This is a genomic window from Streptomyces sp. WAC 06738 (genome assembly GCF_003945505.1).
GTDB lineage: Bacteria > Actinomycetota > Actinomycetes > Streptomycetales > Streptomycetaceae > Streptomyces.
In genome coordinates this window covers 2,593,082-2,649,990 of sequence record NZ_CP029618.1, presented here as the reverse complement: position 1 = coordinate 2,649,990, position 56,909 = coordinate 2,593,082, and the positions used below count along the sequence as shown (strand labels likewise).

General features: G+C 73.6%; 50 protein-coding genes and 1 tRNA gene (1 of these 51 cut by a window edge). 31 read left to right on the top strand and 20 right to left on the bottom strand.

Going from position 1 to position 56,909, the window contains the following annotated elements; translation table 11 throughout:
* The 3 genes from DMB38_RS11150 to DMB38_RS11140 all read right to left on the bottom strand — a co-directional run.
* Positions 1 to 955, bottom strand: the 5' portion of a protein-coding gene (locus DMB38_RS11150; protein ID WP_125935041.1) for an FAD-binding protein. 680 nt of this gene lie to the left of the window's left edge; only the first 955 of its 1,635 coding nucleotides appear in the window; the start codon lies at positions 953 to 955; its stop codon lies beyond the left edge, outside the window.
* 281 nt (positions 956 to 1,236) lie between these two features.
* Entirely contained in the window at positions 1,237 to 2,589 is a 1,353-nt protein-coding gene (locus DMB38_RS11145; RefSeq protein WP_125935040.1) for an MFS transporter, read from the bottom strand.
* 193 nt (positions 2,590 to 2,782) lie between these two features.
* The gene (locus DMB38_RS11140) at positions 2,783 to 3,940 is read right to left on the bottom strand and encodes a transposase (protein ID WP_240662120.1); all 1,158 of its coding nucleotides are present in this window, start codon (positions 3,938 to 3,940) and stop codon (positions 2,783 to 2,785) included.
* Between the two features lie 157 nt (positions 3,941 to 4,097).
* Here DMB38_RS11140 and DMB38_RS11135 point away from each other — a divergent pair, with 157 nt between their 5' ends.
* Together DMB38_RS11135 and DMB38_RS11130 are read left to right on the top strand one after the other, a co-directional pair.
* Positions 4,098 to 5,066: a LysR family transcriptional regulator gene (locus tag DMB38_RS11135; protein ID WP_125935039.1), complete on the top strand. Its 969-nt coding sequence runs from the start codon at positions 4,098 to 4,100 to the stop codon at positions 5,064 to 5,066.
* 304 nt (positions 5,067 to 5,370) lie between these two features.
* On the top strand, positions 5,371 to 5,889 hold the full coding sequence (locus DMB38_RS11130) for a hypothetical protein (RefSeq protein ID WP_125935038.1): 519 nt from the start codon (positions 5,371 to 5,373) through the stop codon (positions 5,887 to 5,889).
* Between the two features lie 147 nt (positions 5,890 to 6,036).
* On the opposite strand, the gene DMB38_RS11125 is transcribed toward DMB38_RS11130, so the two are convergent.
* Together DMB38_RS11125 and DMB38_RS11120 are read right to left on the bottom strand one after the other, a co-directional pair.
* Complete coding sequence (locus DMB38_RS11125) at positions 6,037 to 7,122, bottom strand: serine hydrolase domain-containing protein (RefSeq protein WP_125935037.1); 1,086 nt, start codon at positions 7,120 to 7,122, stop codon at positions 6,037 to 6,039.
* Complete coding sequence (locus tag DMB38_RS11120; RefSeq protein WP_125935036.1) at positions 7,119 to 7,436, bottom strand: metalloregulator ArsR/SmtB family transcription factor; 318 nt, start codon at positions 7,434 to 7,436, stop codon at positions 7,119 to 7,121. Before DMB38_RS11120 ends, DMB38_RS11125 begins: the two co-directional genes overlap by 4 nt.
* 193 nt (positions 7,437 to 7,629) lie before the next feature.
* On the opposite strand from DMB38_RS11120, the gene DMB38_RS11115 reads away from it, so the two are divergent.
* The 9 genes from DMB38_RS11115 to DMB38_RS11070 all read left to right on the top strand — a co-directional run bounded on the left by DMB38_RS11115 (position 7,630) and on the right by DMB38_RS11070 (position 21,036).
* On the top strand, positions 7,630 to 10,884 hold the full coding sequence (locus tag DMB38_RS11115) for a GH116 family glycosyl hydrolase (protein WP_125935035.1): 3,255 nt from the start codon (positions 7,630 to 7,632) through the stop codon (positions 10,882 to 10,884).
* On the top strand, positions 10,881 to 12,080 hold the full coding sequence (locus DMB38_RS11110) for a GTP-binding protein (RefSeq protein WP_240662119.1): 1,200 nt from the start codon (positions 10,881 to 10,883) through the stop codon (positions 12,078 to 12,080). The genes DMB38_RS11115 and DMB38_RS11110 overlap by 4 nt, the downstream gene beginning before the upstream one ends.
* Positions 12,081 to 12,300: 220 nt before the next feature.
* Positions 12,301 to 13,686, top strand: a complete 1,386-nt coding sequence (locus tag DMB38_RS11105) for a nitrate/nitrite transporter (protein ID WP_125935034.1) — start codon at positions 12,301 to 12,303, stop codon at positions 13,684 to 13,686.
* Positions 13,687 to 13,737: 51 nt separating this feature from the next.
* Positions 13,738 to 14,886 (top strand): uroporphyrinogen-III synthase, encoded by a 1,149-nt coding sequence (locus tag DMB38_RS11100; protein ID WP_125935033.1) that lies wholly within the window; start codon positions 13,738 to 13,740, stop codon positions 14,884 to 14,886.
* Between the two features lie 70 nt (positions 14,887 to 14,956).
* Complete coding sequence (locus DMB38_RS11095) at positions 14,957 to 15,505, top strand: sigma-70 family RNA polymerase sigma factor (protein WP_125935032.1); 549 nt, start codon at positions 14,957 to 14,959, stop codon at positions 15,503 to 15,505.
* Positions 15,502 to 16,221: a zf-HC2 domain-containing protein gene (locus tag DMB38_RS37465; protein WP_125935031.1), complete on the top strand. Its 720-nt coding sequence runs from the start codon at positions 15,502 to 15,504 to the stop codon at positions 16,219 to 16,221. Before DMB38_RS11095 ends, DMB38_RS37465 begins: the two co-directional genes overlap by 4 nt.
* Before the next feature lie 133 nt (positions 16,222 to 16,354).
* Positions 16,355 to 18,652, top strand: a complete 2,298-nt coding sequence (locus tag DMB38_RS11085; protein WP_125935030.1) for a UvrD-helicase domain-containing protein — start codon at positions 16,355 to 16,357, stop codon at positions 18,650 to 18,652.
* Positions 18,653 to 19,051: 399 nt separating this feature from the next.
* Entirely contained in the window at positions 19,052 to 20,485 is a 1,434-nt protein-coding gene (locus tag DMB38_RS11080) for an NAD-dependent malic enzyme (protein WP_125935029.1), read from the top strand.
* Positions 20,486 to 20,754: 269 nt separating this feature from the next.
* Positions 20,755 to 21,036 (top strand): HU family DNA-binding protein, encoded by a 282-nt coding sequence (locus DMB38_RS11070; protein ID WP_027741684.1) that lies wholly within the window; start codon positions 20,755 to 20,757, stop codon positions 21,034 to 21,036.
* A 118-nt stretch (positions 21,037 to 21,154) separates the two neighbouring features.
* On the opposite strand, the gene murA is transcribed toward DMB38_RS11070, so the two are convergent.
* Positions 21,155 to 22,525, bottom strand: coding sequence for a UDP-N-acetylglucosamine 1-carboxyvinyltransferase (murA, locus tag DMB38_RS11065; RefSeq protein WP_125935028.1), 1,371 nt, complete (start codon positions 22,523 to 22,525; stop codon positions 21,155 to 21,157).
* A gap of 438 nt (positions 22,526 to 22,963) precedes the next feature.
* On the opposite strand from murA, the gene DMB38_RS11060 reads away from it, so the two are divergent.
* From DMB38_RS11060 to DMB38_RS11030, 7 genes are all read left to right on the top strand, one after another.
* Entirely contained in the window at positions 22,964 to 23,545 is a 582-nt protein-coding gene (locus DMB38_RS11060; protein ID WP_047015997.1) for a YqgE/AlgH family protein, read from the top strand.
* Positions 23,546 to 23,575: 30 nt separating this feature from the next.
* Positions 23,576 to 23,875, top strand: coding sequence for a DUF3039 domain-containing protein (locus DMB38_RS11055; RefSeq protein ID WP_018843843.1), 300 nt, complete (start codon positions 23,576 to 23,578; stop codon positions 23,873 to 23,875).
* 84 nt (positions 23,876 to 23,959) lie between these two features.
* Positions 23,960 to 25,645: a beta-N-acetylhexosaminidase gene (locus DMB38_RS11050; RefSeq protein WP_125935027.1), complete on the top strand. Its 1,686-nt coding sequence runs from the start codon at positions 23,960 to 23,962 to the stop codon at positions 25,643 to 25,645.
* Between the two features lie 251 nt (positions 25,646 to 25,896).
* Positions 25,897 to 26,793: an FAD binding domain-containing protein gene (locus tag DMB38_RS11045; protein ID WP_047015995.1), complete on the top strand. Its 897-nt coding sequence runs from the start codon at positions 25,897 to 25,899 to the stop codon at positions 26,791 to 26,793.
* Positions 26,790 to 28,493: a 2Fe-2S iron-sulfur cluster-binding protein gene (locus DMB38_RS11040; RefSeq protein ID WP_125935026.1), complete on the top strand. Its 1,704-nt coding sequence runs from the start codon at positions 26,790 to 26,792 to the stop codon at positions 28,491 to 28,493. Before DMB38_RS11045 ends, DMB38_RS11040 begins: the two co-directional genes overlap by 4 nt.
* A 32-nt stretch (positions 28,494 to 28,525) precedes the next feature.
* Entirely contained in the window at positions 28,526 to 30,769 is a 2,244-nt protein-coding gene (locus DMB38_RS11035; RefSeq protein WP_240662689.1) for a xanthine dehydrogenase family protein, read from the top strand.
* A gap of 245 nt (positions 30,770 to 31,014) precedes the next feature.
* Positions 31,015 to 32,574 (top strand): IPT/TIG domain-containing protein, encoded by a 1,560-nt coding sequence (locus DMB38_RS11030; RefSeq protein ID WP_125935024.1) that lies wholly within the window; start codon positions 31,015 to 31,017, stop codon positions 32,572 to 32,574.
* A 54-nt stretch (positions 32,575 to 32,628) separates the two neighbouring features.
* Here the strand turns inward: DMB38_RS11030 and DMB38_RS11025 are convergent, their stop codons facing one another.
* A complete protein-coding gene (locus DMB38_RS11025) occupies positions 32,629 to 32,877 on the bottom strand; it encodes a DUF1330 domain-containing protein (RefSeq protein WP_125935023.1) in 249 nt (82 codons plus the stop codon).
* Between the two features lie 9 nt (positions 32,878 to 32,886).
* Here DMB38_RS11025 and DMB38_RS36775 point away from each other — a divergent pair, with 9 nt between their 5' ends.
* The 3 genes from DMB38_RS36775 to DMB38_RS36765 are packed head-to-tail and all read left to right on the top strand — an operon-like array spanning position 32,887 to position 33,607.
* Positions 32,887 to 33,060, top strand: coding sequence for a TetR/AcrR family transcriptional regulator (locus tag DMB38_RS36775; protein WP_240662118.1), 174 nt, complete (start codon positions 32,887 to 32,889; stop codon positions 33,058 to 33,060).
* A 44-nt stretch (positions 33,061 to 33,104) separates the two neighbouring features.
* On the top strand, positions 33,105 to 33,503 hold the full coding sequence (locus DMB38_RS36770; protein ID WP_346429504.1) for a TetR-like C-terminal domain-containing protein: 399 nt from the start codon (positions 33,105 to 33,107) through the stop codon (positions 33,501 to 33,503).
* Positions 33,410 to 33,607, top strand: a complete 198-nt coding sequence (locus DMB38_RS36765; protein ID WP_240662810.1) for a hypothetical protein — start codon at positions 33,410 to 33,412, stop codon at positions 33,605 to 33,607. Before DMB38_RS36770 ends, DMB38_RS36765 begins: the two co-directional genes overlap by 94 nt.
* 75 nt (positions 33,608 to 33,682) lie before the next feature.
* On the opposite strand, the gene DMB38_RS11015 is transcribed toward DMB38_RS36765, so the two are convergent.
* Positions 33,683 to 33,757, bottom strand: a tRNA-Cys gene (locus DMB38_RS11015).
* 211 nt (positions 33,758 to 33,968) lie between these two features.
* Between DMB38_RS11015 and DMB38_RS11010 the strand changes: the two genes are divergently transcribed.
* Together DMB38_RS11010 and DMB38_RS11005 are read left to right on the top strand one after the other, a co-directional pair.
* Positions 33,969 to 35,429 (top strand): MFS transporter, encoded by a 1,461-nt coding sequence (locus tag DMB38_RS11010; protein WP_240662117.1) that lies wholly within the window; start codon positions 33,969 to 33,971, stop codon positions 35,427 to 35,429.
* A gap of 314 nt (positions 35,430 to 35,743) precedes the next feature.
* Positions 35,744 to 37,525, top strand: coding sequence for a DEAD/DEAH box helicase (locus DMB38_RS11005; protein WP_125935021.1), 1,782 nt, complete (start codon positions 35,744 to 35,746; stop codon positions 37,523 to 37,525).
* A 39-nt stretch (positions 37,526 to 37,564) separates the two neighbouring features.
* Here the strand turns inward: DMB38_RS11005 and DMB38_RS11000 are convergent, their stop codons facing one another.
* Entirely contained in the window at positions 37,565 to 37,978 is a 414-nt protein-coding gene (locus DMB38_RS11000) for a helix-turn-helix domain-containing protein (RefSeq protein ID WP_125935020.1), read from the bottom strand.
* Positions 37,979 to 38,002: 24 nt separating this feature from the next.
* Between DMB38_RS11000 and DMB38_RS10995 the strand changes: the two genes are divergently transcribed.
* Both DMB38_RS10995 and DMB38_RS10990 read left to right on the top strand, forming a co-directional pair.
* Positions 38,003 to 38,419 (top strand): DUF4440 domain-containing protein, encoded by a 417-nt coding sequence (locus tag DMB38_RS10995; protein ID WP_125935019.1) that lies wholly within the window; start codon positions 38,003 to 38,005, stop codon positions 38,417 to 38,419.
* Positions 38,420 to 38,444: 25 nt separating this feature from the next.
* Entirely contained in the window at positions 38,445 to 39,110 is a 666-nt protein-coding gene (locus DMB38_RS10990) for a GyrI-like domain-containing protein (protein WP_125935018.1), read from the top strand.
* Here the strand turns inward: DMB38_RS10990 and DMB38_RS10985 are convergent.
* The gene (locus DMB38_RS10985) at positions 39,082 to 40,203 is read right to left on the bottom strand and encodes a hypothetical protein (protein ID WP_125935017.1); all 1,122 of its coding nucleotides are present in this window, start codon (positions 40,201 to 40,203) and stop codon (positions 39,082 to 39,084) included. The two genes, DMB38_RS10990 and DMB38_RS10985, sit on opposite strands and share 29 nt — an antisense overlap.
* A gap of 247 nt (positions 40,204 to 40,450) precedes the next feature.
* Positions 40,451 to 41,155 (bottom strand): fibronectin type III domain-containing protein, encoded by a 705-nt coding sequence (locus tag DMB38_RS10980; protein WP_164715960.1) that lies wholly within the window; start codon positions 41,153 to 41,155, stop codon positions 40,451 to 40,453.
* A gap of 232 nt (positions 41,156 to 41,387) precedes the next feature.
* Here DMB38_RS10980 and DMB38_RS10975 point away from each other — a divergent pair, with 232 nt between their 5' ends.
* Positions 41,388 to 42,752 (top strand): sulfatase-like hydrolase/transferase, encoded by a 1,365-nt coding sequence (locus DMB38_RS10975; RefSeq protein WP_125935015.1) that lies wholly within the window; start codon positions 41,388 to 41,390, stop codon positions 42,750 to 42,752.
* 2,180 nt (positions 42,753 to 44,932) lie between these two features.
* On the opposite strand, the gene DMB38_RS10970 is transcribed toward DMB38_RS10975, so the two are convergent.
* On the bottom strand, positions 44,933 to 45,298 hold the full coding sequence (locus DMB38_RS10970) for a helix-turn-helix domain-containing protein (RefSeq protein WP_125935014.1): 366 nt from the start codon (positions 45,296 to 45,298) through the stop codon (positions 44,933 to 44,935).
* A gap of 79 nt (positions 45,299 to 45,377) precedes the next feature.
* Between DMB38_RS10970 and DMB38_RS10965 the strand changes: the two genes are divergently transcribed.
* The 3 genes from DMB38_RS10965 to DMB38_RS10955 all read left to right on the top strand — a co-directional run bounded on the left by DMB38_RS10965 (position 45,378) and on the right by DMB38_RS10955 (position 47,329).
* Positions 45,378 to 46,052 (top strand): NAD(P)-binding domain-containing protein, encoded by a 675-nt coding sequence (locus tag DMB38_RS10965; protein ID WP_125935013.1) that lies wholly within the window; start codon positions 45,378 to 45,380, stop codon positions 46,050 to 46,052.
* A 107-nt stretch (positions 46,053 to 46,159) separates the two neighbouring features.
* A complete protein-coding gene (locus DMB38_RS10960) occupies positions 46,160 to 46,714 on the top strand; it encodes a hypothetical protein (protein ID WP_125935012.1) in 555 nt (184 codons plus the stop codon).
* A 27-nt stretch (positions 46,715 to 46,741) separates the two neighbouring features.
* The gene (locus DMB38_RS10955) at positions 46,742 to 47,329 is read left to right on the top strand and encodes a DUF6529 family protein (RefSeq protein WP_125935011.1); all 588 of its coding nucleotides are present in this window, start codon (positions 46,742 to 46,744) and stop codon (positions 47,327 to 47,329) included.
* On the opposite strand, the gene DMB38_RS10950 is transcribed toward DMB38_RS10955, so the two are convergent.
* The gene (locus DMB38_RS10950; protein WP_125935010.1) at positions 47,301 to 47,501 is read right to left on the bottom strand and encodes a DUF397 domain-containing protein; all 201 of its coding nucleotides are present in this window, start codon (positions 47,499 to 47,501) and stop codon (positions 47,301 to 47,303) included. The two genes, DMB38_RS10955 and DMB38_RS10950, sit on opposite strands and share 29 nt — an antisense overlap.
* On the bottom strand, positions 47,498 to 48,340 hold the full coding sequence (locus DMB38_RS10945) for a helix-turn-helix transcriptional regulator (RefSeq protein WP_125935009.1): 843 nt from the start codon (positions 48,338 to 48,340) through the stop codon (positions 47,498 to 47,500). Before DMB38_RS10945 ends, DMB38_RS10950 begins: the two co-directional genes overlap by 4 nt.
* Positions 48,341 to 48,509: 169 nt before the next feature.
* On the opposite strand from DMB38_RS10945, the gene DMB38_RS10940 reads away from it, so the two are divergent.
* Positions 48,510 to 48,932: an ATP-binding protein gene (locus tag DMB38_RS10940; RefSeq protein WP_125935008.1), complete on the top strand. Its 423-nt coding sequence runs from the start codon at positions 48,510 to 48,512 to the stop codon at positions 48,930 to 48,932.
* Between the two features lie 27 nt (positions 48,933 to 48,959).
* Here the strand turns inward: DMB38_RS10940 and DMB38_RS10935 are convergent, their stop codons facing one another.
* The 3 genes from DMB38_RS10935 to hppD all read right to left on the bottom strand — a co-directional run bounded on the left by DMB38_RS10935 (position 48,960) and on the right by hppD (position 53,815).
* Complete coding sequence (locus tag DMB38_RS10935; RefSeq protein WP_125935007.1) at positions 48,960 to 50,363, bottom strand: FAD-linked oxidase C-terminal domain-containing protein; 1,404 nt, start codon at positions 50,361 to 50,363, stop codon at positions 48,960 to 48,962.
* A gap of 46 nt (positions 50,364 to 50,409) precedes the next feature.
* Positions 50,410 to 52,587: an acyltransferase family protein gene (locus DMB38_RS10930; protein ID WP_125935006.1), complete on the bottom strand. Its 2,178-nt coding sequence runs from the start codon at positions 52,585 to 52,587 to the stop codon at positions 50,410 to 50,412.
* A gap of 82 nt (positions 52,588 to 52,669) precedes the next feature.
* The gene (gene hppD, locus DMB38_RS10925) at positions 52,670 to 53,815 is read right to left on the bottom strand and encodes a 4-hydroxyphenylpyruvate dioxygenase (RefSeq protein WP_125935005.1); all 1,146 of its coding nucleotides are present in this window, start codon (positions 53,813 to 53,815) and stop codon (positions 52,670 to 52,672) included.
* A gap of 125 nt (positions 53,816 to 53,940) precedes the next feature.
* Here hppD and DMB38_RS10920 point away from each other — a divergent pair, with 125 nt between their 5' ends.
* Entirely contained in the window at positions 53,941 to 54,456 is a 516-nt protein-coding gene (locus DMB38_RS10920) for an Lrp/AsnC family transcriptional regulator (RefSeq protein ID WP_125935004.1), read from the top strand.
* On the opposite strand, the gene DMB38_RS10915 is transcribed toward DMB38_RS10920, so the two are convergent.
* From DMB38_RS10915 to DMB38_RS10905, 3 genes are all read right to left on the bottom strand, one after another.
* On the bottom strand, positions 54,434 to 54,946 hold the full coding sequence (locus tag DMB38_RS10915; RefSeq protein WP_125935003.1) for an FBP domain-containing protein: 513 nt from the start codon (positions 54,944 to 54,946) through the stop codon (positions 54,434 to 54,436). The genes DMB38_RS10920 and DMB38_RS10915 overlap by 23 nt on opposite strands.
* An 88-nt stretch (positions 54,947 to 55,034) precedes the next feature.
* The gene (locus DMB38_RS10910; RefSeq protein WP_125938949.1) at positions 55,035 to 55,787 is read right to left on the bottom strand and encodes a S16 family serine protease; all 753 of its coding nucleotides are present in this window, start codon (positions 55,785 to 55,787) and stop codon (positions 55,035 to 55,037) included.
* Between the two features lie 164 nt (positions 55,788 to 55,951).
* Positions 55,952 to 56,611 (bottom strand): helix-turn-helix domain-containing protein, encoded by a 660-nt coding sequence (locus tag DMB38_RS10905; protein ID WP_101424326.1) that lies wholly within the window; start codon positions 56,609 to 56,611, stop codon positions 55,952 to 55,954.
* Between the last annotated feature and the right edge of the window lie 298 nt (positions 56,612 to 56,909).

Here is a 56,909-nt window from a genome sequence, read left to right as displayed (position 1 = left end):
TCTGGGTGGTCATCGAGATCGAGCCGCTGGCCTTCGTGCTGCACACGAGCATGCTGAACATGCCGGCGTACGGATTGCCGGGGGCGCTGTACTCCTCGTAGAAGCCGCTGTAGTTGCGCAGCAGCGTGCGGAAGCGGTCCTCGTCGATGTTGCTCCAGGGCCACGACTGCTGGTGCACGTACACCTCGCCGGGCGGCTGCGGCAACTGCTTCTCCGGCGCCAGCCGCTCGGTGCCGGGGGCGCGCAGGAAGTAGCGGGTGACGATGCCGAAGTTGCCGCCGCCCCCGCCGGTGTGCGCCCACCACAGGTCGTGGTGCGGGTCGTTCTCGTCGCTGCTGGCCACGATCGCGCGGGCCTTGCCGGAGGCGTCCACCACGACGACCTCGACCGCGTGGATGTAGTCGACCGTCAGCCCGAACGCCCGGGACAGCAGCCCGAAGCCGCCGCCCTGGATATGGCCGCCGGCGCCGACGGAGGAGCAGGAACCACCCGGAATCGTCACCCCCCAGACGCGATAGAGCTCCATATAGACCTCCATCAGCGTGCAGCCGGGCTCGATGACGAAGGCGCGTCTCTTCTGGTCGTACGAGATGTCATTCATCGCCGACAGATCGATGACGACCTGGGCGTCGGAGTGGTAGACGAATGCCTCGTAGCAGTGCCCGCCGCTGCGTACGGAGACGCGCTTTCCGGCCCGTACGGCCTCCTCCACCGCGGCCACCACCTGCTCGGTGGCCGTGGCCACCCGGATCGCCTCGGGGTCGGCGCGCCAGCGGCCGTTGCTGCCGGAGACGAAGTCGGGATAGCGCGCGTCGGCGGGGGTGATGGTCGAGGCGGGCACGCCGGCGGCGGCTCCTGCCGAGGTCGCGGCGGCGAGCTGGCCGGCGCCGAGGGCGGCGGCACCGCCCACGGCCGCGCTCGAAAGAAGCACTTTCCGGCGTGAGACGTTGTCCATGAGAAAACTCCCGTCGGCGCAGAGGGAAATGGGCAGCGCAAAGTCAGGCGGCACGCATGTGCGGAGGCAGAAGAATTTCGTCGGGGCGGCGCTCGATGCGGGAAGATGTTAATCCGGGGCGGCCGGGACGTAAATCCCGGTTTGGGAATGCCCGTATTCAATTCCCTGATATTCGGCGGGAGTCGATCCACCGGGAAGGTGCTGCGGTGGGGCGTTGCGCGGAGCGCAGCCAACGGAATGTAACAGACCGCCCGGGAAATCGCCTTGGCCGGGGATCTGCTTCAGGCCGCGGGGCGGCGCGCCGCCTTGAGCCCGGCGGGGGCGAGCGCGGTGGCGGCGAGTGCGGCGGCAGTGGCGGCGGCGAGGGGGACGGCGTACGCGGCGGCGGGCGCACCGGCGGCCGGGCCGCCCGCGGCCCAGCCGCCGGTGGCGGACCCGGCGGCGATGCCGGCGAGGAGGGCGGTGACGGCGAGGGTCATGCCCTCGTTGAGGCGGCCGGCGGGGGTGCGGGCCTGGACGAGGGACATGCCGGTGATCATCGTCGGGGCGGTGGCCATGCCCGCGAGGAGGAGGGCGGGGGCGAGGAGGGCGAGGCGGCCGGTGGCGGCGGCGAGGAGGGGGAGGAGCATGAGGGCGGCCATGGCGAGGACGCAGCGGAGGAAGAGGGATTCGGGGGCGGACGTGTCCGCGGCCTCCGACGTCTCCGTGACAGGCGTCTCGGCGACGGACACCTCCGTGACGTCCGAACCCCCCGGGCCCGCGGGGGAATCCGCGTGGGCCGGGCGCCGCGCCCCGTAGACGAGGCCCGCCAGGCAGGAGCCCGCGGCCAGCAGCGCGAGGATGCCGCCCGCCGCGGCCGGCCTGCCGAGGCGGTCCGCGTACGCGATCGTGACGACCTCCATCGACCCGAACACCGCTCCCGCGCAGCAGAACACCGCCAGCAGCGGCGGAAACCCGGGCCGCCGCAGCGGCGAACGCGACCGCTCGCCCGGCGCGCGCGGCCGGGGCGGGGGCTCGGTGGCGCGCTGGGAGGCGAAGAGGAGGATGCCGCCCATCAGCAGGACGGCGCCGGTGACCGTGCCCGCCTCGGGGAAGGCGGTGGTGCACAGGAGGGCGGCGAGGACGGGTCCTGTCATGAAGCAGAGTTCGTCGGCGGCCTGTTCGAAGGAGTTGGCGGTGTGCAGGGCGGCGGCGTTGCCGGGCCCGGGGCCGCGGAAGGCGTGGGCCCAGCGGGCGCGGGACATGCCGCCGGTGTTGGGGGTGGTGGCGGTGAGGACGTAGGCGGCGAAGAGCGTCCACGCCGGGGCGCGGAGGTGGACGCAGAGCGCGAGCACCAGCGAGCCGAGCGCGGCGATCGCCGCCGCGGGCACGGCGATACGGGCCTGGCCGCGCCGGTCGACGAGCCGCGCGGTGAGCGGCCCGACGACGGCGGTGGCGGCGAGCCCGGCGGCGGGGACGGCGCCGGCGAGGGCGTACGAGCCGTAGCGCTCGGCGATCATGATGACGGCGCTGACGGAGAACATGCCCATGGGCAGCCGGGCGACGAGGTTGCCCGCGGTGAAGGCGCGGGCGCCGGGGACGGCGAAGAGCCGGCGGTAGGGGGCGAGGAGGTGCCGCGGGGAGCGTAGGGGCATGCGGGAAAGGCTGGCCGCGGGCGGCTGCGGGGGTCCAACACCTGATCGCTGGCCATTCACGCGCGTACGTTGTCAACCACCCGGCCCTGAGGGACCCCGCTAGTAAGCCGGGTCCTTCACACCGGGTTCGCGCTCCCGACTGCCCTCTACGACAGGACGGTCACGGGTCGCATCTACCACTGGACAGGAGGTGCTAGTTCCGTTGTGGTACGGGCGTATTGACGAAAGCCCACGCCGAGCGTGCACGGTCGCGCACGTTGACCCCGGCGACGTGGTCGGCCGGGCCAGCGAGCCCGCACCGACGACACCGGAAGTGATCCCGCGAAGGACGGTTGTTCCTCGCGGTGTGCCCGCAGCGCGGGCAGTGCTGGGATGTGTACCTGGCATCCACTTCCAGGTACGGCACCCCGGCCCGGCGGCACTTGTACGCCACAAACGCGCCGAGCTGGGCGAAGGGCCAGGAAGAAAGCCGTGCCCGCTGGTCGCGAGAGGCCGTTCCCCGCTCACGGATGCCGTCGAGCTGTTCGAGGGCGATACCGCGCCGGGTGCGTTGTGCGACGGCAACGACTTCCTTGCTGATCCGGTGGTTGATGTGGGAGGCGTGCCGCGACTCGCGCCGTGCCCGTCGCCGGGCGCGGCGCTTGGCGCTGCGGGTCTTCTTCACCTGCAGTTCGCCCCGCTTCTTCGTGTGCCAGCGCCGGTACCGGGTCAGACGGCGGCCCTGATAGTTGGCGCCGTCACTCGTGGTGGCCAGGTTCGTCGTCCCCCTGTCCACGCCGATCCAGTCGACCGGCTGGTACACCTGCGGCTCGGGGATCTCGCACACCGCAAGGAGGAACCACTTCCCGCCCCGGTACATCAGGTCGGTCTCGCCCCGCCGATACTCGCGCAGGGTCTTGAGATGGTCGGGTTGCCCCGTGTACCGCACACCCTTCAATCGCCCTGCAGTCGTCCAGATGGACACAGTTCGTGCGTCGTACTGCCAGGACAAGATCCGGTCGTCGTACGGCTGGGCCGCATCCGCACGGAAGACGATCGGCTTGGATTCCGCCTTGCGGTGCCGCTTCGATCCCTCTGGTCCGAGGTTCCCGGCCCGCATGTTCGCCCTGAGCGTCGCGTAGGCGTCCACGACCTTCTTCACCGTCCGCACCGCCGCCTGCGCCGAGAGCCCGAAGTCCGCCTTCAGGCCCGCATAAACCTCCTTCTGGAGGTCGTTGCGGGAGGTCTTGCCGGTATGGAACGCCACTGCCGCGGCGTGGCTGGCGGCCCGGTTGACCATGCGCAGGGTCGCCTCAAGTGCCGGCGCCTGCACGGCATCCGGCAGCAGCTTCACCTGCACCACAACCTTCACCCCTTCACCGTAACCAGAGACACTGACAATGCCTGATGACCAGCCATACCGGCTCCACCGGCACGTTGCTGCGGCGCTCCGCACCGCTCAGCCAACGACTCTTTCTCCCGACCCTGAAGGACCAGGCTGCCAGCGGGAAGTCTGGTGAAATGGCCGGATGCCGACCGCACCCCGGGACGTCGAACCGCGGCTGCTGCGCGCTTTCGCGGCGGTGGCGGACGAACTGCACTTCACCCGCGCGGCAGGACGCCTGTACGTGGCGCAGCAGGCGCTGAGCCGCGACATCCGCAGGCTCGAACGCGAGCTGGGCGCGGAGCTGTTCGCCCGTACCACCCGCCAGGTGCGGCTGACCGCGGAGGGCGAGCGGCTGCTGCCGTACGCCCGCAGGGTGCTCGCCGCGTACGAGGACCTGGCGGCAGCGGCGGACCCCAGGACCCGCCCGCTCCTCGTCGACGTGGGCGCGCGCTACAGCACGGGCCAGCGGGTCCTGGACGCGGCGCGCGCGGCGGCGCCGGAACTGGAGCTGGTCGCGCGTTTCCACAGCGGTCTGACGGGCGCGGCGGCGGAGATCGCGGCGGGGCGGCTGGACGTGTCGTTCGGCCGGGTGGCGGGGCTGGCCGCGGAAACGCGGGTGGGCCTGCGGCACGAGCTGGTGCGGCTGGAGCCGATGGCGGTGCTGCTGCCGTCGGCCCACCCGCTGGCGGCCGGGCCCGAGGTGCCGCTGTCGGCGCTGGCGGGCGAGACCCTGTACGCGGCCGACGGCAACGCGGCGACGGCGGAGTGGACGGACCTGGCCCGCGAACTCTTCGCCGCCCACGACATCCGCCTGGCGGCGCCGTTCCCGGAGATCGACGGCGAGGCGGAGTTCGTGCGGCTCGTGCACAAACACGGCTGGTCGGTCCTGGCCACCACGGAATTCGCCCCGATCCCCGCGATGACCCTCCGCCCCCTCACGACCCCGGTCCCGCTGTCCCCGGTCTCCCTGACCTGGCGCAACGGTCTGACCCACCCGGGCCTGACGGCGCTGCGCACGGCAGCGAGAACCCTGGCCCGGGAGCACGACTGGCTCCACCACCCACCGGACGCCTGGCTGGCCACCGCAGACCAGGCCCTGCACGCCCCCTGAGCGATCAGGCGCCCTCGGGCCTCTGTGTCCGTGGTCAAGGGAAACGGGGCTGCGTTCCACCAGGGTGCCGGGCACCACGGGGGGTGGCCGGCCTGCCGTGGGATGAGGTGAGGTGTTTCTTCGACCCCGAATTGATGGGGTCGTTGACCGCTTGCCCTCTCGCGTGTGCCGCTGCCAGTACCCCGCGTATGGCTCGATGCTCCTGAGCCTGCGGTACGCGGGTCAAGCGATCACGGTTGACGGAACGGGAAACCGCGTAACCGGCCCCCCCCGCGCCCCCAGGCGGAGCCGGTACGGTGCGGGCGTGGGGGAATTTGCGGAGCAGTTGCCTGCCCTGGTCGGGGTGGTGGTCGGGGCTCTTGGGTCGTATGTCGCCGTCATGCACGGCGAGCGGGTGCGGTTCCGGCGGGAGCGCGTCGTCCGGTGGGAGGAGCGGCGTCTCGCCGCGTACCAGGGCTATGCCCTCGCCGTGAAGTCCGCCGTCAGCCTCCTGTTCCGCGTCGGTGCCCACCTCGGCAACGACGGCAACCCCCATCCCCTGCCGCCGCAGGAAGCCGCGCCCCGGCTGGGCGATGCCTCCCAGGCCCGCGATCTCGCCTGGGAGGAGATGCTGTTGCTCGGCTCGCCCGAGGTGGTGGAGGCGGGCCGGGAATGGGCCGGGGCGGTCGCGGCGATGGAGCGGTTCGTACGGGACGGGACCCGCGATCCGGATGCGTGGTCGGCCCTGGTAGGGGAGCAGCGGGTGGCGCGCGAGGCGTACTACGCGGCGGCACGGCGGGACATGGCCCTCGGGCCCGGGCACTCGGGCCGGTGGCAGCCGTGAGCCGGCGCCCGGGGCGGAGCGGGGTCGCGGGCGGGCGGTTCGTGCGGGAGGGGACTCGCGATCCGGGTGCGTGGCCGGCCGGTGCGGAGCCCTTCTCAAGGCTGCGCCTCGGTCCGGCCTGGCGCACCGGCGATCACGGCGACGGCTTCAGGTGAGCGGGCCGAGCTCGGCGGTCACAAGGTCCGAGAGGCGTTGCGCGGTGGCGAAGCCGGGGGTGAGGCGGTTCTTGGTGACCGCGAACGACGTCTCCGTGGCGGGGTCGGCGTAGGCGTAGCTGCCCCCGCCACCGGGCCAGCCGAACGCGGTCGGTGCCTCGTCCGCCGGGGCGCCGAGGCGACCGAGCGGGTAGCCCAGGGCCAGCCGCGCGGGGTTGCCGAAAACCTGGTCGGTGCCCTCGAAGGCGACCGCCGACAGCTCCTCCAGTTGCTCCGCGGCGATCAGCCGGCCGTCCAGGACCGCCGCGTAGACGGTCGCGATCCCCCGTGCGGTGAAAGTGCCCACGGACGGGACGTCGGCCTGGAGGAAGCCGGGGTCGTTGCCCATCGACGCCCGGGGTTGCCGTTCCCACGGCGCGAGGATGCCGTCGTGCGCCCCCGGGCCCGCGAGCCGGGGCTCGGCGTCCTCCAGCCGGGCGAGACGGGGGAACGCGGCCGGGGGCACGCCGAAGTACAGCTCACCGGTGATTCCCAGGGGTGCCGCGATCCAGTCGTGCAAGAGCCGCCGCACCGGCTGCCCGGTGGCGCGGCGCGCGATCTCACCGACCAGAAAGCCGAAGGTGAAGGAGTGATAGCCGGTCCGGGAGCCGGGGGGCCACCGCGGTTCCGCGCCGGCGAGGGCCGCGCAGACCCGTGGCCAGTCGGCGAGGTCGGCGGGACCGATTTCGCCGGGCATCGCCGCCACACCCACCGTGTGCGTCAGCACCTGCCGCAAGGTTGCGGTCTCCTTGCCGTGTACGCCGAACTCCGGCCACACCTCCGCCACCGGGGTGTCGTAGCCGATCAGGCCGTCCCTGACCAGCAGGTGGGCGAGCAACGCGGTCACGCCCTTGGCGGTGGAGAAGCCGAAGAACAAGGTCTCCGGGGTCACCGGCCGCCCGGTCGTGCCGTCGGCGAGGCCGGCGACGGCGTCGACGACCCGACGGCCCCGATGGTGGACGGCGACCTGCACGCCGGTCTCGGCCCCGTCGGCGACCAGTTCGTCCAGGACGTCCTGGACCCGTTGCCGGAGGGTCATCGGACCGCGCCGAGGCGGTCCAGGCGGTGCTCCCACGCCGTGCGCCGGCGCTGCAGCCACGCCTCGGCGCTCCGGAGGCCGGCCGGGTCGAGGTGGCAGGTACGGACCCGCCCGGTCTTCTCCGACCGCACCAGCTCGCTGTCCTGCAGCACCCGCAGGTGCTGGACGGTCGCGGCGACGGTCACCCCGAGGTGGGCCGCCAGCTCGCTCACGGTGGACGGGCCGTGGGTCAGGCGCTCTACCACCGCCCGCCGGTTCCCGTCCGCGAGCGCGTGGAACACCCGGTCCGCCGCCTCCGGCCCATACTTAAGCATGTACTTAACTATATCCGTTCGAGCCGCGAAGCCGAGGAGGACGCGAGCCGGCCCCGGCGGCACCGCACCGGCCGCGCTGGACCGGGGAGGAGCGCACCGCCTTTCGTGCGCGGGGGGTTGACGGTCCCCGTGGGCGTCTCTAGCTTCCGAAATCGATTTCAGATCGTGGAGTCGAGGGATGCGGAGGGCCGTCATGACCGTCGACCACGCCGGACGAGCCGGTGAGCACGACTGCCGCCCCGGCACCGGCTGTTGTCCGCCGCGCGGCTCCGCGGTGCCGGACGGGCTCAACCGGCGCGGGTTCGTCGCGCTCGGCGCCGCCGCCGCCGTGGCGCTGGGGCTGCCGCCGCGCAGTGCCGTCGCGGTGCCCGCGGACAAGGGGCTGGACGACGGGTGGTTCAAGGAGCTGCGGCGGCGGGGGGAGGCCACCGCGTACCGGGGGGAGGCGCTGGAGAACGTCGGCATGCCCGTCGGCGGGATCGCCGCCGGGCAGGTGTACCTCGCCGGGGACGGGCGGTTGTGGCTGTGGGAGGTGGACAACCCCGACAGCTTCCCGTACGGCGGCGCCGACTGGCAGGGGATCCACTACGCGGAACCGCTGCCGGTGACCGCGCCGTTCGCCACCGGGTTCGCCCTGCGGTGGGCGTCGGCCGCGGGCGGCGGGACCGCGTCCCTCGACGGCGACGGCTTCGCCGACGTCGTCTTCCGCGGGCGCTACCCCCTCGGCACCGTCACCTACGCCGACCCCGGCGTTCCGCTCGCCGTCACCCTCGACGCGTACTCCCCCTTCGTCCCCACCGCCGTCGAGGACTCCTCGCTCCCCGTCACCGTCCTCGACTACACCCTCCGCAACACCGCGAACCGCCCGCTCACGGCCGAACTCCTCGGCTTCGCCGAGAACCCCGTGTGCCTGCGCAGCCGCACCGCCCAGCCGGTCACCCTCACCGCCGCCCCCTTCGAAGGCGCCGCCACCGGCGTGCAGTTCGGCGCCCGTGCGGGCACGAGTCCCGAACCGCCGCGCGAGGAAATCGTTTTCGAGGACTGGGAGCGTACGGACTACTCCCGCTGGACCGCCACCGGCACCGCCTTCGGGCCCGGTCCCGTCACCGAGGCCGAGTGTCCCGACTACTTCAAGCGCTTCGGCGATCTCGGCGTCTCCGGCACCCGCTTCGTCACCTCCCACCACTTCCGCGCCGGCGGCGACGCCGCCGCGGCCGACGGGCACACGGGCAAGCTCGTGAGCGAGCCGTTCACCATCGAGCGCCGCTACGTCGCCGTCGCCGTCGGCGGCGGCAGCCAGGCCGGCACGGCGTGCGTCAACGTCGTCGTCGACGGCGAGACCGTCGCCTCCTTCACCGGCCGCAACGCCGAGCCGATGACCCCGCGCGCGTACGACGTCAGCGCCCACGAGGGCAAGCGGGCGACCATCGAGATCGTGGACGAGTCGACCGGCGGCTGGGGCCACGTCAACGTCGACCGGATCCGCTTCACCGACACCCCCGTCGCCGAACAGCCCCTCGACGAGCTGACCGACCACGGCACCTTCGCGCTCGCCGCCGCCCACCCCGCTGCCCGCGTCCGGCCCTCCGTCGCCGACTGGTCCACCCCCGACGCGCTCTTCGACTCCGCCGACGCCCCCGCCGAGACGGACGGCGGCCGGGCCCGCTCCACCGGGGGCCAGGCCGGGACCGTCACCGTCCCCGTACGCCTCGCGCCCGGCGAGACCGCGCGCGTCCGCTTCACCCTCGCCTGGCACTTCGACCGCGTCGACCGGCAGCTCTTCGGCTACCTCACCGGCGCCGGCTCGCTGCGCCGCCACTACGGCACCCGCTTCGCCGACGCCCGGGCCGCCGCCGCCCACACCGCGGCCCGCGGCGACGAACTCGCCGCGGCGACCCGGGAGTTCGTCCGCACCTGGTACGAGGACGCCACCCTCCCGCACTGGTTCCTCGAACGGACCCTGGCCCCCGCCTCCACCCTCGCCACCTCCACCGTCCACCGCTTCCAGGACGGCCGCTTCTACGCCTGGGAGGGCCTGTACTGCTGCGACGGCACCTGCACCCACGTGTGGAACTACGCCCAGTCCGCCGCCCGGCTCTTCCCCGCCCTGGAGCGCGACACCCGCGAGCGCGTCGACCTCGGGCTCGCCTTCCACGAGGACACCGGCGCCGTCGACTACCGCGGCGAGGCCGCCCGGCACGTCGCCCACGACGGCCAGTGCGGCAACGTGCTGCGCACGTACCGCGAACATCTCATGGCCCCCGACAGCGCCTTCCTCACCCGCGTCTGGCCGCGCGTGAAGAAGGCCACCGCGTACCTGATACGCGCCGACGCGCTCGACGGCCGGGAAGCGGACGGCGTCCTCGAAGGCGAGCAGTACAACACCCTCGACGCCTCCTGGTACGGCGAGATCCCCTGGATCTCCGGCCTCTACGTCGCCGCCCTCCACGCCGCCGCGGCCATGGCCGACGAGATGGCCGACGCCGCCTTCGCCGCCGAGTGCCGCGAGCTGGCCGCGCGCGGCACGAAGGAGCTGGAGGCGCGGATGTGGAACGAGCGCTACGGCTACTTCGAGCACCTCGTCGACCCCGCCCACGCCGATGCCATCAACTCCAATCGCGGCTGCCACATCGACCAGATGTACGGCGAGACGTACGCCTTCCAGCTCGGCCTGCCGCGCGTCTTCCCCGGGGACAAGGCGCGCACCGCGCTCGCGAACCTCTACCGGCACAACTTCCTGCCCGACGCGCAGTCCTACAAGGACGTCTCCGGCATCCCCGGCGGCCGGATCTACTCCACCGAGGGCGAGGCGGGCACCGTCATGTGCACCTGGCCGTTCGGCGGCAGCGACACCGCGCCCGGCAGCGGCGAGCCGTTCGCGATCGGGTACTTCAACGAGGTGTGGACCGGGCAGGAGTACCAGTTCGCCGCCCACCTCATGCACGAGGGCATGACCGACGAGGCCCTGGCCGTCACCCGCGCCGTGCACGACCGGCACAGCGCGGAGAAGCGGAACCCGTACAACGAGATCGAGTGCTCCGACCACTACGCGCGCGCCATGATGAGCCACGCCGTCTACCTCGCCGCGACCGGCTTCGACTACCACGGGCCGCTCGGTCGGCTCGGCTTCGCGCCACGGCTCGAAGAGGGCGGGGACTTCGCCGCGGCGTTCGTCACCGCGGAGGGCTGGGGGCTGTACCGCCAGCGGCGCCGGGGCAGCACGCTGACCGCGCGCGCGGAGCTGCGCTACGGGACGCTGCGGCTCACCTCGCTTGCCGCGCCCGCCCGCGCCGGGGCGCGGGCGACGGCGGAGGCGATCGGGCGGGACGGGCGTCGGCGGCGGGTCGCGGTGCGGGGGACGTCGGCCGGGAAGGGGCGGGTGGCGGCGGAGTTCGCCGAGGCGGTCACGCTACGGGCGGGGGAGACGCTGGAGGTGACGTACCGATGAGCGGTCCGCGTACGCCGGACGCCCCGGGTGCCTCCGCCGTTCCCGGCGCCGCTCCGGGCGGACCGGTGCCCGCCTCCGTGACCTTCGCCGTCGTCGGCGGGTTCCTCGGCGCCGGCAAGACCACCACCCTCGCCGCCCTCACCCGCGAACTGCGCGCCCGCGGGCGGCGGGTGGCGCTGATCGCCAACGACCAGGGCGACGACCTCGTCGACACCCGCCTCGCCGAGGCCGCCGCCGGCTGGGCGGGGGAGGTCACCGGCGGCTGCTTCTGCTGCCGCTTCGAGGACCTGCTGGACGTCGTCACGCGGGCCGTCGAGGAGTACGGCGCGGACACGGTCCTCGCCGAGGCGGTCGGCAGTTGCACGGACCTCCAGGCCACGGTCGTACGGCCGTTGCGCCGGCGGTACGGGGCGCGGTTCCGCGTCGCGCCGCTGCTGACGGTGGTGGATCCGGCCCGGTTCGCGGCCCTCGGCCGGGCCGGGGAGGCGGACCTCGCGTACCTCTTCGACCGGCAGCTCGCCGACGCCGACGTGATCGCGCTCAACAAGGCGGATGCCGTGGACCCGGCGCTGTCGGCCGCGGTACGGACCGCGCTGGCGTCCCTGCACCCGGGCACACCGCTGCTGACGTACTCGGCCCGTACCGGCACGGGCCTGCCGGCCCTCGCCGAGACCCTGGCGGGGCCCGCGGACGCCGCCCGCCACCCCGCTCCCGCGGACCGCGACCTCGTCATCGACTACGACCGCTATGCCGCCGCCGAGGCCCGCCTCGCCTGGCTCAACCACACCGCCGAGGTCCGCGCCCCGCACTCCGCCGCCGGCTTCCCCTCCGCCCGCTGGGCCGCGACCCTGCTCGCCGAACTGACCGCCGGTGCCGCCCTCGTCGGTCACGCCAAGGTCCACCTCACCGCGGACGACGGCCGGACGACGAAGGCGTCCGCGGTCGGCGACGGCCGGGCGCCGGCGGTGGACGCCGACGGCGGCGCGATGCGGTCGGCGCGGGCGCTGGTCAACGCGCGCCTCGCCTGCCCCGCGGCCGAGCTGGACGCCGCCCTGGCCGCCGCGGTGCGCGCCGCGGACGCCGCGGCGGGCGCGGCGACGTCGGCGACGGCGCCCCCCGCCGCGTTCCACCCCGCCTACCCCCGCCCCGTCCATCGCCTTCCGGCCACCGCCCCGCCCCCTGTTACATCCAGGTGAATCCCGGTAAACACCCTGGTCCAGCCCCCGAAACAGGCTCGTCCACCCGCCGTGAGCACCGTTTCCTCACCTGTCAAGTCCCCCTTGAGTGAGGGCAAGGTTGCGCGTGCGTCACTTGTCAACACAGGGTGGAAACCCACCGTCCCTACGGTCACCCTGAACCAGATCCGCCGCCCCTTCCGCGGGTGCGGCACGCCGACGAAGGGCAGGGACGGCTGCGATGACCGGCTCCGGGCAGACCGCGCGCAAGGGGAAGCGCTGGATCGAGGAGTGGGATCCCGAGGACGAGGCGTTCTGGGCGGAGAAAGGCGAGAAGATCGCCAACCGCAACCTCCTCTACTCCGTCTTCTCCGAGCACATCGGCTTCTCCATCTGGACTCTCTTCTCCGTCCTGGTCCTCTTCATGGGCGACGAGTACGGCATCGACGCGGCCGGGAAGTTCTTCCTCGTCTCCGTCGCCACCCTGGTCGGCGCCTGCGTGCGGGTGCCGTACACCTTCGCCGTCGCGCGCTTCGGCGGCCGTAACTGGACGGTGTTCAGCGCGCTGATGCTGCTGCTGCCGACCGCCGCCGCGTTCGCCGTGATGGAGCCCGGGACGTCGTATGGCACTTTCTTGCTGGTCGCCGCGCTCGCCGGAGTCGGCGGGGGCAACTTCGCCTCCTCGATGACGAACATCAACGCCTTCTTCCCGCTGCACCGCAAGGGCTGGGCCCTCGGGCTCAACGCCGGCGGCGGCAACATCGGGGTGCCCGTCATCCAGCTCGCCGCGCTGCTCGTCATCGCCGTCGCGGGCGACGGGCGGCCGCGGGTGCTGCTGGGGATCTACATGCCGCTGATCGTGGTCGCCGCGGCGCTCGCGTGGTGGCGGATGGACAATCTGGCGCCGGTGCGGAACGACACCGGGGCGGCGAAGGAGTCGGTCAGGGACGCGCACACGTGGATCATGTCGTTCCTCTACGTGGGCACTTTCGGCTCGTTCATCGGCTACAGCTTCGCCTTCGGTCTCGTGCTGCAGACCCAGTTCGACCGCACCCCGCTCCAGGCCGCGGCCGTGACGTTCATCGGGCCGCTCCTCGGGTCGGTGATCCGGCCGGTCGGCGGCTGGCTGGCGGACCGGTACGGCGGGGCGCGGATCACGCTGTGGAACTTCGCGGCCATGGCCGCCGCGACGGCCGTCGTCGTCTTCGCGTCCGTACGGGAGTCGCTGCCCGTGTACCTCGTGGGCTTCGTCGGGCTCTTCCTCTTCTCCGGGCTCGGCAACGGCTCCACGTACAAGATGATCCCCGGCATCTACCAGGCCAAGGCGATCGCCCTCGGGCTCCGCGGCGAGCAGGCCAACGCGTACGCGCGGCGGCTCTCCGGCGCCGCGATCGGGCTCATCGGCGCGGTCGGGGCGCTCGGCGGCCTCGGCATCAACCTCGCCTTCCGGCAGTCGTTCCTCTCCAACGGCAACGGCACGGCCGCCTGTGTGGCGTTCCTCGTCTTCTACGCTGTGTGCTTCGTGGTGACCTGGGTCGTGTACCTGCGCGGGCCGCGCAGGCCCGCGGCGCGCGCCGACGGCGCGGACGGCCCGGATTCGCGGCAGCCCGCCTACGCGGGGGTCTGAGCGGAGCACCATGGCACGGCACGAACGGCACCGACCGGGGAGCAGCGAACCATGACCGTACCCGCCGAGGTCAAACCCCTGGAGGGCTTCTCCGTCGGAGTCACGGCCGCCCGCCGCGCGGACGAGCTGAGCACGCTGCTGGCCCGCCGCGGCGCGGTCGTGCACCGCGCGCCCGCGCTGCGGATCGTGCCCCTGCACGACGACGACGAACTGCTCCACACCACCCAGGCGCTCATCAGCGACCCTCCCGACGTCGTCCTCGCCACCACCGCCATCGGCTTCCGCGGCTGGGTCGAGGCCGCCGGCGGCTGGGGCCTCGGCGAGGCGCTGCTCGACAAGCTCGCGGGCGTCGAACTGCTGGCGCGCGGGCCGAAGGTGCGCGGCGCGATCCGGGCGGCGGGGCTCACCGAGTCGTGGTCGCCCGCGTCGGAGTCGATGGCGGAGGTGCTGGAGCGGCTGCTCGCCGAGGGCGCCGAGGGCCGGCGGGTGGCGCTCCAGCAACACGGCGAGCCGCTGCCGGGCTTCGTCGAGTCGCTACGGGCCGCGGGGGCGGAGGTCATCGTCGTACCGGTCTACCGCTGGATGCCGCCGGAGGACCCCGCGCCGCTGGACCGGCTGCTGGAGGCGGTCGCCGCCCGCGGCGTGGACGCCGTGACGTTCACCAGCGCCCCGGCCGCCGCGAGCTTCCTGGACCGGGCGGCCGCCCGGCACTGCCGCGACGAGGTCCTCGACGCCCTGCGCCACGACGTGCTGCCCGCCTGCGTCGGGCCGCTCACGGCGCTGCCGCTGGAGCGGCACGACGTGCCGACCGCCCAGCCCGAGCGCTACCGCCTCGGGCCGCTCGTCCAGCTCGTCGCCCTCGAACTCCCAGGCCGCGTACGGACGCTGCCGGTGGCCGGCCACCGCATGGAGATCCGCGGCCACGCCGTGATCATCGACGGCGCGCTGCGCCCCGTGGCGCCGGCCGGGATGTCGCTGCTGCGCGCCCTGGCGCACCGGCCGGGGTGGGTCGTCTCCCGCGCGGAGCTGCTGCGCGCGCTGCCGGGCGCGGGCAGCGACGAGCACGCGGTGGAGACGGCGATGACCCGGCTGCGTACGGCGCTGGGGGTGCCGAAGCTCATCCAGACCGTCGTCAAGCGCGGCTACCGGCTCTCCCTCGACCCGCACGCGGACACCAAATACGCCGAGATCCGGGCATAACGCATCCGCGCGGGCGGACCGTTGAACGCCCCGGCGGCGATCCCCGTACTCCTCGACCCGGAGGTGAGGGATGCGGGACGATGCCGTGGTGGCAGCGCAGCGCTCGAAGCCGACTCCCGACGAGGAGTTGATGCGGGTCCTCTACCGCGAGCACGCGGGCCCGCTCTTCGGCTTCGTGCTGCGCCTGGTCGCCGGGGACCGGCACCGGGCGGAGGACGTCGTCCAGGAGACGCTGCTGCGCGCCTGGCGGCACGCCGACGAACTGGCGGCCGCGGACGGCTCCGTGCGGCCCTGGCTCGTCACCGTGGCCCGCCGGATAGTGATCGACGGGCACCGCAGCCGGCAGGCGCGCCCGCGCGAGACGGACTCCGCGCCGCTGGAGAGCGTCCCGGCCGCCGACGACACCGACCGGGTGCTGCGGCTGATGACGATCTCCGAAGCGCTCGACGACCTGACGCCCGCCCACCGCGCCGCGCTGGTGGAGACATACTTCAAGGGCCGGACGGCGAACGAGGCGGCCGAGGTGCTGGGCGTACCGGCGGGGACGGTGCGCTCACGGGTGTTCTACGCGCTGCGCTCGCTGCGGTTGTCGCTGGAGGAACGGGGAGTGGTGCCGTGACCGGCAAACGGCATCCGGACGTCGGGGCGTACGCGATCGGCGCGCTGGAGCACGACGAGGCGGAGCGGTTCGAGGAGCATCTGGCCGGCTGCGAGCGGTGCGCCGCGGCGCTGGCGGAACTGGTGCCGGTCGCCGACATGCTGGCGGACGTACCGCCGCCGCAGGATCCGCCGCCGGGCGCGCTCGACCGGCTGCTGGCGGAGCTGACGGTGGTACGGGCCCGGCAGCGCCGGGTGCGCAGGCGGCTGGTCGTCGCGGTGACGGCGGCGGCGGTGGTGGCGGTCGCGGCGCCGGTGGTGACGGCGGTGGTGCTCACCGGCGACGACCCGGCGCCGGAGCAGCGGCGCACGGACGTCGCGGGGCAGGAGGTGAGGGCCGTGGACCCGGAGACGGGTGTGGAGGCCCGGATCAGCATGCGCCCGGTGACCTGGGGCACGAGCGTGGACCTGGACCTGCGCGGGGTGAGCGGCCCGCGCCGCTGCGACCTCCAGGCGGTGGGCAAGGACGGCTCGCACGAGACGGTCACGAGCTGGGGCGTCCCGGCGGACGGCTACGGCGCCGGAGACGGCAGGAACGCGGGCGCGAGCGGCCAGGGCGGCGGCAACAGCCTGCGGACCTCGGGCGGCACGAGCATGTCGCCGGACGACATCGACCACTTCGAGGTGGTCACGTCGGAGGGCGACAGACTGGTGATCGTCCCGGCAGAAGCGGGCTGACCCCCCGCCGACCTGGTCTGACCTCCGGTCACCCCGTCCGCTCCACACCCCCGCCGACCTGGGCTGACCTCCGGTCACCTCCGCGCGAGAGGTAAGATGAACGGCTGCCTTTTCCGCACGAAGGGGGCCGCGGGTGACCGCGCACATCACCGCCCCGGACTCCGTCCGGGATCGCGAGATCCAGGCTGAGCAGGAACATCTGGACCGCGTGTACGACCGCCTCGAGGAGAAGATCCACGAGGCGGAGTTCCTCATGAGCGACGCCGCCAAGCGCGGCCAGGTCGGCACCCCCGGCGCGCTCGCCGAGCGCGACGCCCAGGTCTTCCGCGCCGGCGTCCATCTCAACCGCCTGAACAGCGAGTTCGAGGACTTCCTCTTCGGCCGCATCGACCTCCTGCCCGGCAAGGACGGCGTCCGCGGCCCCGACGGCGCGTACACCTCCGTCGAGCCCGCGGACGACGCCGTATCGGCCGCCGGCGAAGGCGGCGAGCAGCGCGCCCGTATCGCGGAGACCCTGCACATCGGCCGCCTCGGCGTCCTCGACGCCGACTACGCTCCGCTGGTCATCGACTGGCGCGCCCCCGCCGCCGCGCCCTTCTACCGCGCCACCCCCGTCGCCCCCGGCCGGGTCGTGCGCCGCCGCGTGATCCGCTCCAAGGGGCGCCGGGTGCTCGGCGTCGAGGACGACCTGCTGCGGCCCGAGCTGTCGGTGACGCTCGAAGGCGCCGCGCTGCCCGTCGTCGGCGACGGCGCGCTGATGGCGGCCCTGGGCCGGGCCCGTACGCACGCGATGCGCGACATCGTCTCCTCCATCCAGGCCGAGCAGGACACCGTCATCCGCGCCCCCGCCGCGTCCGTCACGGAGGTCGAGGGCGGCCCCGGCACCGGCAAGACGGCGGTGGCGCTGCACCGCGCCGCGTACCTGCTGTACCAGGACCGGCGGCGGTACGCGGGCGGGATCCTCGTCGTCAGCCCGACGCCGCTGCTCGTGGCGTACACCGAGGGCGTGCTGCCGTCGCTGGGCGAGGAGGGGCAGGTGGCGATCCGGGCGGTGGGCTCGCTCGTCGAGGGTATCGACGACGGGGCGGTGACGCTGTACGACGAGCCGCGGGTGGCCCGGGTCAAGGGCTCGGCGCGGATGGTGCGCGTGCTGCGCCGCGCCGCGCGCGGGGCGCTGACGGCGGGCGAGGTGCCGCAGCGGCTGCGGGTGGTCGCGTTCGGCGCCCGGGTGGAGCTGGACGCGCGGGACCTGCGGCGCGTACGCCAGGCGGTGCTCGGCGGCACGGCGCCGGTGAACCTGCTGCGGGCCAGGGCCCGCCGCTTCCTGCTGGACGCGCTCTGGCAGAAGTCCGGCGCCCGGCCGCGCTACGACGACCCGGAGCTGGCGGCGGAGGCGCGGGCGGGATTCGACGAGGACATCTCCACCGAGGACGGCTTCCTCGCCTTCCTCGACGCCTGGTGGCCGGAGTTGACGCCGCGCGCGGTGCTCGCCGCGCTCGCCGACGAGCGGCGGCTCGCGGGCTTCGCGCGGCGCGTGCTGAACCCGGGCGAGGTCCGCGGCCTCGCCCGCTCGCTGGCCCGCGACGGGCTCACCGTGCACGACGTGGCGCTGCTGGACGAGTTGCGGGTGCTGCTCGGCGCGCCCGCGAAGCCGGCCAGACCGCGGGAGCTGGACCCGCTGGACCAGTTGACGGGCCTGGAGGAGCTGACGACGTACGGGGAGCGCACCGCGCCCGCCGTGCGCCGCCGGGACGAGGAGCGGCAGGAGTACGCGCACGTCATCGTCGACGAGGCGCAGGACCTGACGCCGATGCAGTGGCGGATGGTGGGCCGCCGCGGGCGGCACGCGACGTGGACGGTCGTCGGCGACCCGGCGCAGAGCTCGTGGCCGGACCCGGAGGAGGCGGCCGCGGCCCGTACGGAGGCGCTGGGCAGCCGCCCGCGGCGCCGCTTCACGCTGACCGTCAACTACCGCAACCCGGCGGAGATCGCCGAGGTCGCCTCCCGGGTCCTGGCGCTGGCCATGCCCGGCACCGAGCCGCCGGAGGCGGTGCGGTCGACCGGGGTGGTGCCGGCGTTCGCGGCGGCGGGGGCGGATCCGTACGACACGGTGCGCGCGGAGGTCGGGCGGCTGCTGGCGGACGTGGACGGCACGGTGGGCGTCGTGGTGCCCATGGGCCGCCGCGACGAGGCCCGCACCCGGCTCGCAGGGCTGGGGGAGCGGGTGGTGGTGCTGGGCAGCCTGGAGGCCAAGGGGCTGGAGTACGACGCGACGGTGGTGCTCTCGCCCGCGGAGATGGCCGACGAGTCGCCCGCGGGCCTGCGGGTGCTGTACGTGGCCCTCACCCGGGCGACGCAGCGGCTGACGGTCGTCGCCACGGCCCCCGATCTCCCGGACGCCGACGGCGTCCCCGACCTGCTGCGTCCGTGAGAAGGCGGCACAGGGGCCGCCGGGACGGGAATGGCCTTACGGGGAGGGTTTGTTAGCCTGAGTGTGGCACCGGCCCGATCCATGCCCCCGGGCCCAACCATCGGCGCTTCGAGCGCCCACTTGCCGCGAGGCGAGCTGGCGGGTCGGTGCCACCAGGCTTGTACGGGCCGGGTGCGCGGCAGCAGCCGCGCACCCGGCCCGCGGCCTTTCCGTAGCACGCCCGGACCCGCCACCCGGCCCGACCCCCGGGCCCGTACTCCGCGATACCGTTTCGCGGAAAAATGATTCCGCCTTCCGGAGGGTTTCCGGATACCACCCAGTAGGTGCGACCATCGATCCGATCCGCAGCGGGGCGTGTCGCGCCCCGTGGCTTCACCACACAAGAGGGAACACACGGCCATGGCAACGGCGCCAAGCGTCTCCTACTCGAACACGGTCCGGCTGGAGGTCCCGGCGGGGGGCAACGCCGTCAGCCAGCTCACCTCCGCCGTCGAGTCCTCCGGCGGCAGCGTCACCGGCCTCGACGTCACCGCCTCGGGACACGAGCGGCTGCGCATCGACGTCACCATCGCCGCGGCCTCGACCGACCACGCGCGCTCCATCGTCGAGAAGCTCCGCGGCATCGAGGGCGTCGTCGTCGGCAAGGTCTCCGACCGTACGTTCCTCATGCACCTCGGCGGCAAGATCGAGATGCAGTCCAAGCACCCGATCCGCAACCGCGACGACCTGTCGATGATCTACACCCCCGGGGTCGCCCGCGTCTGCATGCAGATCGCCGAGAACCCCGAGGACGCCCGCCGGCTCACCATCAAGCGCAACAGCGTCGCCGTCGTCACCGACGGCTCCGCCGTCCTGGGCCTGGGCAACATCGGCCCCAAGGCCGCGCTGCCGGTGATGGAGGGCAAGGCGGCGCTCTTCAAGCGGTTCGCGAGCATCGACGCCTGGCCGCTCTGCCTGGACACCCAGGACACCGACGCCATCGTGGAGATCGTCAAGGCCATCGCCCCCGGCTTCGCCGGCATCAACCTGGAGGACATCTCCGCGCCCCGCTGCTTCGAGATCGAGGCGCGGCTGCGCGAGGCGCTGGACATCCCCGTCTTCCACGACGACCAGCACGGCACCGCCATCGTCGTGCTCGCCGCGCTCACCAACGCGCTGCGCGTGGTCGGCAAGGAGCTGGCCGACGTGCGCGTGGTGATGTCCGGGGCCGGCGCCGCCGGCACGGCGATCCTCAAGCTGCTGATCGACGCCGGCGCCAAGCACGCCGTCGTCGCCGACATCAACGGCGTCGTCCACTCGGGCCGTGCCGACCTGGTGGACGCCCCGCCCGGCAGCGCGCTGCGCTGGATCGCGGAGAACACCAACCGCGACGGCCTCACCGGCACCCTCAAGGACGCCGTGCGCGGCGCGGACGTCTTCATCGGCGTCTCCGCCCCCGACGTCATCGACGGCGGCGACGTGGCCGCCATGGCGTCCGACGCGATCGTCTTCGCGCTGGCCAACCCCGACCCCGAGGTCGACCCGGCCGCCGCCCGCGAGCACGCCGCCGTCGTCGCCACAGGACGCAGCGACTTCCCGAACCAGATCAACAACGTGCTCGTCTTCCCCGGCGTCTTCCGCGGCCTGCTCGACGCGCACTCGCGGACCGTCAACTCCGAGATGATGATCGCCGCGGCCCGCGCCATCGCCGACGTCGTCCAGGGCGACGAGCTGAACCCGAACTACATCATTCCGAGCGTCTTCAACGACCGGGTCGCCCCCACGGTCGCCGACGCCGTCCGCGACGCCGCCCAGGCGGCGGGCGTGACGGCGCCGCCCACCACCGGGCCGTAACCGCCCCTGTACCCCGCGTGGGAACGGGCCGGGCCCCGGCGCGTCGGCTGGCTTTCGGGCCGCGCGTACGTCATAAGTGTGCGGATGGACGGGCTGCGGTGCACGACGCGCCAGGGCGCCGGATTGGCGTTTCCGCCGCAGGTGAGGGCAGGATGCGTAGTCGGGCGCGAGGCGCTGTCACGGGACCCGGTTACGGGGACTGTCAGCGGGTCCTGGCAGCATCGGCTTTGATCTCACGCCTCAATGGCAAGAAAACACGGGAGACAGATATGAACCGCAGTGAGCTGGTGGCCGCGATCGCAGAGCGCGCCGAGGTGACCCGCAAGGACGCCGACGCCGTGGTGGCCGCCCTCGCCGAGGTCGCCGGGGAGGTCGTCAGCAAGGGCGACGAGAGGATCACCATCCCCGGCTTCCTGACCTTCGAGCGCACGCACCGCAAGGCGCGCTCCGCCCGCAACCCGCAGACCGGCGAGCCGATCCAGATTCCCGCTGGTTACAGCGTGAAGGTCACGGCCGGCTCGAAGCTCAAGGAAGCGGCGAAGGGCAAGTAAGGCCCGCAGACCGAAGCAGGAGGGCGGCCGGACCCAGCGGGGGCGGCCGCCCTTCGCCTGTCCGGCCGCCCTCGTTCGTACGCGGACGGTGGCGTACGCGGACGGGGGCGGGCGGCGCTCAGCCTGCCGCGGCTGCCGCGGAGGCTGCGGCGGGGACGTCCGGCAGCTCCGCGCGGGCGCCGAGGTCCGCGAGCTTCTGCAGGAAGTTCTCGTAGCCGCGGTTGATCAGGTCGATGCCGTGCACCCGCGAGGTGCCCTGCGCCGCCAGCGCCGCGATGAGGTACGAGAAGCCGCCGCGGAGGTCCGGGATGACCAGGTCGGCGCCCTCCAGCTTGGTCGGTCCCGACACGACCGCGGAGTGCAGGAAGTTGCGCTGCCCGAAGCGGCAGGGGGTGCCGCCCAGGCACTCGCGGTAGAGCTGGATGTGCGCGCCCATCTGGTTGAGCGCGGAGGTGAAGCCGAGGCGGGACTCGTACACCGTCTCGTGCACGATCGACAGCCCCGACGCCTGCGTGAGGGCGACGACCAGCGGCTGCTGCCAGTCGGTCTGGAAGCCGGGGTGGACGTCGGTCTCCAGCGCGATGGCGTTCAGCGGCCCGCCGGGGTGCCAGAAGCGGATGCCCTCGTCGCCGATGTCGAAGGCGCCGCCGACCTTCCGGAAGGTGTTGAGGAACGTCATCATCGAGCGCTGCAGCGCGCCGCGGACGAAGACGTCGCCCTCGGTCGCCAGCGCTGCGGACGCCCAGGAGGCGGCCTCCAGCCGGTCCGGCAGGGCGCGGTGGGTGTAGCCGCCGAGCTGGTCCACGCCGGTGATGCGGATGGTCCTGTCGGTGTCCATCGCGATGATCGCGCCCATCTTCTGCAGGACGCAGATGAGGTCCTCGATCTCCGGCTCGACGGCCGCGTTGGACAACTCGGTGACGCCCTCGGCGAGCACGGCGGTCAGCAGCACCTGCTCGGTGGCCCCCACCGAGGGGTAGGGCAGCCGGATCTTCGTGCCGCGCAGCCGCTGCGGCGCCTCCAGGTACTGCCCGTCGGCGCGCTTGTCGATCCGGGCGCCGAACTGGCGCAGCACGTCGAAGTGGAAGTCGATGGGCCGGCCGCCGATGTCGCAGCCGCCGAGGCCGGGGATGAAGGCGTGGCCGAGGCGGTGCAGCAGGGGGCCGCAGAAGAGGATCGGGATACGGGACGAGCCCGCGTGCGCGTCGATGTCGGCGACGTGCGCGCTTTCGACGTGCGTCGGGTCGAGCACCAGCTCACCGGGCTCGTCGCCCGGACCCACGGTCACGCCGTGGAGCTGGAGCAGACCGCGCACCACCCGCACGTCGCGGATGTCCGGGACGTTGCGCAGCCGGCTGGGGGAACTGCCGAGCAGCGCGGCGACCATCGCCTTGGGCACGAGGTTCTTGGCCCCGCGGACGTGGATCTCGCCGCGGAGGGGCGTACCGCCGTGGACGAGGAGGACATCGGCGCTGTCAGGAGCTGTCATGAGGCTCGCGATCCTGGAGACGGACGGGGACAGACAGAAATGCTAATGCCCCGCACACCCCCTCCCCCCGGGCCGGGGCGGGGCGGGGGACGTCATGAATTCGCTACAGATCCGAAGGGACGAACGCGGAGGACTCTCCGTACGGCGCCGGGCCGCGCAGGGTGACGCCGGGGAGGGCGGGGCACCGGGGCGGGGGCGGAGCTCCCGGGTTCGGGGAGGGGTGGGGCGGGGGAGTCCCCGGCCCCCGGCGGGTGGGGGCGTGGAGGGGTCCGGAAGCCCCGGGGTGCGCGCCCTCGGGCGCGCCGGTACGTACCCCCTGGGTCGCGAGGGGCGGCCGGGGGCGGCCCCCGGGGTGCGTGCGTGCGCGCATTGCCGTATTCCTCGGCCGTCCTCGGCCGTCCGCTCCCCACACGCCCGTAACTGCGGGATCATGTCCGCATGACGGAGGTGTCATCCCTCACGGGCCGGTTGCTGGTCGCGACGCCGGCCCTCACCGATCCGAACTTCACCCGGACCGTGGTGCTCCTGCTCGACCACGACGACGAGGGGTCGCTCGGCGTCGTGCTCAACCGGCCGACCCCCGTCGGCGTCGGCGACGTGCTGCGGGACTGGGCCGACCTCGCCGGCGATCCCGGCGTGGTCTTCCAGGGCGGCCCGGTCTCCCTCGACTCCGCGCTCGGCCTCGCGGTGGTCCCCGGCGACAAGGGCGGCGTGCCCGGTGGCGAGGGGCCGCTCGGCTGGCGCCGGGTGCACGGCGCCATCGGGCTGGTGGACCTGGACGCCCCGCCCGAGCTGCTCGCGGCGGAGCTGGGCACGCTGCGGATCTTCGCGGGGTACGCCGGGTGGGGTCCCGGGCAGTTGGAGGAGGAGCTGGACGACGGCGCCTGGTACGTCGTGGAGTCCGAGCCCGGCGACGTGTCCTCGCCCGCGCCGGAGGGCCTGTGGCGGGCGGTGCTGCGGCGGCAGCGCAGCGAGCTGGCCATGGTCGCGACATATCCGGACGACCCGAGCCTGAACTGATCCGCGCCGGCGTCGGTACCCTTGGCCACCATGAGCACTCCTCTCCCCGAGCCCGAACGCGGAACCGGCACCGGCACCCTCGTCGAACCGACGCCGGAGGTGTCGCACGGCGACGGCGACCACGAGCGCTTCGCCCACTACGTCCAGAAGGACAAGATCATGGCCAGCGCGCTCGACGGCACCCCCGTCGTGGCGCTCTGCGGCAAGGTGTGGGTCCCGGGGCGCGATCCGAAGAAGTACCCCGTCTGCCCCATGTGCAAGGAGATCTACGAGTCCATGGGCGCCGGCGGCGGCAAGGACGGCGGTAAGGACGGCGGCAAGAAGAAGTAGCGGCTTCCCGGCCGCGGCCCCCGGTCCCCGGGTCGCGGCCGGAATGGTCTAGTCCAAATCGCCGTCCTGGGGCAGGATGAGGCCATGGATCTCATCCCCGCGCCCCGCAGCGCCGCCCGCACCAGCGACACCGCGACCTTCGCCCTGGGCCAGGGCACCGTCCTCGCCGCCGGCGAGGGGGCCGAGGGCGTCGCCCGGTGGCTGCGCGCCGAGATCGGTGCGGCCACCGGGCTGCCGCTCGCCCCCGGAGACCCGGCCGCCGCGGACGCCCTCGCCGATGCCGCGGACGCCCCCGGCCCCGACGGCGTCATCCGCCTCGCCGTCGACCCTGCACTCGCCCTCGCCGGCCGGCCCGCCGGTGCGGCCGGCGCCGAGGCGTACCGGCTGGAGATCGGCCCCGGCGGCGTCCGCCTCACCGGCGGCGGCCCCGCCGGGCTGTTCTGGGGCGCGCAGACCCTGCGCCAGCTCCTCGGCCCGCAGGCGTACCGCACCGCCCCCCTCGGCGAGCGCGCCTGGGAGCTGCCGCACTGCCGTGTCGAGGACGCCCCGCGGTTCGGCTGGCGCGGCTTCATGCTCGACGTCTCCCGGCACTTCCTCACCAAGCGCGAGGTGCTGCGCCACCTCGACCTGATGGCCGCGCACAAGCTCAACGTGCTGCACTTCCACCTCACCGACGACCAGGGCTGGCGCATCGAGATCAAGCGCCACCCCAAGCTCACCGAGGACGCCTCCTGGCGCCCGCGCACCAAGGTCGGCCACCGCGCCTCCGACATCTGGGACGAGCGTCCGCACGGCGGCTTCTACACCCAGGACGACCTCCGCGAGATCGTCGCGTACGCCGCCGCCCGGCACATCACCGTCGTCCCGGAGATCGACATCCCCGGCCACTCGCAGGCCGCCATCCACGCCTACCCCTGGCTCGGCAACACCGATGTCGTCGACACCGCGGCGCTCGACGTGTGGGGCGACTGGGGCGTCTCGGAGAACGTCCTCGCGCCCACCGAGGAGGTGCTGCGCTTCTACGAGGGCGTCTTCGAGGAGGTGCTGGACATCTTCCCCTCGACGTTCGTCCACGTCGGCGGTGACGAGTGCCCCAAGCACCAGTGGAAGTCCTCGCCCGCCGCCCAGGCCCGTATCCGCGAACTCGGCCTGGCCGACGAGGACGAGCTGCAGTCGTGGTTCATCCGGCACTTCGACCGCTGGCTCGCCGGCCGCGGCCGCCGCCTCATCGGCTGGGACGAGATCCTCGAAGGCGGCCTCGCCGACGGCGCCACCGTCTCCTCCTGGCGCGGCTACGCCGGCGGCATCGCCGCCGCGCGGGCGGGACACGACGTCGTCATGTGCCCGGAGCAGCAGGTCTACCTCAACTACCGCGAATCGGGCGCCCCGGACGAGCCCGTGCCGATCGCCCAGGTGCGTACGCTGGAGGACGTCTACCGCTTCGAGCCCGTGCCGCCGCAGCTCGAAGGCCCGGCCGCCAAGCACGTCATCGGCACCCAGGCCAACGTCTGGAGCGAGGTGCTGGAGAGCCCGCAGCGCTTCGACTACCAGGTCTACCCGCGGCTCGCCGCCTTCGCCGAGGTCGCCTGGTCCGCCCTGCCGCCGTCCGCCGAGCGGGACTTCGCCGGCTTCGCGGCCCGCATGGAGGAGCACTACGCGCGCCTCGACGCCCTCGGCGTCGACTACCGCCCGCCCGGCGGCCCGCGGCCGTGGCAGCGGCGCCCGGGAGTGCTCGGACGCCCGATCGAAGGACCGCCCCCGATCGTGTGAGCCTCGACCGCCGTTCCGGAAGTAGTACAAGACTCCCCGAAGAGTGACAATCCCCACGTGGTGTGGAGCAGGTCCCCATCCGGGCCCGCGAGTTGGGCGCCGAGCGGGGTACGCTCGTGTTCTTCCGCGCCGCCGGAGGCGGCCCCGGACCGTGACGGATGTGCCAGAGTTGCCACGTCCCGGCCGGGAGCCCGTACCGTACGGCGGAACGGCCGGAACTCCTGGGGGACACTGCGGAAGGGGCAGCCGGGTTGACCACTCACGCACCGCAGGCCGCACCGACGGTGGTGCTGCCGGACTCGCTCGACGAAGCGGTCGCGGCGCTCGTCGCCATGCCCGCCGCCGTGCCCGTCGCCGGGGGAACCGACCTCATGGCGGCCGTCAACGCGGGCCTGCTGCGCCCCTCCGCGCTCGTCGGCCTCGGCCGGATCAGCGAACTGCGCGGCTGGCAGTACCAGGACGGCGCCGCCCTCCTCGGCAGCGGCCTGACCCACGCGCGCATCGGGCGGCCCGACTTCGCCGCGCTCATCCCCGCGCTCGCCGCCGCCGCGCGCGCGGCGGGCCCGCCGCAGGTGCGCAACGCGGCCACCCTCGGCGGCAACATCGCCTCTGCCGACCGCACCGGCGACACGCTGCCGGTGCTGGCCGCGCTCGACGCCACCGTGGTGATCGCGGAACCCGGGGGCGGGCACCGCGAGATCCCGGTCAGCCACCTCCTCGCGGGCGTGGAGATGCTGCGCACCGGCGAGCTGATCGCGTTCGTACGGGCGCCGCTGCTGCACGCGCCGCAGGTGTTCCTCAAGGCCACCGGGCGTACCGGGCCGGGGCGCGCGGTCGCCTCGGTCGCGTTGGTGCTCGACCCGGCGCGCCGCTCGGTGCGGTGCGCCGTCGGCGCGGTGGCGCCCGCGCCGCTGCGGCCGATGGAGGCCGAGCAGTGGGTCGCGGGCCTGATGGACTGGGACGGCCACCGCGGGCTGCCCCCGGAGGCGCTGGCCGCCTTCGGCGAGTACGTCGCCGCCGCGTGCATCCCCGACCCGCCGCCGGGCGCGGAGGGCGAGGAGCCGCCGCGGCTGCCGGCGGCGGCGCTGCATCTGCGGCGTACGGTGTCGGCGCTGGCCCGCCGGGCACTGGGGAGGGCGCTGTCGTGAGCCGGGACCACCAGGACGAGCAGCAGCCGCAGTACGGCACCGGGGGCTGGCAGCCGATGCCGCAGGGCGCGGATGGCGACCCGGACGCCACGGCGTTCGTGCAGTTGCCGCCGGAGGCGTTTCCCGAGGCCGACGCGGGCGCGCCGCTCGCGGCGCCGGGGCACGGGTACGTGCCGCCGCCGATAGCGGTTCCGGCGACGGACCCGGGGCAGACGGGGCAGTTCCAGATCCCGGAGGGGCTGAGCGGGCAGACCGCCCAGGAGGCGCCGGAGACGTACGGGCACGGCGAGGCGTACGGGTACGGACCGGAAGGGGCCGGGCCCGGCCCGGACGACGGCCACGGCGGGGCGCACGGCCCAGGCCACGGCGACCAGCACGGCGACGGCGGGGCCCGGCCCCGGCGGTCGGGCGCCGGGGGCTTCGGGCAGGCGGGCCTGCGCGCGGTGGCGGAGAGCCGGCGCACGGCGGCCTATGGGGGTTCCCCCGCCGGTGAGAGTGGGGGCACCCCCGCCGGCGGGGGAGTAGCCGGTGGGGGAGGGTACGCGCAGGACGCGCCGGACGGCGGGCAGGGCGCGTACGGACTGCGGCAGGATGCCGGCCACGACGGCGGCGCGCAGCCGTGGGCGGATCCGGGCTACCCCGTGGACCAGGACCCCGGCACGGGCACGTGGCCCGGCGCCGCCGCGCACGCGGGCGCCGGCGAAGGACCGTACGGCGTCCCCCCGGGCCCCGCGCCGCACCCCGCCGACCACGAAGGCCCTCCCGCCGAGGGACAGATCAGCGCCTGGCGCCCGGTGCCGCAGGACGGCGACACGTCGCCCGGCTGGGCGATCCCCACCGCGCCCGACGACCTGCCGGAGGACTCCGGCGAGTACGCGCTGCACGACCGCTCCGTGGGCGAAGGGCAGCCGGACGGAGACGCCCGGGAGCACGCGGCGCCGGAGGCGGACGTACCGCTGCCGCCGGAGACCGGCCACGCCGGCCCCGGGGACGAACCGGAGCCGGAGGCCGTCCCGGCCGGGACCGGGCCGGAGCCCGCCCCCGCCTCCGCCCTCGCGGCGGACGAACACCCCCTCGCGTCGTACGTGCTGCGTGTCAACGGCGCCGACCGCCCGGTGACCGGCGCGTGGATCGGGGAGTCCCTGCTCTACGTGCTCCGCGAGCGGCTCGGCCTCGCCGGCGCCAAGGACGGCTGCTCGCAGGGCGAGTGCGGCGCGTGCTCGGTGAAGGTCGACGGCCGGCTCGTGGCGGCGTGCCTGGTGCCGGCGGCGACGGCCGCGGGCGCCGAGATCCGCACCGTCGAGGGCCTGGCCGACCAGGGCGTGCACTCCGACGTGCAGCGCGCGCTGGCCGCGTCGGGCGCGGTGCAGTGCGGCTTCTGCGTGCCGGGTCTGGCGATGACGGTGCACGACCTGCTGGAGGGCAACCACTCGCCGAGCGACCTGGAGGCCCGCCAGGCGCTCAGCGGCAACCTGTGCCGCTGCACCGGCTACCGGGCCGTTCTCGACGCCGTCCAGGAGGTCATCGCGGGCCGCCGCGCCCCGGAGACGGAGGACGACGCCGAGGGCGCCGAGGGTGCCGAGCGCGCCCGCATCCCGCAGCAGGCGGGCCCGGGCGAAGGCGGTGCCCACCCCGCCCACGACACGGTCCGCATGCCCCCGCCCCGCCCCCCGAACCCCCACGAGGGAGGCCCCCGGTGACCTCCTCCCCGGAGCACACGGCCACGACCCCCATCCCCCCGGGCGGCCCCGAGGCGCACGGGATCGGGGCCTCGCTCCCCGCCGCGGACCTCGTCGCCAAGACCGAGGGCACCTTCCCGTACGCCGCCGACCTGTGGGCCGAGGGCCTCCTCTGGGCCGCCCTGCACCGCTCCCCGCACGCGCACGCGCGGATCGTCTCCGTCGACACCTCCGCCGCCGAGGCCATGCCCGGCGTCCGCGTCGTCGTCACCCACCGCGACCTGCCCGACGCCGCCGACCACGGCCGGGGCGTACGGGACCGGCCCGTCTTCGCGCACGACGTCGTACGGCACCACGGCGAGCCCGTCGCCGCCGTCGCCGCCGACCACCCCGACACCGCGCGGCTGGCCGCCGCCGCCATCGCCGTCGAGTACGAACTGCTCGACCCCGTGACCGACCCGCAGGCCGCCTTCGAGGCCGAGCCCCTGCACCCCGACGGCAACCTGATCCGGCACATCCCGCTGCGCTACGGCGACCCGCAGGCCGCCGGCGAGGTCGTCGTCGAGGGCATGTACCGCATCGGCCGCCAGGACCCCGCGCCCATCGGCGCCGAGGCCGGTCTCGCCGTGCCGCGCCCCGACGGCGGCGTGGAGATCTACGCGGCCGCCACCGACCCCCACTCCGTACGCGACCAGGTGTCCGCCTGCCTGGGCCTGGCCGCGGACCGGGTGAAGGTCGTCGTCACCGGCGTCCCCGGCGCCACGGGCGACCGCGAGGACGGCTCCATGCAGTTGCCCCTCGGGCTGCTCGCGCTGCGCACCGGCTCGCCCGTGAAGCTCCTCGCCACCCGCGAGGAGTCGTTCCTCGGCCACGCCCACCGCCACCCCACCCTGCTGCGCTACCGGCACCACGCCGACTCCCGCGGCAAGCTCGTCAAGGTCGAGGCGCAGATCCTCATGGACGGCGGCGCCTACGCCGACACCTCGGCCGACGCGCTGGCCGCCGCGGTGTCGTTCTCGTGCGGCCCGTACATCGTCCCGCACGCGTTCGTCGACGGCTGGGTGGTCCGTACGAACAACCCGCCCTCGGGGCACGTCCGCGGCGAGGGCGCCATGCAGGTCTGCGCGGCGTACGAGGGGCAGATGGACAAGCTCGCCGCCGCCCTCGGCATGGACCCCGCGGAGCTGCGCGCGCGCAACGTGATGGCCACCGGCGACCTGCTGCCCACCGGCCAGACCGTCACCTGCCCGGCACCCGTCGCCGAACTCCTCACGGCCGTACGCGAAGCGCCGCTGCCGCCCGCGGAGGCGAGCCTGCTGCCCGGCGGCCCCGAGGGCGCGGGCGAGCCGGGCGTCGTGCGCCGGGGCGTGGGCTACGGGCTGGGCATGGTGCACATGCTGGGTGCCGAGGGCGCCGACGAGGTGGCCACCGCGACGGTCCGCGTCAGCGGCGGCGTCGCGACCGTCATCTGCGCGGCCGTCGAGACAGGGCAGGGCTTCGCCACCCTGGCCCGGCAGATCGTGCAGGAGGTCCTCGGCGTCGACGAGGTGCACACCGCGCCCGTCGACACCGACCAGCCCGCCGCCGGGCCCGCCTGCCACGGGCGGCACACCTGGGTCTCGGGCGGCGCGGTGGAGCGGGCCGCGAAGATGGTCCGTACCCAGCTGCTCCAGCCGCTGGCGCAGAAGTTCGGCATGTCCGCCGAGCTGCTGACGATCGCCGACGGCAAGATCACGTCGTACGACGGCGTGCTCTCGACGACGGTCGCGGAGGCGCTGGAGGGCAAGGAGCTGTGGGCCACGGCGCAGTGCCGCCCGCACCCTACGGAGCCGCTGGACGCCCACGGGCAGGGCGACGCCTTCGTGGGCATGGCGTTCTGCGCGGTGCGCGCGGTGGTGGACGTGGACGTGGAGCTGGGCGCGGTGCGGGTGGTGGAGATGGCCGTCGCGCAGGACGTCGGCAAGGTGCTCAACCCGCGGCAGCTCGCGGCCCGGATCGAGGCGGGCGTCACGCAGGGCGTGGGCGCGGCGCTCATGGAGAACCTCCGTACGAACAAGGGCATCGTCCGCCACCCCGACCTCACCGGCTATCCGCTGCCCACGGCCCTCGACGCGCCCGACGTGCGGATCGTGAAGCTGATCGAGGAGCGGGACGTGGTGGCGCCGTTCGGCGCGAAGGCGGCGAGCGCGGTGCCGGTGGTGACGTCGCCCGCGGCGGTCGCGGCGGCGGTGCGGGCGGCGACGGGGCGGCCGGTGAGCCGGCTGCCGATCCGGCCGCAGTCGGCGGCGGTGCAGTAACCGCCGGTGCGGCGGGCCGGGGTGCAGTAGGGGCACCTTCGGGGGCGTTGGGCGCTCAATGCCCGTGATGCGCAGGATGAGGCGGTACGGTCCGCGGGAAGAGCCGCGGCCGTACGCACCCGCACCCCCCTGCCCGTACCTCCTGCCCGTATCACATCCGCCCCCGCCCGTACCGCCGAGACGTGCTCCTCCGGGGCCTCACCGCCCCGCCCCCGACGCCGACGCTGAGCAGGCAAGGAGCACGTATGAAGACCGCACCCCCCGCCACCCCCGTGACCTCCCACGCCCCGCTCAGCTCCCAGGTCACCATGACCCTCGCCGCGCTCGCCGCCACGGCCGCGACGCCGCGGCCCTCGGGGGAGACGGTGGCGGAGCAGACCGCGCGGATCCGCCGCGGCATCGTGGCGCAGTTGCAGAGCTCCACGGTCGTCAGCGGGTGGGAGCTGCTCTGGCTGGCCCTCAGCCCGGACAACGCCAACCTCGTCTACGTCGCCCTCAACACCGACGGCTCGAACCAGATCGCGGTCGTCGTCCGCGGCACGGTCGGCAGCCCGGCCGACATGCTCGAAGACCTCGACGTCGGCACGCTGGTGACGTTCACCCCGGCCCAGGGCGTGGCGCCGCTGGCGGTCTCGGCGGGCGCGATGGCGGCGTTCACGCAGGTCGCGACGGTCCGCGGGGCGGAAGGGCTGGCGGGGGACGTGACCGGCGCGGGGCCGGTCCCGCTGACGGCCACGCTCACGGAGGAACTCGCCGCCCTGCTGCAGAACCTCCCGCCGTCGCCCCAGCCCACCGTCTACGTCATCGGCCACAGCCTCGGCGGCTGCGTCGCCACCATGCTCGCCCCGTACCTCCAGGCGTGGAGGTGGCCGGCGAACCCCCCGCGGCTCGCCCTCGTCACGTACGCCGCGCCGACCGCGGGCGGGCAGGGCTTCGCCGACTACGTCGACTCGCTGCCCTGGGCGCAGTACGAGCGCCACGTCAACGCGTACGACCTGATCCCGCTGGCCTGGTCGGACCTGAGGGCGGCGACGGACTGGTACCCGTCGCCGGGTCCCGCGGCGACCGACAAGGTGAAGGAACTGCTGCACGTGATCGACGGGTTCAGGAAGGGCAACGTCTACGTCCAGCCCGGCGCGGACGACCCGATCACGGTGAACCCGCACTACCACACGAACGACGGGGCGCTCACCAACAAGACCACCGCGGACTTCCTGGGCCAGGTCGCGTACCAGCACGCCGACGACACGTACCTCGCCCTGCTGGACGCCCCGGCGCCGGACCCGGGACCGGTGGTGACCGGCCTGAGCCCCACCACCGGGCAGGGCGGCACGGAGGTCACGATCACGGGCACCGGCTTCGACACGAACACCGCCGTCGACTTCGGCACGGTGCCCTGCACGAACTACACCGTCGACTCCGCCACCACCATCACGGCCTACGCCCCCGGCGGCGCCGGCATCGCCGACGTCCGCGTCACCAACTTCCTCGGCACCTCCCCGGCCGCCCCGGCGGCCCGCTTCGCGTACGGCCTCACCGCCCCCGTGGCGATCACCTCGGTCTCCCCGGCCCGCGGCCGGGTCGACACCAAGGTCACCGTCAACGGCACTGGCTTCACCCGGGACGCGAAGGTCCTCTTCGGCAACCACGCCTCGACGCACGTCGAGCACGAGTCCTCCACGACCCTCACGGCCAGGGCCCCGCGCCACCTCCCCACGGACCCGGCGACGGTGGACATCATGGTCGTCACGGACACCGCCACGTCCCCCACGGGCCCGTACGACGAGTTCACCTACGGCGACTGACCGCCCGCCGCGTCCGGGGAGCCCTCCCCTGCCACGGCACCGGTGGCGGCACGGCTACGCCGGAAGGGAGAACCCCTCGGGCGGCGAGCCCTCGGCGAGGAGCATGCCGACCCGGATCTTGTCCCCGCGTATCTCCCGGGCCCGCCGGTACTCGGGGGAGTCGTACCACTCCCGGACCCGGGCCATGTCGGGAAACTCGATGAGCAGGAACCGGAGGGAGTCCCAGGTGCCTTCGACGGGCTCGGGCGTGGGGCCCGCGACCAGACAGCGGCCGCCGTGGCCGAGGGCGACAAGGGCGGACACGTCCCGGCCGTGCGGAGCCGCCGGAAGCGGCTGCGGGCCGGGACGACCCGGGAGATCAAGGCCATCGCGCTGCGGCAGATGACGGAAGGGGGGCCCGGGGCGATCTCCCTGCGCGGCATCGCCCGCGAGATGGGGATGACGGCTCGCGCGATCTACAGCTACTTCCCACCCGGGACGACCTGATCACCGCGCTGATCATCGGAATCGGCACCTCACTAGGGGAGGCGGTGGAAACGGCCGTCAACGCCGTGCCCGAGACCGATCCCGGCGGCAGGCTGCCGGCCTGGGGCCAGGCCCTGAGGGAGTGGGCGCTGGCCCACCCGGAGAGCTCCCGGCTCTTCTACGGACAGCCCGTCCCCGGCTACCGCCCCCCTGAGGAAGGGCCGGACCAGGCGGCACGCCGCGTGTGCCGCGAACTCACCCGCCTGGTGGCCGAAGCCCGGCCCCAGGCCCGGCACCGGCAGCCCGAGGGACCTCCCGGTCCGACCTCCACCCGGAACACGCCGCGAAGATCCAGACGGACCTCCCGTCCGTGCCCCTCGCCGCGGCGGCATTCGCGCTGCGCGTATGGGGCAGGATGCACGGCCTGGCGGCCCTCGAGGTCGACGGCCACATCCGCCCCGTAGCAGGCAACCCGGCGGCCCCGCACCGCGCCGAAATGCCCGACCTGGTCAGGTCCCTGGGCCTGGCCGGCCGCGAATCCGCCGCGCCGGCCACCCGGGAAACCTGACAGCAGCCCCCGGAGCAGCCGTGCCCCGCAACCCGGCGGTGTGCGACGGCCTTTCCGCCTGGCCGGTCAGAGACGTGGAGGCCGTGGCGGGAATCGAACCCGCGTAACTCGCTTTGCAGGCGAGCCCCTCAGCCACTCGGGCACACGGCCTTGGTACTCCGTCGAGCGTAGGCGGGGGGAGGGGCGGGGCTCAATGCGCGGCGGGGGGATGTCACACGGTGGCAACAGCGTGTGCATCCCGGCGACGTATCCGGGTGTGGCCCGGGCGGGGTGAGCGGGTGGGGGACTAGGACCAAGGGACCGGAGGGTTCGCGACCTCCGACAGGGGCTCTTGTCGGTGTGGGGACTTACCCTGCTGCTCATGGCCAGCCTCGAATCGCGCGACACCGACGTCGCTCCCGCCGGCGCCCCGCCCGCCCCCGAGGGCGTGCTGCGGCGGCCGTACCGGGCGCTCAGCATCGGGATCGTCACCGTCGTCCTGCTCATCGCGTTCGAGGCCACCGCCGTGGGCACCGCGATGCCCGTCGCCGCGCACGACCTGGACGGCATCGGGCTCTACGCCTACGCCTTCTCCGCCTTCTACACCACCGCTCTCTTCGCCATGGTCTTCTCCGGCCAGTGGTGCGACAGCAGCGGGCCGCTGCGGCCGCTGACCGCCGGGATCGGGGCGTTCGCGGTCGGGCTGGTGATATCCGGGACCGCGCAGACGATGTGGGCGTTCGTCGCCGGGCGGGCGGTACAGGGGCTCGGCGGCGGGCTGGTGATCGTCGCGCTGTACGTGACCGTGAGCCGGGCGTATCCGGAGCGGCTGCGGCCGTCGATCCTCGCCGCGTTCGCCGCGTCGTGGGTGGTGCCGTCGGTCGTGGGGCCGCTGGCGGCCGGGGGCGTCACGGAGCACGTGGGGTGGCGCTGGGTCTTCCTCGGCATACCGCCGCTGGTCGTCGTCCCGCTGGTCGTCGCCCTCCCCGCGATACGCCGCCGCGCCCGCGGCCCCGTCGACCCCGCCGCGCCGCCCGCCCTCGACCGGCGCCGTATCCGGCTCGCGCTGGCCATCGCGGCGGGCGGCGGGCTGCTGCAGTACGCGGGGCAGGACCTGCGCTGGCTCTCGCTGCTGCCTGCGCTGGCCGGGGTCGCGCTGCTGGTGCCCGCGGTGCGGGTGCTGCTGCCGCGGGGCACCTACGTCGCCGCGCGCGGGCTGCCCACCGTGGTGCTGATGCGCGGCATCGCGGCCGGGTCGTTCATCGCCGCGGAGAGCTTCGTGCCGCTGATGCTGGTCACCCAGCGCGGGCTGTCGGTGACCGAGGCCGGCATGTGCCTGGCGGTCGGCGGGGCGACCTGGGCGCTGGGCTCCTGGACGCAGGCGCGGCCCCGGCTGGACCCGTACCGGACGCGGCTCGTCCGCATCGGCATGCTGCTGGCGGCCACGGCGATCGCGACGGCGCCGCTGGTGCTGGTGGAGTCGCTGCCGGTGTGGATCGTCCCCGTCGAGTGGGCCTTCGGGTGCTACGGGATGGGGATGGTCATCTCCGGTACGAGCGTGCTGCTCCTGAAGCTCTCGGCCCCCGAGGAGGCCGGCACCAACTCCGCCGCCCTCCAGCTCTCCGACAGCCTCGCCAACGTCGTCCTCCTGGCCGTCGCGGGCGTCATCTTCGCCGCCCTCGGCGGCGCGGCCGTCGGCCACGGCGCCCTGGGCGCCGGCGGCGACGCCCACGCGGGCGCGTTCGTGGCGGTACTGCTGCCGATGGCGGGGGTGGCCCTGGTCGGCGCGGCGGTGGCGGGGAGACTCCGTACGGCGCCGGGGGCGAAGGCCGTTGCGGGTTGAGGCGTACGGGCGCAGGGGGCGTACGGGCTCGGCGGGGGCGTACGGGCTCGTGAGGGGTGGCGCGTCGATACGGCACCCGTCAGGTCGTGTCGGTACGAAACGCTTCGATGCCCGTCACCGCGCGTGGGCCGTCCCTCGTCGTAGCGCTTCGATACCCGCCTCATCCCGTCGGGACGCGAACCGGACGTCTCCGGACCCGGGTTCGTGTGAGGCTCCTCTCGTTCGGTGCGCCGCGGGTGGTGCGTGGGGCGGCGGTAGGCTGACGCGGTTGCCGACGAGCAGCCGCCAGTGACGACCGACCCCACCCGGAGACCGTGAGCACCACCTCTCATCACCTCTCACCGGCCTTCCCCGGCCGTGCCCCCTGGGGCACCGCCGGCAAGCTGCGTGCCTGGCAGGAAGCGGCCATGGACCGCTATCTGCAGTCCCAGCCGCGCGACTTCCTCGCCGTCGCCACCCCCGGCGCCGGCAAGACGACCTTCGCGCTCACCCTCGCCTCCTGGCTGCTGCACCACCACGTCGTGCAGCAGATCACCGTCGTCGCGCCCACCGAGCACCTCAAGACGCAGTGGGCCGAGGCCGCCGCCCGTATCGGCATCCGGCTCGACCCCGAGTACAGCGCGGGGCCGGTCGGCAAGAGCTACCACGGCGTGGCCGTCACCTACGCCGGCGTAGGCGTACGGCCCATGCTGCACCGCAACCGCTGCGAGCAGCGCAAGACGCTCGTCATCCTCGACGAGATCCACCACGCCGGCGACTCCCGCTCCTGGGGCGAGGCGTGCCTGGAGGCGTTCGAGCCCGCGACCCGGCGGCTCGCGCTCACCGGCACTCCCTTCCGCTCGGACACCAACCCCATCCCCTTCGTCGTCTACGAAGAGGGCAACGACGGCATCCGCCGTTCCTCCGCCGACTACACCTACGGCTACGGCAACGCCCTCGGCGACGGCGTCGTGCGCCCCGTCATCTTCCTCTCCTACAGCGGCAACATGCGCTGGCGCACCAAGGCGGGCGACGAGATCGCCGCGCGTCTCGGCGAGCCGATGACCAAGGACGCCACCGCCCAGGCGTGGCGCACCGCACTCGACCCGCGCGGCGACTGGATGCCCAACGTCCTCAGCGCCGCCGACCGCCGCCTCACCGAGATCCGCCGCGGCATCCCCGACGCCGGCGGCCTCGTCATCGCCGCCGACCAGGACTCCGCCCGCGCCTACGCCAAGTTGCTCAAGGAGATCACCGGGCACCGCGCCACCGTCGTGCTCTCCGACGACGCGGGGGCGTCGAAGCGTATCGACGAGTTCACGGACTCCGGGGACCGCTGGATGGTCGCGGTGCGGATGGTGTCGGAGGGCGTGGACGTGCCGCGGCTCGCGGTCGGGGTGTACGCGACGACGATCTCGACGCCGCTGTTCTTCGCGCAGGCGGTGGGCCGGTTCGTACGGTCGCGCAGGCGCGGCGAGACCGCGTCCGTGTTCCTGCCGACGATCCCCGCGCTGCTCGGCTTCGCGCACGAGATGGAGGTCGAGCGCGACCACGTCCTCGACAAGCCGAAGCCGGACGGCGAGGAGGACCCGTACGCGGAGAGCGAGAAGGAACTCGCCGAGGCGGAGAAGCAGCAGGACGAAGAGACCGGCGACCAGGACGAACTGCCCTTCGAAGCGCTGGAGTCGGACGCGGTCTTCGACCGGGTCGTCTACGAGGGCGCCGAGTTCGGCATGCAGGCCCACCCCGGCAGCGAGGAGGAGCAGGACTACCTCGGCATCCCCGGGCTGCTGGAGCCGGACCAGGTGCAACTGCTGCTGCAGAAGCGGCAGGCGCGCCAGATCGCGCACAGCAGGAAGAAGCCGGCGGAGGACGCGGACCTGCTGGAACTGCCCGCCGACCGGCGTCCCGTGGTCACGCACCGCGAGCTGATGGAGCTGCGCAAGGAGCTGAACTCCCTGGTCGGCGCCTACGTCCACCAGAGCGGCAAGCCGCACGGGGTGATCCACACCGAGCTGCGCCGCGTCTGCGGCGGCCCGCCGAGCGCGGAGGCGACGCCGGGACAGATCCGGCAGCGGATAGCCAAGGTGCGGGAGTGGGCCACGCGGATGAAGTGAGCCCGGCCCGGGACGGCCGGGACGGGGCAGGGCGGGGAGTCAGTCGCGGAGCCGGGTCAGTTCCGCCCCGGTGCGGTACAGCTCCACGAGCAGCGGGCGCAGCGCCCGTCCGGCGGGGGTGAGGGTGTAGCGCGTACGGACGGGAAAGCCCGGGAGCCGCTCCTGGAGGACGAGCCCGCGGTCGCGCAGCGCGGCCAGCCGCTCGGTGAGCACCTTCGGGCTGATCTCTGGCAGCCCGGCGCGCAGGGCGCCGAAGGAGTGCGGGCCGCCTGCCAGTTCGCGCAGCACAAGGGTCGTCCAGCGGCCGGCGACCGCGTCGAGCGCGATCTCCACCGGGCAGTCCGGCTCGGGCCGGTACGTGCGCCCGGCGGGGGTCGGGACCAGCTCTTCGTCCCAGGTCTCCGCGTCCCGCGTCCCGCGGTCTGCACCGTCGGTTTCCGTTTGGTGAGCCACGCCGCGGTCGGCTTGGCTGCGTCCATGACCACTCACCCGCGCCCCGGCCACGCCGGCTCCCTCCGCCCGTACGAGGCCGAGCAGCTCCCGTACGCCTTCGCCGCCGCGTTCAACTCCGGCAGCCCGGACACCCTCTCCCGGATCTACGCCGACGACGCCGTCTTCGTTCCCCGCCCCGGCACCTGCGTCTCGGGGAGGGAGCTGGTGGCGGCCAACACCGCGTTCCAGGCGCTGGGCGTGCCCATCCGGGTCGAGCCGCGGCAGGTGTACGCCACCGGGGATACCGCGCTGCTCGTCGTGGACTGGGTCCTCGACGGGGAGGGGAAGGACGGGGTGCACGTCCGCCTTGAGGGCACCGCCACCGACGTTGCCCGCAGGGGAGCGGACGGAGTGTGGCGGTACGTGATCGACAACCCTTTCGGTACGGCGGCCGCGGCGTGACGGACCCGCCGGGCTAGGCTGCGCCATGCCCTCTTCCGACAGCCGGTCCGACGGTACGTACGACGTCAAGTACGACGTCAAGCGCGCGCTCAGGCATCTCTACGCGCCGAAGAACACCGACTGGGAGCTGGTCGACGTACCGGCGCAGCGCTTCCTCGCCGTCGACGGCGAGGGCGACCCCAACACGAGCGCCCGCTACGCCCGGGCCGTCGAAGCGCTTTACGCGGTCGCGTACACGGTGAAATTCGCCAGCAAGCGCACCCTGGGCCGGGACTTCGTCGTCGGACCGCTCGAAGGGCTGTGGTGGGCGGACCGCCCGGAGGTCTTCGTGGCGCGCGACAAGGGCGCCTGGCAGTGGCGCATGCTGATCAGCCTGCCGGAGTGGATCACCGACGACTTCGTCGAGGAGGCGAAGCGGGCGGCGCTCGCGAAGAAGGGCGCCGCCGCTCTGCCCGCGCTGCCGCTTCTCCGCGTCGAATCGCTTCGCGAGGGCACCAGCGCGCAGCTCCTGCACGTGGGCCCGTACGACGACGAAGGGCCCGCGCTGGCCAGGCTCCACGACGAGTACCTGGCCGCGAACGGCCTCCGGATGACCGGGCACCACCACGAGGTCTACCTGAGCGACCCGCGGCGCGCCCGGCCGGAGAAGCTGAAGACCGTACTCAGGCAGCCTGTCGAACGGACGGAGTGACCGCGCGCTCGGGGTGCCGGGTGCGCTCGTAGCGGAGAAAGGCCGAGATCCGGCCGGTGACCGGGTCGTGCTCCACGACGACGTAGCGGCCGAGGACGGCGAGGGCGACGACGCAGGCGCCCATCTCCAGGCCCTCCTCGACGAGGGTGCCGAGCATGAGCGTGAGGCTGTGGTCGTTCTTGTGCGCCCAGCCGTTGAACGCTTCGACGACCAGCGCGCCCCCCAGATACACCCCGAGCGCCCCCAGCAGCCCGAACCGCAGATCCCGCGGCAGCCGCCGCGCCCACACCACCGCGACCACGACGCCCGCCACGGCGAGGATCGCCCCGGGCAGCACCCAGGCGTGCGACGGAAGCGCCACTCCCGCGGTGTTCTTCCACGACTTGCCGACCTCGCCGAGGCGTTCGTGGAGGGAGACGGTCTCGTCGATGCTGAGTGTCGCGGTGGCGGCGGAGAACCCGAGCCACGACAGCCGGCTGGGACGGGCACCGTGCCCGCTGAGCAGCGCGGCGGCGAGGGCGACGCCGGCGACGGCGAGGAGGAGGGTGCTGTTCCACCAGGTGGCGAGGTTGGCTTCGAGGTCGACGTTCATCATGCGGCGGACGCCGGGTATGGGCTCGAAGTGGTTGAAGCCGCGGGTGAGGAGATCGGCGGCGAGCACGAGGACGGTGATGCCCCCGGCGCCCCAGAGCACCCAGCGCCGGGCGGGGGGTGGGGCGGCTTCGGCGACGGGGCCGGCGGGGCCGGTTGCGGCGATGCCGGCGGTGTCGGCGACTGGGGCGGTGTCGGCGGCTGGAGCGGTGCCCGCGACGACCGTGGTGTCGGCGACTGGGCCCGTTGCGGCGACGTCTGCGGTTTCGGGGGCCTCGGCCGCCTCGGCGGTCTCGGTGACGTCGGCGGCTTCGGCAGGTTCGGTGACCTCTGCGGCTTCGGCGGCTTCGGTACCCCCGCGGTCCCCTTCGCGCTCCCGGCCGGGCTCGTTCCCCCCGCTACCCCCGTCGGCGTCGGCGTCAGCCTTGGTCTTGGACGCGGAATCGGCGGGTCCGCCGCCGGTGCCGTCCGCGTCCGGCTGGTGTATCTCAAGGTCGGTCATAAGCGCGGAGATTAACGGCAGGCGACGAGGGTGAACTGCCCGGGGTGCCCTTGTATGAAGCAGTTCTCACGCCTCCTTCATCCATGTGGGGAACTCGCCCCCGCCGAGGGAAAATCCGGCAACGAGCATGAAAGCCCCCTTCATCAGCACGTTCTCGCGGTGAAGGGGCGGGGGCGAGCGGCCGCGGTGGCGGGGAAGCGGTGCTTCCCCGCCACCGCGGATGGATCGTTGGAGAGCAGTCAGGGGTTCAGCAGAAGTCGGCGGAGCGCGGCGCCGAGACGTTGCCCGAGCTGTCGATGGCGCGGACGGTGATGGTGCAGCCGGTGAGCCGCGGGTCGCCGATGTTGGGGTGGTCGCCGTAGAAGGTCCTGCCGGCGATGACGTGGTCGGTGCCGCCGTCGGTGGTCACCCGGTACCGCAGTCCGCGCGGGAAGTTGACGTTGTCGGTCGCGCCGCTCCACCACACGTAGTTGGCTCCGTCCGCCACCTCCTCGGGCTGGATCCTGGTCACGGGCGACGGGGGCTCGGTGTCGGGGTCGACGCCGGTGGTGATCGTGCCCGGCGAGCTGGTCCCGGAGACGTTGCCGGCGGCGTCGCGGGCCCGCACGGTGAAGGAGTAGCCGGTGTCCGGTTGCAGCCCGGTGAACTCGGTTCCCCATCTCTCCGCCGATACGACCTTGGTCGTCTCGCCGTTGCTGACCAGGAACTCGGTGACGCCGACGTTGTCCGGCGCGACGGTGGGGTCCGAGAAGTCGAACTCCATGGTGACGCTCGTGCCGGTCCGGTCCACGAACTTCGGCGGCAGGGGTGTCTGCGGCGGCTCGTCGTCACCGGCGGCCGCGGCGGGGACGACGCCGGGGACCGCCAGGGCGGCGGCGATCAGCCCGCCGAGGAGGGCGAGTGCCGGGGCGGGGACGCGCCTGCGCCGAGGGGACATCGTGGTGCGGTGCATGGTTCCTCCGGTTCTCGTTCCGATGGAGCACGTACGGAAGTACGCGCTTTCCGCGGGCAGTACGGGCCGGGGAGCCGCCGCGTTCACGGCCCGCCGGGCCGGACGGCGTACGGCCCCTCACGAGGGTGCGCCGCGGGACGTAGCCGCGGTGCCGCTCAGGGGATGACGATCACCGCGGGCGGGCGCACGTAGCTTGCGGGGATCTGTCGCCTCTCCGTAAGGATCCGAACTCGTGACTGGAACGCACCGGCCGAGTCGACGTGCAGTCCTCGGCGCCGGCACCGGGCTGGCGGTGGCTGCAGCGGGAACGCGCGCGGGCGCCGCGGTCCGCGGGCGGGACACCCGCGGCGTACGCCCGAACGTCGTGCTGATCATGCTCGACGACGTCGGCTACGGCGACGTGAGCCGGCTCGGCTCACGGAAGATCGAGACGCCGAACATCGACGGCGTGGGCGCCAGAGGCGTCACGTTCTCGCAGATGTACTCGCCGGGTCCGGTCTGCACCCCGGCCCGCGCCGGACTGCTCACCGGCCGCTACCCGCAACGCGTCGGCCTGCCCTGGGTGCCGGGGCCCGGCGCCCCGGACGGGATGCCCGCGTACGAACGTACGCTGGGGGAGATCCTCGGGCAGCGGGGATACCGCACCGGCCTCTTCGGCAAGTGGCACCTGGGCGACCCGGCCGAACGCCCGGAACTCAACCCGCTGCACCACGGCTTCGACGAATTCTTCGGCATACCCGGCTTCACCACGGACGCACCCTTCCCGGTCTACGACGGTGCGGAGATCGTCGACTGGCTGGAAGGGGACGAGCAGACCGGCCTGCCCCGGCGCCACACGGATCGCGCGATCGACTTCGTCCGCCGGAACCGGCACCGCCCCTTCTTCCTCTACCTGCCGTACACCCTCGCGCACACGCCGTACCACGTGGAGAAGCGCTTCGAGGGATCGTCGGGGGCGGGCCCCTACGGCGACCTCGTGCAGCAGGCCGACTTCCACATCGGACGGATGCTGCGGGAACTGCGGGTGTGCGGACTCGACGGGAACACGCTCGTCATGATCACCAGCGACAACGGGCCGGATGAGCACGGCACGGGGGGCCTGCGGGCGGGAAAGGGGTACACCTTCGAAGGCGGTATCCGCATGCCGTTCTTCGCGCAGTGGCCGGAGCGCATCGCGCCGGGGACCACGTACGACGACCCCGCGTGCTTCACCGACGTCGTGCCGACGGTCGCGGCGATCGCCGGGAGCGAACTCCCCGCGGACCGGCCGATGGACGGTATCGACCTGTGGGCGGCCGGGCGGGGGAGGCCGACCGCGGAGCGCGTGCTGTACCACTACCACGACTGGACCCTCAACGCCGTCCGCCGCGGCCGGTGGAAGCTCCACCTGCCGGGACGGAGGAACGGCCTGCAGCCCGAGCCGGGCGAGCCGCGCCCGCCGCTGCTGTACGACATCGGGGCGGACCCCGGTGAGCGGCACAACCTCGCGGGGGCGTATGGCCGTACGGTGCGGGAACTCACGGCGCTGGGCGCGCGGTTCGACGGGGAGATCCAGGCGGGGAGGGAGGGGGCGCTGCGGCGCGCGCGAGGGGGGTAGGGCGGGGGGCCCGGCTCCGGAGGGCCCGTACTCCGCCAGGCCCCCCATCTCCCCTCACACCCGCCCAAGGGTATGCGCCCGGACTGACAGCGCGGGGGGCGGTGGGGCGTTGAGCTGGTACGTCGTGTTTGTGCGGGCCGGGTGCGGGGGTACGGCGTCGGGGTGGCTGTGGTGCGCGGGGTGGGCCGGTGTGCGGGGTGGCGGCGAGGGGAGTGGCCGTGTCGTAAGGGCTCCCCCCGGGCCACCCCGCTTGTGAGTGTGCGGGCCTCCGCCCGGTGTCAAGGGCGTCCCCTCCGCTTCGCTGCGGGAACGTCGCTGCGCGATGGGGCTTCGCCCCACCCTTGACACCGGACTCCGGCCCGTAAAAGACCGGCGGCTATGGGTGGCCCGGAGGGAGCGGGCGCCCTCCGACTGGGACTACGGATGCCGTGCCCGGCGGACGGGGGCGGGCATCGGTGCCGGGTCGGGCCCGCTCGCCGATCCCCCGGCGGACGGAGGGGCGGGCTGCCGGATGCCGGGGTCTTCCCCGATGGCCGATCCCCCGGCGGACGGGGCAGCGGGCTGCCGTGCGCCAGGGTCTCCCTGATCGCCGGACCCCCCGGCGGACGGGGGGAGGGCTGCCGGGCGCCGGGTCTTCCCCGGTGGCCGATCCTCCCGGCGGACGGGGGTGGCGACCGGGACGGGGCTGCCCTGTTCACGGGGTGCCGACGGTGGACGGGGGCCGGGAAGCCGGAAGTTGAGCCGGCCCTGATCGCGGACGCCCCGTCAGAGAGTGGGCCGGGGGTGCGGAATGCATGCCGCGGAGACGAACTCGCGGTAACCCATCCTCCAAACTGTCCCAAAACGCCCACCGAGGCCGACTTTTGCGCACCTGGAGACGCCAAGGGCGGCGCCGGTCGCCCGAATGGACGGGGCCGGGATGAACTCGCGGTAACCCTTCCCGAAAATCGGCCCAAATCGCCCGCCGGGCCGGACTTTCGCTCATCCGCGTGCACTCGCCTCACTCCGGGCGGGTCGGCTCGCCCTGGGGCGGGTCGGGTGCGGGAATTCGAGCAGAACTCGCGGTGCCCCCGCTGGGAACTGGGGCAAATCGCCCTCGTGGGGCGTCTTTCGCCCATCGATGCGCACGCGGCCGATTGGAGGGCTGTTGGCCGCTGTTCGTGGTGTCTGGGCGGAGGAATTGGGTCGTAACTCGCGGTAACACCCCCGGATGCGGGCCGAATCGGCCCCCGGAGCCCGACTTTCGCTCAACGGCATGCATGGGCGGGGGCCCTGGACCGCGGGAGCCCGGGGCCGGTTCTGCGCGGCGCCGCCCTGGGCCTCCGTCTTCCGGAGGGACCGGTGACCGGGCTGAGCCCGGTTCCGTGGGGCCGCCCCCGTCCGGTGGGGGAGCGGCGAGGAAGTGCAGCCCGCCTCCGGCCTCGCCCCACGTCCGCCGGGGAGACCCGTGATCGGGACAGCCCCGGCGCCCGGCCGCCCGGCTCCCGTCCCCCGGGGGCCTCGGCGCTCGGGACAGCCCCTGCGCCGGGGGTCCGTCCCCCGTCCGCCGGGGGGATCGGCGATCGGGCCCGGTCCGGCGCCGGTGGCCTCGGCCCCCCGTCCGCGGGGTTCCGCCTCCGTAGTGCCGGTCGAGGGTGCCCGCTCCCTCCGGGCCACCCGTAGCTGCCGGTCTTTTACGGGCCGGAGTCCGGTGTCAAGGGTGGGGCGAAGCCCCATCGCGCAGCGACGTTCCCGGAGCGAAGCGGAGGGGACGCCCTTGACACCGGGCGGAGGCCCGCACACTCACAAGCGGGGTGGCCCGGGGGGAGCCCCTGCGACGCCCTTCTCCCTTCACCGCTCCCCCCGTACACCGGCACCCCCACAGCCAAGCACCGCCACCCCGGCACCGTACCCCCGTACCCGGCCCGCACAGACACGACGTACCAGCTCAGCGCCCTGACGCCCCCCGCGTTGTCAGAGCAGGCGCATACCCTTGGGCGGGTGTGAGGGGATGTGCGGGCGAGGGACGTGCAGGCGAGGGACGTGCGGGCGAGGGACGTGCAGGCGAGCGGATGTACGGGCAAGCGGATGTACGGGCATGAGCGGACGTAACCGGAGGGGACCCATCAGCCCCCGCGCATACCTTGGGCGGGTGCGAGGGGGTGTGCGGGCGAGCGGACGTGCGGGCCCGAGCCGGGGCCCTATCCCTCTCCCGAGGACGCGCACGATGCCTCCTGCGCCGCCATCACCTCGTCCCCGTGCGCGAATGCCCACGCCCCGAACGCGCCGATCGGCGTCAGCAAGCTCTCCCCCAGCTCCGTCAGCCCGTACTCCACCCGCCCCGCCGCGCCCGGCCGCACATCCCGTTCGACCAAGCCGTTGAACTGCAACCGCCGCAGTGTCTCCGTCAGGACCTTCGAGCTGATACCGCCGATCCTCTCCCGCAGTTCCACCGGCCTCCGCGGCCCCTCGCGCAGCGCCCACAGCACCACGGCGTTCCACGTATGGGAGAGCAGGTCGAAAGCGAGGCGGGCCCGGCAGTCGGCGAGAAACGCGTCAGTCGTCACGTACCAAATGGTGCCTCCCCCGCCTTCTAGCGTCGTTCCGAACCCCGCCTTCCAACACCCACGCGAAACGGAACACGCAATGAACATCGGCATATTGGGGACCGGCAACATGGCCCACGCCCTCGCCGCCCAATGGGTACGCGCCGGGCACCACCTCACCATCGGCGGACGCGACACCCGCAAAGCCCGGCACCTCGCCGCCCGCCTCGGCGGCGCCACCACCGCCGGCGGCCTCCGCGCCGCCGTCGAGGGCGGCCAGGACGTCGTCCTCGCCGCCCTGCCCTTCGGCGCAGGCGCGCCCGTCGTACGGGACCTCCGCACCGCCCTGGACGGCAAGGTGCTCCTCGACTGCTCCAACCCCGTCGGCCCCGGCTTCCGCCTGCTCACGGACGGCGGCCCCTCGGCCGCCCGGCTCCTCGCCGCCGCGGCCCCCGGCGCCCACGTGGTCAAATCGTTCAACCTCTGCCACGAAGACGTCTGGCGCATGCGTCCGCCCGTCTTCGACGGCCGCCCCCTCGCCGTGCCGCTCTGCGGCGACGACCCCGCGGCCCTCGCGCTCGTACGCGAGTTGATACGCGACATCGGCTGCGACCCCGTCCCCGGCGGCGGGCTCGACCGCGCCGCGCTCCTCGAAGCGACCGCCGCACTGTTCATCGCCCTCTGGGTAGGCGCAGGCGCCGACGTCCAAGCGATAGCCCCGCCCCTCGCCTACGCGGCCGGCCCTGGCGGCGCCTTGCCTCCGCCACTCCGGTGAATCTCGCGGCGCCCCGCCCGGACCATGATCCGCGGAAAGCCCACAATCAGGCAATATGCAGTCATTCGGCCCCGTGAGCGTCGGGCCGCACGACTTGTGGAGCTGAGATGAGGCGTATCCGCCTGGCCGTCGTGGGTGCGGCCGCGATCGCGATGATCACCACCGTCAGTGGATGTTCCGACAGCGACGGCGATTCCTCCGCCTCGACGCCGTCGACCGAAGCCTCGGCCAAGGCATCCGCCAAGGCGTCGAAGGTCGCGCAGGCCGCCGGCGACAAGGCCACGGTGAAGACCGCTTCCTCCGACAAGCTCGGCACCATCCTGGTCGACGAGAAGGGGCGGACCCTCTACCTCTTCGAAAAGGACAAGTCGACCACCTCGACCTGCGACGGAGCCTGCGCCAAAGCCTGGCCGCCACTGCTGACCTCCGGGACCCCCAAGACCGGCGGCTCGGCGAAGTCCAAGCTCATCGACACGTCGAAGCGCTCCGACGGCAAGACCCAGGTCACGTACGACGGGCACCCGCTCTACCGCTTCCAGGGCGACTCCAAGGCCGGCGACACCAACGGCCAGGGTCTCAACCAGTTCGGCGCCAAGTGGTTCGTCCTCGACGCCGACGGCAAAGAGGTCGAGAAGGGCGGCGCGGCCGGGTCGGGCTACTAGTCACCGCCTGTCGGACGGGCGATCGACATGCCGCCGAAGACCGGCCGCCACCGAGCCCCCCGCCGCCCCACTCGGGCACACCCCGTCTTCTTCGCCCTCGGCGCCCTGCTGCCGGTGGCCGCGGGGGTGGCGATCTGGCTGGTCGGTCAGCACCACACCCCCGAGTACACGACGAGCCTCTTCGGCCAAGAGGGCGAAGGCGCCGTCACTCTCAAGGCCCGTCTGGGCACAGCCCTGTTCGGCCTCGCCGTCATCCAGGTTCTGCTCGCCTTGCTGATGTACGGGCGGCGCGGCGGCCTCACCGCCGCCCCCCGCCGCATCCGCCTCACGCACCGCGTGATCGGCTGGGGGGCCTTCGCGCTGTCGGTGCCCATCGCCTACCACTGCGTCCGCACCTACGGCGTGGAAACCAGCAGCACCCGCGTCTATCTGCACTCCGTCGCCGGCTGCGCGCTGTACGGAGCCTTCGTCGCCAAGGTCCTGGTCGTCCACAGCCGCCACCTGCCCGGCTGGCTGCTCCCGGCGGCGGGCAGCACGCTGTTCGCCGCCATCGGGGTGCTGTGGTACTCGGCGCCGCTGTGGGTCCTCAACGAGTACGCGGTTCCTGGTCTGTAGCGACGACCAGCGCGACGAACCGGGTCCATGCATCGGGGGTGAAGCGGAGTATGGGGCCCTCGGGGTCCTTCGAGTCGCGTACGTGGACGGTGTGCGGGGTGGGGGCGACCTCGATGCAGTCGCCGCCTTCTGAACTGCTGTAGCTCGACTTCACCCAGGTCAGCTTGCTCATAGCTCTCCTGCCACTTGCTCGATGAGGCGGACCGACTCCTCAGGGCTGAGGGCCAGCGCGCGCATTGAACCATAACGAAGCCAGAAATGGCCGGTCTGTTCCCGGCCTGCTCGGGACATCACGCAACCCTGCGACTCGGTGTAGACATACTGCTTCCCGTCCGGTGTCTCCAGGAGCACCATGTGACCGCTCATACCGCCATGCACCGCGCGTGCGGACGGCATGACCTGAATCTCGACATTCCGCAGCTCTGCGCAATCCAGTAGTCGGCGGAGTTGTGTCCGGAGGACCTCGCGACCTCCCACCATGCGGTGCAGCGTCGCCTCCTCGATGATGAAGGTGAACGTCACCAAAGGACTTTTGCGGGTGAGCAGCCCTTGCCGGGCGAGGCGTGCCGTCAACCACTTGTCGACGGTCTCGTCGTCGACTGGTGGGTAGGTGCCGTTGAGCATGCACCTTGCGTAGTCCTCAGTCTGTAACAGCCCCGGGATCACCAGCGGGTCGTACGAGAGCCTGACCACCGCATCCTTCTCCAGAGTCGCCAAGTCCCGGAAGAACGTCGGCAACTGCGCGAAGTCCACATCCTCCTGCAACTCCGCCAGCACACCCCCCGCCCCCACCACCTCCTCCGCCCGCTCCGTGAACTCCGCCTTCGCCGGCCGCCGTCCCTGCTCCACCGACGCGCAATGGTCCAGCGAGTACCCCATCCGCTCGGCCAACTCCTCCTGCGTCAGCCCCGCCTTCGTGCGGAAGAACTTCAGCAGCCTGCCGTACGCGACCCAGCTCCCCGGCCTGCCGTCGTCCTCGATGCGCTTTCCCCGGCGGCGGTTGTTTCCCATCCGACCCACGCCCCTGTCTGTCGTACGCGCGTGCTACCCGGGTACAACGACACGTATCGGCACGGGTTTCGGGCATCGGCCCGTACAAAACAGCCCCCTTCTCGTACACAACACCCCTGAGGCCCGGCTGCCCTGCCCGCCCCTTCCCCACCCCCGCCACCGTTGCTCCATGCACGCACCAACCGCCGACCCCACCCTCGCCGCGCTCTTCAGCCCCACCCCCCGCGGCGCCCGCCGTGCCCGGCTGCTCGCCGTGCACCAACTCGCCGCGTGGGGCATCCCCCGCACGACGGCCACCGCCGAGGCCGTCGCCCTCGTGACCGCCGAGCTGGCCGCCAACGCCGCCGTGCACGGGCGGCATCCGGGGCGGTGCTTCCGGCTGCGGCTGCGGCTGATGGAGCACGTCGTACGGATCGAGATCTCCGACGCCCGCCCCGAGCGGCCTCTCCCCACGGCCGCCCCGCCCGGCCCGGTTCATCCCGAGAGCGACCGCGGCCGCGGGCTCGTCCTCGTCGCCGCGTTCGCCGAGCGCTGGGGCTGCTTCCAGGCCGACGCCGTCGTCAAGACCGTCTGGGCCGAGGTACGGCGGTAGCGTCCCGCCCGCCCGGTGGGCACCGCCTCAGAACAGCTTGCCCGGGTTCATGATGCCCAGCGGGTCGAAGACCGCCTTGATCTGCCGCTGGAGCTCCAGACCCACCGGGCCCAGCTCCTTCGCCAGCCACTCCTTCTTCAGCAGCCCCACCCCGTGCTCGCCCGTGATCGTGCCGCCCAGGTCCAGGCCCAGGGCCATGATCGCGTCGAACGACTTCCGCGCCCGCGCCGACTCGTCCGGGTCGGCCGGGTCGAAGCAGACGTTGGGGTGGGTGTTGCCGTCGCCCGCGTGGACGCAGGTGCCGATGGTCAGGTCGTACGTCGCGGCGATCTCGGCGACGCCGTCGAGGAAGGCGCCGAGGCGGCTGCGGGGGACGCAGACGTCGTCGATCATCGTGGTGCCGCTCACCGCCTCCAGGGCGGGGAGGGCCGCGCGGCGGGCGGCGAGCAGCAGTTCCGACTCGGCCGCGTCCGCCGCCGGGACGACCTCCGTGGCGCCCGCCGCCGTGCAGAGGGCGCCCACGGCGGCGAGGTCGGCGGCCGGGTCCGGGGTGTCGAAGGCGGCGAGGAGGAGGGCTTCCGTGCTCTCCGGGAGGCCCATCTTCGTGAGGGAGTTGACGGCCCGTACGGTCATGCGGTCCATGAGCTCCAGCAGCGACGGCACGTGCCCGCCCGCCATGATCCGGCAGATCGCGTCGCACGCCGCCGCCGCCGAGGGGAACTCCGCCGCCAGCGCCAACTGGGGCCCCGGCGCCGGCTTGAGGGCCAGCGTGGCGCCGACGACCGCGCCGAGGCTGCCCTCGGAGCCGACGAAGAGCCGGGTCAGGTCGTAGCCCGCGACGCCCTTCGCGGTGCGGCGGCCGGTGGTGAGCAGGCGGCCGTCCGGGAGGACGACGTCGAGGCCGAGGACGTACTCGGCCGTGACGCCGTACTTCACGCAGCACAGCCCGCCCGAGCCGGTGCCGATGTTGCCGCCGATCGTGCACGTCTCCCAGCTCGACGGGTCCGGCGGGTAGAACAGGCCCTCGGCGGCGACCGCGCGGGAGAGCGCGGCGTTGACGACGCCCGGTTCGACGACGGCGATCCGGTTGACCGGGTCGATCTCCAGGATGCGGTCCATCTTCACGAACGAGAGCACGATCGCCCCGTCGTCCGCGTTGGCCGCGCCGGACAGGCCCGTGCGGGCGCCCTGCGGGACGACGGGGACGCGCAGCTCCGTCGCCGTCCGCAGCACGTGCTGCACCTGCTCGACCGTCTGCGGCAGCACCACCGCCGCGGGCGTGCCGGAGGGGCAGAACCCGGCCATGTCGCCCGCGTACGCCACGGTGACGTCCGGGTCCGTCAGCACCGCCGCGGCGGGCAGGCCCCGCAGGAGGGCGGTACGCACTGCCTCGTCCCGGGTCGCGTGTCCGGCTGCTGCCTCATCGCTCATGGCTCCAGACTGCAACGCCTCCGCCCGCCGCGAAACCCCGCCCGCCTCACGTCACCCGGCGTAGCTGACCGTCCAGCCAGTCCGTCAGCGTCTCCATGTACGACGCCGTGATGTGCGCCCCGTTGCGGTACACGATCACGTTGCCGATCACCGCGGGGCAGGTGCCGTCCTTGCACATCACCGGCTTCGGGTCGATGAGCCCCACCTCGTCGAACTTCGCGTTCGCCCGCGCGCTGACCGGCTCGTACCCGTACCCGTCCGCCTCCGAGAACGCGCAGTCGTCCAGATCCCGGACCGCGCCGGAGACGCAGGACGGGATGTCCTCGGGCGGGTACGGGTTGTCGGCGAGGGTGACGACGGTGGCGCCGGTGTCGAGGAGGTCGTCCATGGTCTCCTCGTAGCCCTTCTGGTGCGCCTTCGCGCTCTCCTTGCCGCTGAGCCGCTTGCCGTCCTCGACGACCGTCTTGACGTCCTGCGTGCCCGTGATGATCAGGGCCGGGCTCTCGTCCTCGATCCGCTCCAGCGCGTTGTCGCGCCACTCGTCGCACTCGGTGTACGTGCGCTGGAGCTGGTTGTTGAAGACCGTGACCTGGGCCGGGGTGCAGGCCGACTTCGTGAGGGTGACCAGCCGCAGGCCGCGCCGCTCGGTGATCTTCTCCAGCGCGGGCGCGTACTGGATGGCGTGCGAGTCCCCGAAGAGGACGACGGTGTCGCTGCCGCCCTTGTCGCCGTACGCGCAGTCCCCCGACTCCGTCTCCTGCTGCCCGGCCAGGCAGCCGTCGTCGTGGACCTTGCCGCGGTCGTCCGTGGCCTTCTCCGGGAGCGGGCGCAGCGCCTTCGCGGACTTCTGCGGCTGGTCCTCGTCGGCGAGGGCAGCGGCGCCGCGGGCCTGTTCCGCGGAGGCCAGCGCGATCGTCGGGGCGGAGATCCAGGAGCCGGCCGCGACGAGCACCGTGGCGGCCGTGCAGGCGGCGCCGACGGCCAGGGCGCGGGGGGTGGGCAGGAGGACGCGGGCGCGGCGTACGGGCTCCTCCACGAGCCGGTGCGTGAGCGCCGCGGGCAGCGCGGCGGCGAGGACCACGACGAGCATCCAGCGCACGGACAGCTCGCGGTCGAGCGCGAGGGGCACGAAGACGACGGCCGGCCAGTGCCACAGGTACCAGGAGTACGAGATCCGCCCCGCGTACCGCAGCGGCGGCACGGACAGCAGCCGGCCCACGGGGTGGGCGGCGAGCCCGCACCCGGCGGCGATGACGGCCGCGGTGCCCAGCACCGGCAGCAGGCCCCACGGGCCCGGGAAGCGGGTGGCGTCGTCGAACCGCAGCCCGGCGTACGCGACGGCCGCAAGCCCTGCCATCGCCAGCGCACCGGCGGCCAGGGCACCCCTCCGGGCGACGGGACCGGCGCCCGGCCCTGCGGCGGGCAGGGCGCGGCGCCAGGCGGCGGCGGGGACAAGGGCGAGGAGGCCGCCGACGGCCAGCTCCCAGCCGCGGGTGAACGTCGAGAAGTACGCGACGCCGCCCTCCTCGGCGCTCAGCCGCACGGCGTGCACGAAGGACACCGCGGCCAGCGCCCCCAGCACCACCGCAAGCCGCGCCCGCAGCCCGAAGCGGCCCGGGTGCGGCGTACGGCCGGCGGCGCCCTCGGCCCCGAGCCCCTTACCCCGGCCCCGTACCTTCCGGAACGTCCACAGCACCGCCAGCACCAGCAGCGGCCACGCCAGATAGAACTGCTCCTCCACCGCCAGCGACCAGTAGTGCTGGAGCGGGCTCGCCTCGGCGTCCGCCGCCGAGTAGTCGACCGCCCGCCCCGCCTGTTGCCAGTTCGTCGCGTACAGCGCCGCGCCCACCGCGTCCGCCGCGACGTTCCGCCGCTCCAGGGGCGGCATCCACTGCACCGCCGCCAGGCACACCGCCAGCACGACGACCGCCGCCGCGGGCAGCAGCCGGCGCGCCCGGCGGCCGTAGAAGCGCAGCAGCGACACCTTGCCGTGCCGCTCCGCCTCGCGGAGCAGCAGGCCGGTGATGAGGAAGCCGGAGACGACGAAGAAGACGTCCACGCCGACGTATCCCCCGGGGAACCAGGGGACGCCCGCGTGGTAGAGCAGGACGAGACCGAGCGCCACCGCCCGGAGCCCCTCCACGTCGGGGCGGAACGCCGGGCGGCGCCGCTCTTCCTGCTCGTCGTCTCGCGCAGCCTCCTGCTGCTCCCGCTCGATACGCATCACAATTGCGTATCATCCCTGTCGCGGAACGGCCAAGCCGGGGTGGGAAAACTGACAGGGATGAGGCAGGAGTCACGCGCGCTCAGAGGTTGCCGCGCTTGTCCTGTTCGCGCTCGATGGCCTCGAAGAGCGCCTTGAAGTTGCCCTTTCCGAAGCCCATCGAGCCGTGCCGCTCGATGATCTCGAAGAACACCGTGGGCCGGTCCTGCACCGGCTTGGTGAAGATCTGGAGCAGGTACCCGTCCTCGTCGCGGTCGGCGAGGATCTTCAACTCCCGCAGCTCGTCGATCGGTACGCGGGTGTCGCCGACCCACTCGCCGAGGGTGTCGTAGTACGCGTCCGGCACGCTGAGGAACGCGACGCCGGCCGCGCGCATGGTCCGTACCGTGCCGACGATGTCGTTGGTGGCCAGCGCGATGTGCTGCACGCCGGGGGAGTTGTAGAACTCCAGGTACTCGTCGATCTGCGACTTCTTCTTGCCCGGCGCCGGCTCGTTGATCGGGAACTTGACCTTCAGCGTGCCGTCCGCGACGACCTTGGACATGAGCGCGGAGTACTCGGTGGCGATGTCGTCGCCCACGAACTCCTTCATGTTCGTGAAGCCCATGACCTTGTTGTAGAAGGCCACCCACTCGTCCATCCTGCCGAGTTCGACGTTTCCGACGCAGTGGTCGACGGCCTGGAACGTCCGCCGCGCGGGCGGCGCGACCAGCGGCTCCACGGCCGTGTAGCCGGGCAGGTACGGGCCGTCGTAGCCGGTGCGCTCGACGAGGGTGTGGCGGGTCTGGCCGTACGTCGCGATGGCGGCGAGCACCACGGTGCCGTGCTCGTCCTTCAGCTCGTACGGCTCCTGGAGGCCGGTGGCGCCCTGCGCGACGGCGTGCGCGTACGCGGCGCGGGCGTCGGGGACCTCCAGGGCGAGGTCGATCACGCCGTCGCCGTGCTCGGCGACGTGCGCGTCGAGGAACCGGCCGTGGTCGGTGGCGGCCTTGATGACGGAGGTGAGGACGAAACGGGCGGAGCCGTTCTCCAGGACGTAACTGGCGGTCTCGCGGCTGCCGTTCTCCGGTCCGGAGTACGCGACCAGCTTCATGCCGAACGCCGTGGAGTAGTAGTGGGCGGCCTGTTTGGCGTTGCCGACCGCGAACACCACGGCGTCCATCCCCTTCACCGGGAAGGGGTCGTCCTGCCGGATCTGCGGAGCGGGCTGATCAATGGTCTCGGTCATGCTCAAAAGGGTCTCTCCGGTTGGCAAGGTGTGCAATAGTTACCGAAATCGCTGGGCAGATTGACCGGTGGGACGCGCGAAGACCCGGGCTATCTGTACAAGCTGACCAACGAGGAGCGTGCGGGATGATCGATCAGCTCGACGGCCGGCTCCTGGAGCTGCTCGCGAACGAGCCGCGCATCGGCGTGCTGGAGGCCAGCCGCCGCCTGGGCGTCGCCCGCGGCACCACGCAGGCCCGGCTCGACCGGCTGCGCTCCGGCGGCGTCATCCGCGGCTTCGGCCCGGACGTGGACCCGGCGGCCCTGGGCTATCCGGTGACGGCGTTCGCCACCTTGGAGATCAAGCAGGGCCAGGGCACGGACGTCCGCAGCCACCTGGCGCGGGTGCCCGAGGTGCTGGAGCTGCACACGATCACGGGGCACGGCGACATGCTGTGCCGGCTGGTGGCGCGGTCGAACGCCGATCTACAGCGGGTGATCGACCTGGTGGTGGGGTTCGACGGGATCGTGCGGGCGTCGACGGCGATCGTGATGGAGAACCCGGTGCCGCTGCGGATCGTCCCGCTGGTGCGGCAGGCGGCGGGCGGTTCCCCGGGGGGCGATTCTGCTGCGGGTGGTCCTACGGAGCGGCCGGGGCGGTGACCTTCCTCACGAAGTCCTCCAGGTTGCCCCACATGCGCGCGATCCGCTCGGCCTCGGTGAGCGACTCCTCCTGCGGCACGGTACGGAGCTTCGGCTGCCGCTTGCCGCGCAGGTAGAGCGAGCAGGCGAGGTCGGCGCAGACGTACACGCCGACCGTGTTCCCCTGCCGCCCGCGCGGGCCCGCGAGCGGGGCGGCGAGCAGCCGGACGCCGGAGGCGGAGTGGGCGGTGAGGCAGAGCTGGCACATGCGGGAGCGCACGGCGCTGGCGCGGCCGGCGGCCGGGACGCGCAGGGTGATCCCGAGGAGCCCGTCCGGGCGCGGGACGACGAGGTGGGCGCGGAGCGGGGCGCCGGGGTCCACCCAGCCGAGGAAGTCCAGATCCGGCCAGGGCAGGCCGGCGAAGTCGAGCGGCAGCTTGAGCCGGCCGGCATCGCCCTTGGTGGCGTTCACGAAGGAGGCGCGGATCTGTTTCTCGCTGAGCGGTTCCACGCCGGTCGAGGGTACGGAGATCGCGTACGGACCGCACGTGAATTCCGGGGCGGGCCGCGCGGGGCGTACGGGCCGTACGGGGAGCGCGTCAGCAGCTCGGTACGTCGCCGCCCGACTCCAGCGCCTTCAGCGACGTCACCGCGTCCGACAGCTTCTCCACCGGCACCAGCCGCAGCCCCTCCGGCAGCTCCGACTGCGCGTCGGCGCACTCCGCCTTCGGCACCAGGAACACCGTCGCGCCGTCGCGCTTGGCGGCCTGCGTCTTCAGCGGTACGCCGCCGACCGGGCCGACGGTGCCGTCCCGGTCGATCGTGCCCGTACCGGCGACGACCCGGCCGCCGGTCAGGTCGTCGGGGCCGAGCTTGTCGACGATCCCCAGGGCGAAGAAGAGCCCGGCGCTGGGGCCGCCGACGTCGGTGAGGCGCAGCTCGACGTCGACGCTGCCGGGCTTGCGGCCGAGGTGGTTCAGGGCGGCGGTGACGGCGGTGTTCTGGGACTCGCGCATCTGCTCCGCGTTGTACTCGCGGATCTCCTTGCGGGAGTCGCCCACCGGATACACCGCGTCCTTGGGCATCACGGCCTCGTCGGTGGCGAACCAGCCGGTGGCGATGTCCGCGAGCCGCAGGTCGACCTCGGGGCCGGTCGCGGCGATCGTCGTCATGCGCAACTCGCCGTCGGTGGCGTGCTGTTCGGCCCCGGAGACGGTGATCACGGGGCTGCCCCGGTGGTCGCCGAGCACGTCGGCGGTCATCCCGGGCTTCGCCAGCGAGAACGGCAGCGGAGCGAACGCCGCGGCGGCGAGCAGCCCGGCGACGGGCGCGGCACAGAGCGCGAGGGTCACACGACGAGGTGGCACGCCCCCAATCTACGGTGCCCTCGCCGGGCGGGCGGAATCGGAGGGGCGGGGCGGGCGGTACCGGAGGCCGGCCGCGTTGCGCCGTACCCGCGGGGTATCCGTCACGCCGTGCCGCGGCCTCCCGGCCGGTCGCGCCGCGCCCCGCGCGGCTACCGCAGGGCCTGGGCGACCTCGCGGGCCGCCGAGACCACGCGGGGGCCCACCTCGCCCGGGACGATCTCGTGCAGCATCACCACGCCCACGCTGCCCTCTATCCCCGACACCCCCAGCAGCGGGGCCGCCGCGCCGCTCGCGCCCGCCTCCAGCTCGCCGTGCGTCAGGGCCAGCGCCAGCTCCGCGTCCGTCTCGCACGCCCCCGGGCCGAGGCCGCGGCCCTTGAGTATCGCCCGGCCCGCCGCGCCCTGGTCCAGGGCGTGCCGGAAGCCGGCGCGGTAGGCGACGTGGTAGTCGGTCCAGCTCGGCTCGACGACCGCGACGGCCAGCGCCTCGCTGCCGTCGACCAGCGTCAGGTGCGCGGTCGCGCCGACGTCCTCGGCGAGCGCGCGCAGCGCCGGCAGCGCCGCCTCCCGGACCAGCGGGTGCACCTGCCGGCCCAGCCGCAGCACCCCGAGCCCGACGCGCGCGCGGCCCCCGAGGTCGCGGCGGACGAGGGCGTGCTGTTCCAGGGTCGCGAGCAGGCGGTACACCACGGTGCGGTTGACGCCCAGTTTGTGCGACAACTCGGTGACGGTGAGGCCGTGGTCGGTGTCGGCGAGCAGCTTGAGCACGCGGAGTCCACGGTCGAGGGTCTGGGAGGTCTCTGCGGGCACGCCGCCTCCTCAAGTGATGTGCGGCCCTTCCCGCGCCGGCGCACCCGTCCCTTGCAGCGCCGGCGTCTGGAGCCACCGGCCGCAGGTGGCACCGGCATGTGTCCGCGGCGGCTCTGCCGCGGATCTCGGAGCCCCGCCTCCGCCTGCTCGGCGGGGGTGAGCGGAAACCTAGCGAGCGGCACCGCTCAGCGGAAGACCCCGTCCAGAATCCGGTCAGGATCTTGCGCGTCCGTCGCTTTCCGTGATCGTTGCGCCTGGCGCAATGCCCTTGAATGGCCGGATTGAGCGCATGTGAAAG

Bases quoted from the DNA above. Each gene is read 5' to 3' on its own strand.
- DMB38_RS11145 (WP_125935040.1), bottom strand. From the start codon at position 2,589: ATGCCCCTACGCTCCCCGCGGCACCTCCTCGCCCCCTACCGCCGGCTC.
- DMB38_RS11135 (WP_125935039.1), top strand. From the start codon at position 4,098: ATGCCGACCGCACCCCGGGACGTCGAACCGCGGCTGCTGCGCGCTTTC.
- DMB38_RS11125 (WP_125935037.1), bottom strand. From the start codon at position 7,122: ATGACCCTCCGGCAACGGGTCCAGGACGTCCTGGACGAACTGGTCGCC.
- DMB38_RS11120 (WP_125935036.1), bottom strand. From the start codon at position 7,436: ATGCTTAAGTATGGGCCGGAGGCGGCGGACCGGGTGTTCCACGCGCTC.
- DMB38_RS11115 (WP_125935035.1), top strand. From the start codon at position 7,630: ATGACCGTCGACCACGCCGGACGAGCCGGTGAGCACGACTGCCGCCCC.
- DMB38_RS11110 (WP_240662119.1), top strand. From the start codon at position 10,881: ATGAGCGGTCCGCGTACGCCGGACGCCCCGGGTGCCTCCGCCGTTCCC.
- DMB38_RS11105 (WP_125935034.1), top strand. From the start codon at position 12,301: ATGACCGGCTCCGGGCAGACCGCGCGCAAGGGGAAGCGCTGGATCGAG.
- DMB38_RS11100 (WP_125935033.1), top strand. From the start codon at position 13,738: ATGACCGTACCCGCCGAGGTCAAACCCCTGGAGGGCTTCTCCGTCGGA.
- DMB38_RS11095 (WP_125935032.1), top strand. From the start codon at position 14,957: ATGCGGGACGATGCCGTGGTGGCAGCGCAGCGCTCGAAGCCGACTCCC.
- DMB38_RS11080 (WP_125935029.1), top strand. From the start codon at position 19,052: ATGGCAACGGCGCCAAGCGTCTCCTACTCGAACACGGTCCGGCTGGAG.
- DMB38_RS11070 (WP_027741684.1), top strand. From the start codon at position 20,755: ATGAACCGCAGTGAGCTGGTGGCCGCGATCGCAGAGCGCGCCGAGGTG.
- murA (WP_125935028.1), bottom strand. From the start codon at position 22,525: ATGACAGCTCCTGACAGCGCCGATGTCCTCCTCGTCCACGGCGGTACG.
- DMB38_RS11060 (WP_047015997.1), top strand. From the start codon at position 22,964: ATGACGGAGGTGTCATCCCTCACGGGCCGGTTGCTGGTCGCGACGCCG.
- DMB38_RS11055 (WP_018843843.1), top strand. From the start codon at position 23,576: ATGAGCACTCCTCTCCCCGAGCCCGAACGCGGAACCGGCACCGGCACC.
- DMB38_RS11050 (WP_125935027.1), top strand. From the start codon at position 23,960: ATGGATCTCATCCCCGCGCCCCGCAGCGCCGCCCGCACCAGCGACACC.
- DMB38_RS11030 (WP_125935024.1), top strand. From the start codon at position 31,015: ATGAAGACCGCACCCCCCGCCACCCCCGTGACCTCCCACGCCCCGCTC.
- DMB38_RS11010 (WP_240662117.1), top strand. From the start codon at position 33,969: ATGGCCAGCCTCGAATCGCGCGACACCGACGTCGCTCCCGCCGGCGCC.
- DMB38_RS10995 (WP_125935019.1), top strand. From the start codon at position 38,003: ATGACCACTCACCCGCGCCCCGGCCACGCCGGCTCCCTCCGCCCGTAC.
- DMB38_RS10990 (WP_125935018.1), top strand. From the start codon at position 38,445: ATGCCCTCTTCCGACAGCCGGTCCGACGGTACGTACGACGTCAAGTAC.
- DMB38_RS10985 (WP_125935017.1), bottom strand. From the start codon at position 40,203: ATGACCGACCTTGAGATACACCAGCCGGACGCGGACGGCACCGGCGGC.
- DMB38_RS10980 (WP_164715960.1), bottom strand. From the start codon at position 41,155: ATGCACCGCACCACGATGTCCCCTCGGCGCAGGCGCGTCCCCGCCCCG.
- DMB38_RS10965 (WP_125935013.1), top strand. From the start codon at position 45,378: ATGAACATCGGCATATTGGGGACCGGCAACATGGCCCACGCCCTCGCC.
- DMB38_RS10960 (WP_125935012.1), top strand. From the start codon at position 46,160: ATGAGGCGTATCCGCCTGGCCGTCGTGGGTGCGGCCGCGATCGCGATG.
- DMB38_RS10955 (WP_125935011.1), top strand. From the start codon at position 46,742: ATGCCGCCGAAGACCGGCCGCCACCGAGCCCCCCGCCGCCCCACTCGG.
- DMB38_RS10950 (WP_125935010.1), bottom strand. From the start codon at position 47,501: ATGAGCAAGCTGACCTGGGTGAAGTCGAGCTACAGCAGTTCAGAAGGC.
- DMB38_RS10945 (WP_125935009.1), bottom strand. From the start codon at position 48,340: ATGGGAAACAACCGCCGCCGGGGAAAGCGCATCGAGGACGACGGCAGG.
- DMB38_RS10940 (WP_125935008.1), top strand. From the start codon at position 48,510: ATGCACGCACCAACCGCCGACCCCACCCTCGCCGCGCTCTTCAGCCCC.
- DMB38_RS10935 (WP_125935007.1), bottom strand. From the start codon at position 50,363: ATGAGCGATGAGGCAGCAGCCGGACACGCGACCCGGGACGAGGCAGTG.
- DMB38_RS10930 (WP_125935006.1), bottom strand. From the start codon at position 52,587: ATGCGTATCGAGCGGGAGCAGCAGGAGGCTGCGCGAGACGACGAGCAG.
- hppD (WP_125935005.1), bottom strand. From the start codon at position 53,815: ATGACCGAGACCATTGATCAGCCCGCTCCGCAGATCCGGCAGGACGAC.
- DMB38_RS10920 (WP_125935004.1), top strand. From the start codon at position 53,941: ATGATCGATCAGCTCGACGGCCGGCTCCTGGAGCTGCTCGCGAACGAG.